Here is a 57671-nt window from a genome sequence, read left to right as displayed (position 1 = left end):
TCCAACCATTAAACCGCGCTGGCCGCACCTTCGGCTGCCGGCTGTTATCGGTCCAGCCGATTCAAACCTGCGATTTATCGATTTGAGCTGTTGGCGAGTGCCCCTGAGTATGGGGCCACTTCGCCAACAACAATAAGGAACTCCCTGATGACCGCCCGATTCCACAACCCGGTAGACACTCGTTTCGGCTGGGGCAGCCTGCAACAGTTGGCCGCGATTACCGAACAGCACAAGGTCGCCCTGGTGACCTTCCCCGAAGCGCGCGGGCTGGGCCTGGTGGCGCGGATCGAAGAGCTGCTGGGTGATCGCCTGGTCTACGTGATCGAAGACGTGCAGCCCAATCCCGACGTGGCGCATCTGCGCGACACCTATGAACGCTTCTGGGCCGAAGCCGGCGACTGCGCCATGGTCATCGCCGTGGGCGGAGGCAGCGCCATCGACACCGCCAAGGCGCTGATTGTCGGTACCGAATCGGGGAGCTTCGACGAGTTGCTGACCCTGCTGGCAACCGGCAAGCCCTTTGTCCCGGCCCGCAGCAAACTGCTGATCGCCGCGCCTACCACCGCCGGCACCGGCAGCGAAGTCACGCCCTGGGCGACCATCTGGGACAGCGCCAGCCTGAAGAAATACTCGCTGCACCTGGACTGCACCTGGCCCAAAGTGGCGATCATCGACCCGCAACTGATGTTGACGGTGCCAGCCAGCGTCACCGTCTCCACCGGCCTGGACGCCTTGTCCCATGCCCTGGAGGCAATCTGGAACGTCAACGCCAACCCGATTTCCGACACCTTCGCCGTGGCGGCCATCGAGGACATCCTCGAATGCCTGCCTCGGTTGCTGCGCGACCTGTCCAGCCAGGAACTGCGCTCGCGCATGGCCCTGGCCGCCCTCAAGGCGGGCATGGCGTTCTCCAACACCAAGACCGCACTGGCCCACTCCATTTCCTATGAAATGACCCTGCGCCACGGCCTGCCCCATGGCATCGCCTGCTCCTTCACCCTGCCCCTGGTGCTGGGCCTGGCCTGGGGTCACGACCAGGAGCGCGACCAGACCCTGCAGCGGGTTTTCGGCACCGACTTGGCCAAGGCCCAGGCCCAGTTGCGCGACCTGTTGCACAGCGTCGGGGTGAAGACCGAGTTTGCCGACTACGGCGTCACCGCCCAGGACGCCGAGGCCATCATCCAGTTCGCCCTGCAGGGCGCGCGCGGCAAGAACTTCATCGGTTGCCAAGCGGCCTAGATCCAGCTTTTACCTCAACACGCACTGCCTGCGGCGCCACCGGCCGCGGCGATTTCCTGCGGCACCGGTAAATCGGTGTCACCCTCGGGCGATGGCTCGAGGGGCGAACAATAATAAGGAAAAGATCATGAATCGTGCCCAAACCCTGCCTGGTATCGCTACCCACACGGCCTCGTTCCGCGTCGCCCAGTGGCGCATGTTGCTGGCGGCGATGTTCTGTTACCTGTTTTTCTACACCGGCCGGCAAACCTTCGGTTTTGCCATTCCAGGGATCCAGGCCGAGTTTGGCCTGAGCAAGGAAACCCTGGGCTGGGTGTCGGCCGCCATGCTCTGGGCCTACGCCATCGGCCAGGCCATCAATGGCAACCTTGCCGACAAGTTCGGTGGCCGGCGAATCATGACCCTGGGCGCCGTGCTGTCCTGCGGCGCCAACTGGGTGACCAGCTTCTCTGCCGGGTTTGCCAGCCTGATCCTGCCCTGGGGCATCAACGGTTACTTCCAGGCATTGGGCTGGGCGCCGGGCAGCCGGCTGATCTCCAACTGGTGGAGCGCTGGCGAGCGCGGCAAGGTCTACGGCTTTTATGTGTTTGCCGCCGGGTGCGCCTCAGTGCTGTCCTACGTGACCTCGATCGTGGTGCTGGAGGTGCTGCAACTGGAGTGGCGCTGGATCTTCCGTCTGCCGGTGTTGCTGATGCTGGCCGGCGGTATCCTGTTCTACCTGATTGCCCGTGAACGCCCGCAAGACCTGGGCTTCGAACCGCTGGCCGACACCGGTGTGGCCAATGCCGCCGACAAACAGCATGAGGTGGCGCAAGGCGAGGTCGAAACTTCCGCGCAGCGCTACAAGGCAGTCCTGAAAAATGCCCGGCTGATCATCGCCGCGGTGTCCCTGGGCTTCCAGAACGCCGCCCGCTACGGCCTGATCGTCTGGGTGCCGGTACATTTTCTCGGTGCCGACTGGAAAAGTGGCGACAGCCTGGTGGATCCGAAGTGGATCACCGTGGCCCTGCCCGTGGGCATGGCGATCGGCGCGCTGACCAATGGCTGGGTGTCGGACAAGCTGTTCGGCTCCAAGCGTTACCTGGCGATCATGCTCTACATGTTCCTCGGCGCGGCGACCAGCCTGTGGATGTGGAGCCTGCCGCCCCACAGCATGATCGGCCTGGTGGCGCTGTTCCTCTGCGGGTTCTTCGTCTATGGCCCGGCCTCCAGCTTCTGGGCGCTGTGCCCGGATCTGGTCGGCGCCAAGCGGGCGGGCACGGCCACTGGGGTGATGAACTTTTCCTCCTATCTGTTCGCTGGCCTGGCGGAACCCCTGATCGGCAGTATGCTCGACAGTACCGGCAATACCTCGCTGATCTTCATCGTGGTGACCTCGGCCTGCCTGTGCAGTGCATTGGTCGCACTGTTCATCCGGCGTTGATGGCTCGGCACCCCGTTTCGACTCACAGGCAGGCGCACTCATGTACCAGTACCACAAGTGGCTCCGTTCCTTTCACGCCGTGGCCAAGACTGGCAGCTTCACCCTGGCGGCCGAATACCTGTGCATCGGCCAGCCAACGGTCAGCGAGCAGGTCAACGCCCTGGAGAAGAAGTTCTCGGTGGAACTGTTCCACCGCCGTGGTCGCTTTATCGACATGAGTTCCGCCGGGCACCAGCTTTACGGGATTACCCAGGGCCTGTTCGGCCAGGAGGACGAAGCCGTGCAACTGCTGCACAGTTTCAAGCAACGCAAGACTGGCATGTTGCGCCTGGGGGCTGTTTCGCCGCCTATCGCGATGAACCTGACCTATGAACTGATGCAGCAGCATCCGGACATCGAGCTGGAAACCTCCTTCAGCCCGGAAAAGGAGACCCTGGCGCGACTGTTCAATTTCGACATCGACGTGGCGATCCTCGCCCTGTCCGAGTTCGACCAGCGTTTCGACACCCAGCTGTACCGGCGCTACCCGATCATCGCGGTGGTCCGTGACGACCATCCCTGGGCGCAGCAGGAACAGGTGCATGTCGAGCAGATCAGTGCCGAGAAATGGGTGCTGCGCGAGAAGAGTTCGCGGACCCGGCAACTGGTGGAGGAAAGCTGCACGCGGTTGAACGTCGAACTCAACTGCGTGATGCAATTGAACAGCCGCGAAGCCATTGTCCACGCCATCGCCAAGGGCATCGGCATTGGTTTTGTCTCGGCTGTCGAGTACGCCCAGACCCCGGGCACCAAACCCATCACCTTCGTCGATCACCCGTTCGCTATCGATTACCACTTGTGCTGCCTGGGCATCCGCCGCAACCGGCCAATGATCGCCGAGCTGTTCGACTCAAGCCCGATACCGACCACCTGACAACACCGTAGCCAATGACCTTTGCGCCCTACTTCCTTGCACGAAGGACGGCCACCCCCTACCCACACACTGGAGATCTACCATGCACTATCAACAACCGAGCCACCTGCAAGCCGTGGTCCTGGACTGGGCCGGCACCGTCGTCGACTTCGGCTCCTTTGCCCCCACGCAGATTTTCGTCGAAGCCTTTGCCGAGTTCGGCGTTGCCGTGTCCCTGGAAGAGGCCCGTGGCCCGATGGGCATGGGCAAGTGGGACCACATCCGCACGCTGTGCAATCAACCGCAGATTGCCGAACGTTACCGTGCCGTGTTCGACCGCCTGCCGACCGATGCAGACGTCACTGCACTCTATGAACGGTTCATGCCGCTGCAGATCGACAAAATCGCCCTGCACTCAGCCCTGATCCCAGGCGCCCTGGAGGCCATCGCCGCGCTACGCGAGCAGGGGCTGAAAATCGGATCCTGCTCCGGCTATCCGGCGGTGGTGATGGCCAAGGTGGTAGAGCTGGCCCGGGCCAACGGCTACGTCGCCGACCATGTGGTAGCCACCGACGAAGTGCCCAACGGCCGTCCGTATCCGGCACAGGCCCTGGCTAACGTGATCGCCCTGGGAATCAGCGACGTCGCCGCATGCGTCAAGGTCGACGACACCTGGCCGGGTATCCTCGAAGGCCGCAGCGCCGGCATGTGGACAGTCGCCCTGACCTGCTCCGGCAACGCCCTGGGCTTGACCTACGAACAGTTCCAGGCACTGAGCCCCGAGCAACTGGCCGAAGCACACGCCCGCATCAGCCAAACCTTCGAAGGCGCCCGCCCGCACTATCTGATCGACACCATTGCCGAGCTGCCGGCAGTGATCGAGCAGATCAACGCCCGCCTGGCACGGGGTGAAACGCCGCAAGGCGCCTGAGCCACGCAAACCCTCAACTTGCAGCGTATCGGGTGGCGGGTTGCCCCGGTACGCTGTCACCCCATCGGTGTTTTTTATGTGTCCGATCCACGCATTATCGATCCTCGCGTGTGTGCCACAGGCGTAGCAGATAGAGGGTGGAACCCTGAATCTCGTACCGCATCTCGTAGTGGCCGATAATAATTCGGCGCACATCCCGTGGCTGAAACTCTTCAAGCCGTTCGCCAATGCGTGGATTTGTCAGCAACGTACGAGGAGCAGCCGTGAGCTGTTGAATCGTATGCGCGGCGGCGGGCTGGTTCACCGCGGCCAGAAACTCATACAGCCGGGCAATGTCGGAAAGCGCCTTGCTGGTCCACTTCAACTCCATCAGCGCGGCACTGGCAGCGGGGATTCTGTACTCAGGCTGTCGGCCCAAGCCTGGACAGCCTGGTGGTCAATTACCCGGCCGGCGTCCACATCAGCCAAGGCCTCTCGGGTCAGGCGACTGCGTTCTTCTTCTTGGTCAATCCAGGCAGAAAGGGCCTGTTTGACGATCCAGTTCTTGGAGCGTTCAAGGCGCTCAGCCATCAAATCGACCTTCTCAGCCAGTTGCACAGGGACATGAGCCGTGACGGATCGGGTCTTGGCGGTAGTAACCATGATCATTACTCCAATGCAGCGAAATGCTATTTTTTGGGCACTTGGCCGCCAGTGGCGCGGCGCAAGCGTCATGCCTGGTTGAAGCGAGTCATCAATTGCTTGTCCTCGCCTTTGTCGTGCCGGGCCACATCACGAATCGTAATGCATCATTATGATCAAAGATTAATCATAGTTAATAACCTCGAATCGTCAAGCCTTGAGATCAGTTTGGGCTGCCCCTTCCCCAATGTGCGTAGGAAATGAGCTAATTTAGTGTGACCCATAGGATTGCGAGTTATTTGCACGGAAGCATCAAGATGAATTTCAAGACAAAAGCGAATAACCCATATCTTTTGCCCGCACTAGAAGGCCCATTTCGCCTGCCTATTGGTCAATCAGCCTGCGCTTTGCGCAAATGGCAGCAGTCTCTTTTCATGGCAACAATGCTACTTGGCTTGTTGACGACGGCAGCGCTTGCCAGCGCTCAACCGAGCAATCTTGGAGATCATCAGGTTTTTCAAACAAACACCGAACTGCAGCGCGCTAATACGCAGGTGATTGCGGCGTCCACCTACGCCGAACAACATCCGCGTGATACCGATGCACAGTATGCGCTGGCCGTGGCGCTGGATCGCATGGGTGACCTGCAAACCCTGAGAGCGAAGCAGCTGTTTCCGTACAACGCAGGATACAGGGCTGCTCTGGAGCTGGCCCGGAACAACCTGAAGGCCCACCCTTACACCAGTAAGCTCATGCCCAAGGTACAACGCCTGGAACCTGGAGCGGCAGCAGACTCGGAGCAAATACTCTGGACCTACCGGGACGCTGCCCGACGTTATTTCACCAGGGCCCGTATCGTTTACCAACAACTGGTCGCCTTGCAGCCCAACAACAGCAAGTGGCAACAAGCACTCGCGGTGAACTACACAAGAACCAACCCGGGCCATGTGGGGGTCGAAGAAGTCAGGGCCTACTATCAGCCGGCCCTGGATATTCTGCTGCGCCTGGCAAAGTCAGCGCCTGGTAACCAGCAGTTGCAACGCGATCTCGCGGCAACCTACGAGGAAATTGCGGACCGGGTGAATTCAATGACCGGCACCTTGCCCGCTGAATACCATGAGGCCTTGGCAATACGTATAAAAGTGCTCAGGAGCAATGAAACCAATCCACTGTTCGTCCGCGAGTTGGCAGTGACCTTCGGCAAGATCGGCGAAGCCCTGGTAATGCGCGGGAAATGGGCAGCAGCACGTGACGCCGTGACCGATCAATTTGGCTTGTACCAGGATTTGGCTGCCTTGGACCCTGGCAACAACCAATGGCAACGCGAACTTGCAGTGGCGCACATGGATTTTGCAGCGATTAAAAACGACAACAATGGGCCAGGCGCAAAACTAGAGGCAGAAGTGCTGGCTCATTATGCCCAAGCCTTGGCAATACGAACCCGGCTGATTGAAGTGGAGCCGAGCAATGCGCAGTGGCAGATGGACTTGGTCGCCAGCCACGAAACTATGGCCAGGTTTTACGATGACCGAGGGTTGGACGAAAAAACCCTGGCCTCCTACATCGAGGCGCAACGACAAATGGCCAAGTTCGCACAGCGTTACCCCAACGATCGCGGTTGGCTCTTCTACCAACTCTATTTCTATTTCAGCATCGGTTCCGAGTACCGGGCAATACAGAGCTGGGCCGCGCCCCACTCACTTGGGGGGAAATTTCCCGAACTAGGGAAATTCAAATCCGCTGCAAAGGCCCAAGACGAGGTGTTTGAGAATATGCGCAAGATAATCGATACCTTGGTCCGCATGACCGATGCCCCTGCGAGGCCAGTGTAGAAAATGAACAGATTGAACTGGCACACCATGATCTTCTTGCTCAGCGTGCTAACAGCAGGCTGTAGCAATGTCATTTATCCTGACCCGCTCCCGGCCGCAGCAGCCGTACTGAAAACAGCACCTGAATCGGATGGTAAAAAAATCATCTCGGCGCAGTGGATGAAGCGTGATTTTTCTGCCGAAATCCACAGCCTGTCCAGTGGCGATGTTTCGGGGCTTCTTATAAGAACCACCGGGTACGCGCCGGGAGAACAGATCACCGTTGAGCTCGATGATAGAAACAGCAATGACGATGGTGGTAGCTACACGCTAACCAAAAAAATAACCGGCGTCGTGGATAAGCACGGTGAAGTCAGAGTACTGATCAAAAGTTAAACCACCTTATCAGATGCGGTCCTGGCGCAGCCACTCGATGAACAGCGCAAACAACTCGGACTGGGAGTTGATCGCCAACTTCAGGTACAGGTTCTTGCGGTGCATGCGCACGGTTTCTGCGGCGATCCGCAGTTCGTTGGCCGTCGACTTGACCGAGTGACCGCGCAGCACCATGTGCGCCACTTCACGCTCACGCTCGGTCAGCACCTCACAACCGAAATGCTCGAAGGCGTGCTGGATACTCGGTTTTAGATCGACCGTCGCAGGTGCAGCTACCGCCTCCTGTTGGGTGATCAGCCGGTTGCACTGGGCAAACTGGCGGATGAACTGGCGGACCATAGGCTCGACTGCGCGCAGCAGGTCCAGTTGCCCGGTGCTCAAGGCCTGGCCGCCAAAGCCCTGGAACAGGCTCAGGGACACCTTGCTCTGATTGCCGACATCGACAATGAAATAACTGTCTTCCGAACAACCGCCCTTGAGGTAGTAGGCCTTGTAGTAGTCGCTGTCGAAAAAGTCGTCGGGGGCGATTTCTTCCAGGTGATAGAAGCCTTCCGCCAGGCCCTGCTCCACCGCCAGGCAGAACGGGTCGAGCAGGTAACCGCCGGAGAAATAGCGTTCGATCACCGACTCCCGGTACTGCTCGGGAATGCCTTGCAGGTACAAGGATTGGGGTGGCTGGTCCTTGCGCTCCAGGCTGATCATCACCGATTCCACCGACACCAGGTGTCCCAAGGCCTGCGCCAGGTAGCGCAACGCATCCGCCGTATCGATCCGGGTAAAGGCGTGCGCCAGCCCGGCGTGCCATTGATGCAGGGCACGCCAGGGCATGGCGATCAGTGTGTGGTCCTGGGCTTTGCTCATGCCGCGCAGTCTAGCCGGTGAGCCAGGACCGCGCATAGGCAGGCCGCGGCTGCTCATCGCCCGGCGTACAGGTCCAGGGCCTGGAGTTCGGCGGCGACCTCGAGGATGCACGCGCGCAGGGTCTCGACGATTTCGTCGACCTGGGCATGGGTGATGATCAGCGGCGGCGACATTACGTTCAGGTGCATGATCGGCCGCACCAGCAACCCCTTGGCCTGGGCCCGCAGATGAATCCGCTCGCCGATGTTGACCTCGTCGGCAAACAGCGCCTTGCTGGCCTTGTCGGCCACGAACTCGACGCAGGCCATGAGTTTCTCGCAGCGCACATCGCCCACCAGCGGCAAACCACGCAGGGTTGCCAGGCGTTGTTCCAGGTAGCTGCCCACCTCCTGCACGTGGGCCAGCAGGTTCTCGCGCTCGATGATCTCGATGTTCTTCAGCGCCGCGGTGCAACACACCGGATGGCCACTGTAGGTGAAACCGTGGGTGAAGCAGCGCCCTTGGCCGGGCTCGGCGATCACGTCCCAGATCCGCGTCGAGAAAATGCACGCCCCCAGCGGCAGGTAGGCCGAGGTCAGGCCTTTGGCGGTGGTGATGATGTCCGGCTGCACGCCGAACAGCTCGCTGGAGGCGAACCACTTGCCCAGGCGGCCGAACGAGGTCACCACTTCATCGGCGACAAACAGGATGTCGTGGGCCTGGCACACCTGCCACATGCGCTGCAGATAACCTTCAGGGGGAATGATCACCCCGCCGGAGCCCATGATCGGCTCGGCAAAAAACGCCGCGACCCGGTCGGCACCGATGCTGTGGATCTTGTCTTCGAACTCCTGGACCAGGAACTCGAGGAACTGCGCCTCGTCCATACCATCCGGGGCACGGTACGGGTTGGGGTTGGAGACGTGGTGGATCAGCTCATGGGCGTAATCGAACTCTGGCACCCGGTCAGCGGCCTTGTTGCCGATCGACATCGTCAGGCAGGTCGAGCCGTGATAGGCGTTGTAGCGGGCAATGATGTGTTTTTTCTGTGGTTTGCCACGGCAGTTCTGGTAGTACTGGATCAGTCGATAGGCGGTGTCGACCGCGGTCGAACCACCGGTGGTGAGGAACACGTGGTCGAGATCGCCGGGGGCCAGGCTGGCAAGTTTTTCGCAGAGCTCGATTGCCACCGCATTGGCCATGTCGGAGAACGGATTGGCGTACGCCAGTTGCCGGACCTGATCGGCAATCGCCAGGGCCATTTCCTCGCGGCCCAGGCCGATGTTGGTGCACCACATGCCGCCCACCGCATCGAGAAAGCGCTGGCCTTCACTGTCGTAGATATACGCGCCGTCGCCGGCGACGATGTTCAGCGCGCCGTTTTGCCGGTGCTCATCGAACACGTGGTAGCCGTGCATGTGGTGGGCCTTGTCGGCCTTGACCAGTTGGGCGTTATCGAACTGGTTGAAGAACTCGGCGTTGGGTGTGGTCATGGCAAAGGTCTCGAAGGTGATGATCAATCAGCTGGGATAATCAAGGTGGGACGAGCCGACACTGGTTCAGAGCCCGGTCTTTACCGTGCTCCAGACCCGGGTGATGGCGCGCATGTCCTTGGCATCCTGGGTCTTCTGCGCAAACAGCCGCTCACGCGTGGCCGCGTCGGGGTAGATCGCCTGGTTGTCACGCACCTCGGGCTGCAGCAACGGGGTGGCGGCCTGGTTGCTGTTGGCGTAGTGGATGTAGTTGCTGACGTCGGCCATTACCTGGGGTTGCAACAGGTACTGGAGGAACTTGTGGGCGTTGGCCACGTGGGGCGCGTCACTGGGGATGTACATATTGTCGAACCAGATCAGCGAGCCTTCCTTGGGCACGAAGTACGCCAGGTTGATCTTCAGCTTGGCCTCCTCCGCCCGGGCCTGGGCGGTGGCGTAATCGCCGGACCAGGTCATCGCCATGCAGACATCGCCATTGGGCAGGCTGGTGAGGTAGTTCACCGAGTCGAATTTCTTGATGTAGGGTCGCACCGACAGCAGCAGGTCCTGGGCGGCCTTGAGGTCGGCCGGCGCGGCGCTGCGGGGGTCACGGCCCAGGTAGGTCAATGCCAGGGGGATGACTTCGGTGGGCGCATCGATCAGGGTCACGCCGCAGTCGGCGAAGCGCGAGACAATCTTGGGATCGAAGATCATCGCCAGCGAACCGATAGGGGCATCGGGCATGCGGGCCTTGATCATGTCGACGTTGTAGGTCACGCCATTGCTGCCCCAGGTGTAGGGCGCCGAATAGGCCACACCGGCATCGTAGCCCTGCAGGTCCTGCAGCACCTTGGGGTCCAGGTTGCTCCAGCCCGGCAGTTGCTGCTTGTCCAGGGGCTGGAACACCTTGGCCTTGATCAGCGGCGGCACCAGGGAGGCATTGAGCACCACCAGGTCGTAACCGGAGTGGCCGGTGAGCAGCTTGGCCTGCACCGTCTCGTAGGCATCGAAGGTGTCGTAGATGACCTTGATCCCCGTGGCCTGTTCAAAGTCGGCCAGGGTCCTTTCACCGATGTAGTCCGCCCAGTTGTACAGCCGCAGCGTGTGGGCATCGTTCACCTCGGCGGCATGCACCGCCCAGGACAAGGGAGCTAGCAACAGACTGGAAAACACGTGTAGTGCCTTGCGCATTGCACATTCCACCTTATAAGCAGACTCGGCTCTGGATGAGCGGACGTGCTTACTATTGGCGGATTGACGCAACGGCACCATACCCCGAATGGGGGTGGACGACCGCCCCCCAAACGCAGAACCGTAGCAGCTGTCGAGCAGCGCGAGGCTGCGTCAACGACCGCACGACGTTCATTCAACTCGGCAATACATCCGCTGGGGGTCGCTACGCAACCCAACGCAGCCTTCGGCAGCGGCTACAGGGATATCCGTCAGACTGCCAGCACGCTGCAGGACGCCTGGTACAGCAGATGCTCGGTGGTGCTGCCGATGAGTTTTTCCAGGCCTCGCGACTGATTGCGCCCCAGCACCAGTACATCGACCTGGTTCTGATGGGCGAATTCGGCCAGCACCTGGACTGGATCACCCTTGATGAAGTGCCGGTGCTCCGGCGCTACGCCAAAATGCTCGGCGGTATTGAGGAAGGCGTTTTCCAGGTCCTGGCGCAATTGCCGGGTCAAGTCGCTCAACGCCAACCCGGCAGCGCCCAGGTCACCCAGAAAATCGGCGGTTATGTCGCAGGCTGTGACCAGGTGCAGTTCGGCATCGCATTGCAACGCCAGGCGTTCGGCCTGCTTGAGGATCCGCTCGTTGAGCTTTTGATTCTGTGGCTGGTCATTGGCGCTGTCGATGGCCGCAACGATCTTGCGCGGCAAGGCCTGGGCCTGGTCGCCCACCAGGTAGGTCGGCACCGGGCAATAGCGCAGCAGGTGCCAGTCCATCGGGGTGAAGAAGGTGCGCTTGAGCAACGGTTCCTGCTGCACTTGCTTGATCAGCAGGTCCGGTTGCAGTTCGCTGACGTGCTGCAGGATGTCGCTCCTGACGTCTTCGGACCACGTGGTGTAGGCCGTGACCTCAACCCCGCTGACTCGCAGTTGATGGGCTTGCGCCTGGAGCCAGAGGTCCTGTTCCTGCAGATAGCTGGCCCGTGCGCTGGCCCAGTCATCGCCCTCCAGCAGGGAAAGGATGCCCAGGGACTTGATCAGCCCGACGATGTGCAGGCTCGCACCGCTGGCCCCGGCCAGCGCACCCGCCTGCTGGATGGCCGGCGACTGGCGCAGGGCCGGGTTGATGATCAGCAGCAGGCGTTGGTACTGGCTCATGGTCGGATTCTCGGATGAAGTTATGTTCAGTATTGACCCAAGACTGCACCCGTGGGGGTTTAGCGTATTGATCCCGATCAAGGCCGATGGCTGGTCAGGCCATAGTTGGGGGCCGCGGATACAACTGCTCGTCAAACTGGGCCAGTCGCGGGAACACCAGGGGCTGTTCATCCGCCAGGTGCTGCAGGCGCTGGTCGTACTCCACCAGAAACGTCTGGCGCGCCTCATCGCTGATATAAGGCACGTGCCAGGCGACAAACGGCTCCAGCACATCAAACCCAACGTAGGCCAAGGTCCCGCGCAGGATCGGCCGCAGCATGTCTTCCAGCGGGCCGTGAATCGCACCGTCGCCGAACATGTGCTCACGCCCCCCCAAGGTCACCGTCACCAGCGCCTTCTTCCCGGCCAACCCACCCTGATCGTAAAAACGCTTGCCGCCATAGCAAATGCCCGACACCAGCACCCGATCGATCCAGCCCTTGAGCATGGCCGGGGCGGAGAACCAGAAGATCGGGAAGTTGAGGATCAGCAAGTCGGCCCACAACAGCTTGTCCAGCTCGCCCTGGATGTCCGCGGCCAGGGATTGGCTCTTGACCCCCAGGCGTTGTTCCAGGGCGTAGACCAGGTAATCGGGGTTTTCCCGCGAGGAAAAGTCCTGGCTGCTGGCGACCGGGTTCCAGTTCATCGCGTACAGGTCGCTGACCTGCACCTCGTGGCCCTGGGCCTTGAGGGTGGTCACGGCCTGGTCACGCAGGGCCGCGGTGAAGGAGTTCGGTTCGGGGTGAGCGTGGACGATCAATACTTTCATGATGATTCCTTAGACGTCTGCAAGCGTCGGCGTTGAAGGGTGTGCAGCGCGCGTGGCCAGCAACCGGTCGAGCCAGTCGGGGTCCATTTGCGGTTCGGATGAAAACAGCAGCCCGGTGTAGTCCTGGTGCGGCGGGGTAAAGATGGCATCACGTGAGCCGTGGTCCACTACCCTGCCCCTTTGCATCACCAGCACCTCGTCGGCAATCGCCCGCACCGTGGCCACGTCGTGGGTGATGAACAGGTAGGCGACGCCGAGCTGTTGTTGAATACGGTTGAGCAGTTTCAGTACACCCTCGGCCACCAGTTGGTCGAGGGCCGAGGTCACTTCGTCGCAAATGATCAGTTGCGGATCGGCCGCCAGCGCCCGGGCGATGCAGATCCGTTGTTTCTGCCCACCGGACAGTTCCCGGGGCTGGCGCTCCATGAACGTCGCCGGATCGAGTTCGATCATCTCCAGCAACTCGGCCACGCGGGCGCGCATGGCCTGGCCCTTGAGCCCGAGGTAAAACGTCAGCGGCCGGCCGATGATATCGACGATGCGCTGGCGCGGGTTGAGCGCCGTGTCGGGGATCTGGTAGATCATCTGGATCTTGCGCAGTTGCTCCTTGCTGCGCTGGCGAAAATCCGCCGGCAGCGGCTGGCCGTCGTACAGCACCTGCCCGGCCGTCGGTGGCAGCAGGCCTGTGATCAAGCGCGCAGTGGAGCTTTTGCCGCTGCCGGACTCACCGATCACCGCCAGCGTCTGGCCACGGTACAGGCTCAGGGATACGTCGTGCAGTACCGGGTGCTGGCCATAGCTGGCGCAACTGTTGCGCAATTCCAGCAACGGCTGTTCCTGCTGCGGCAAGGGCTTGGGTTCGGTGCGAAAACTGCGCACCGCCCACAGCGACTTGGTGTAGTCCTGCTGCGGGGCGTCGAGCATTTGCCGGGTCTGGGCCTCTTCCACCAGCTTGCCGTGGCGCAGCACCATGATCCGGTCGGCCATCTGCGCCACCACCGCCAGGTCGTGGCTGATGTAGATCGCAGCGCTGCCGTACGTTGCCACGGCATCGCGGATCGCCGCCAGCACCTCGATCTGGGTGGTGACGTCCAGGGCCGTGGTCGGCTCGTCGAAGATGATCAGGTCCGGATGGCAAGCCATCGCCATGGCCGTCATGACCCGCTGCAACTGGCCACCGGAGACCTGATGCGGATACCGCTGGCCGATCTGCTCGGGGTTGGGCAGGCGCAGTACCCGATACAGTTCGACGGCTTCGGCCATGGCTTGCGCGCGGCTGATGCCGGCGTTCTGCACGGCGGTTTCGACGTGTTGGTCAATCAAGCGATGGGCCGGGTTGAACGACGCCGCTGCGCTCTGCGCGACATAGGCAATGCGCAGTCCCCGCAGCTTGCGCAAGGTCTCGGGCTTGGCGGCCAACAGATCGATGCCATCGAACTGCAGCGATCCGCCGGTGATCCGGCAGCCATCGCGGGTGTAGCCCATGGCGGCCAGGCCGAGCGTCGACTTGCCGGCCCCCGACTCGCCGATCAGGCCCAGCACCTCGCCCCGTTGCAGGGTCAGGTCGATGCCCTTGATCAACGGGTGCCAGGCGTCCTCGTAGTGACCTTCGATGTGCAGGTTGCGGATTTCCAGCAGCGGTTTGGCAGTATTCATCATCAGCATTCCTTGAGACCGCTGGATTTGTGCAGCATCCAGTCGACGACGAAGTTGACGCTCACCGTGATCAACGCCACGGCCAGGGCCGGCAGCAAGGGGCTGATGTCACCGAAGGTGATCAGCACCGCGTTGTCGCGCACCATGCTGCCCCAGTCGGCCGTGGGCGGTTGAATCCCCAGGCCGAGGAACGACAGCGCGCTGATGAACAGGAACACAAAGCAGAATCTCAGGCCGAACTCGGCAATCAGCGGCGCCGCGGCATTGGGCAGCACCTCGCGGGTCACCAGCCACCACAGGCCCTCACCCCGCAGCCGCGCGGCCTCGACGAAGTCCTGGACCACCACGTTCATCGCCACCGCGCGGGACAAGCGAAATACCCGGGTTGCATCCAGCAGCGCGATCACCAGCACCAGCGAGGTGGCCGTGGTGCCCACCACGCTGAGGATCAGCAAGGCAAAGATCAGTTGCGGGATGGCCATCAGGATGTCCACCACCCGCGACAGGCCCTGGTCAACCCAGCCGCCCTTGATCGCCGCCACCAACCCGCTCAAGCCGCCGAGCAGGAACGCCAGCAGCGTAGTCAGGAAGGCAATCCCCAGGGTATTGCGGGCACCGTAGACCAGGCGGCTGAACATGTCGCGGCCGAGGTTATCGGTGCCCAGCAGGAACTCGCCGCCCCAGGGCGCGAAGCCCTCGCCCACCACCTGGGTTTCACCGAACGGCGCCAACAGCGGGGCGAACAGCGCCACCAGGACATACAGCACGATCACCAGCAGGCCGAACTGGGCGCTAAGCGGCGCCCGGAGCGGTGCCCGGAGCAATTGTTTAAGCAGGCTCATGGTCTACCCCTTCGGATGCATCAGGCGTGGGTTACTGGCAATCGACAGCACGTCGGCGCTGGTATTGAGCAGGATGTAGGTGGCCGCGAAGATCAGGCTGCAGGCCTGCACCACCGGAATGTCGCGCTTGGCCACCGAGTCCACCAGCAACTGGCCAAGACCGGGATAGACAAACACCACCTCGACCACGACTACCCCCACCACCAGGTAGGCCAGGTTCAGCGCCACCACGTTGACGATCGGCGCCAGCGCGTTGGGCAAGGCGTGGCGAAAGATGATCCGCGACGGGCTGATGCCCTTGAGCCGGGCCATTTCGATGTAGGGGCTGGCCAGCAGGTTGATCAGCGAGGCGCGGGTCATGCGCATCATCTGCGCGATCACCACCAGGCTCAGGGTCGCCACCGGCAGCACCGAGCGCTCGAGGATGGTGCCCAGCGAGGCGTCTGGAGCCAGGTTGGAAATACTCGGGAACCAGTTGAGTTTGACTGCGAACACCAGGATCAGCAGGTAGGCCACGAAGAACTCGGGAAACGACACCGCACTCAAGGCCGAGGTGTTGAGCAAGCGGTCGAACCAACTGTTGCGATACAACGCCGCGAGCATGCCCAGCAACAAGGCCAGCGGCACCGAGACCAGCGCCGCCAGCAGCGCCAGGCTGAAGGTGTTGCCCAGGCGGCTGCCGACCAGCTCGGCGATCGGCCGCTGGTTGGCCAGCGAAACCCCCAGGTTGCCCTGCAGCAACTGCCAGATCCAGTGGCCGAAGCGGGTCAATGGCGGCATGTCCAGGCCCAGTTGCGCGCGGTAGGCCGCCACGGTTTCCGGGGTCGCTGACTGGCCGAGCATGGCCTCGGCGATGTCACCGGGGAGCATGCCGACGGCGAGGAAGATGATCACCGATACGGCGAACAGCGACAGCAGGCCCAGCGCCAGGCGCTGACCCAACAGCTTGAAAATACTTCTCATCGTGCGGTTCCTTATTCTTCTACTGTGGGAGCGAGCGCCCGCTTGCGGCTTGCTCGCGATGGCGGCGGTCCATTCAAAATCAATGTTGCCTGACCAATTGCTATCGCGAGCAAGCCGCAAGCGGGCGCTCGCTCCCACAGGGATTTTCATCGCTTCGAGAATTTCTTACGCCTGCCACCAGCGCTCGATCACCCGCAGCCCGTCCAGCTCGCCATACGGCGCGGTCTGGCCGCCGTGGCTGACTCGCTTGGAACGGGCCGCCACGGAGCTGGCGAACAACGGCACGATCGCCCCGCCGTCGTCGCGGCACAGCGCCTGCATTTCGTTGTACATCTCGCGGCGCAGCGGCTCGTTCATCTCGCCCCGGGCGGCATTGAGCAACTGGTTGAAGCGCGGGTTATCCCAGTGGGTTTCGTTCCAGGCCGCGCCCTTGGCGTACCCGATGCTGAACATGCGGTCGGCGGTCAGGCTGCTGTACCAGAACGAGGTGGTGAAGGGTTGCTTCATCCACACGTTGGAGAAAAAACCGTCGGCTGGCTCGCGCACCACGTCGATGTCGATCCCGGCGGCTCGGGCCTGCTCCTTGAACAGCACCGACGCGTCCACGGCCCCGGTGTAGGCTGCATCGGACGCTTGCAGGCGCACCTTGAGCGAATCCATGCCGGCCTTCTTCAGGTGGAAACGCGCCTTGTCCGGGTCGTAGGTGCGTTGCTCCAGCGCGCTGTTGATGAACCGGCTGCCGGGCTGGATCGGGTGGTCGTTGCCCACCAGGCCATAGCCATAGAGCACCGAGGCCAGCAGGGTTTCGCGGTTGATCGCGTGCTTCATTGCCAGGCGCACGTCGTTGTTCTGGAACACCGGGCTGTCGGTCAACATGGGAAAGGTGTAGTGCTGGGCGCCCTTGGTTTCCTCGATCACCAGGTTGGGGTTGCGCTTGAGCAGCGCCACAGTCTTGAGGTCGACTTTGTTGATCACGTCCACCTGGCCGGTCACCAGGGCGTTGACCCGCGCGGCGCCATCGGCAATGGCGATCAGTTCGGCGCTGGCGAAGTGCGCCCGGCCGGGTTTCCAGTAGTCGGGGCTGCGCTCCAGGGTCATGCGCACGCCCGGTTCGAAGTCCTTGAGTCGATAGCCGCCAGTACCGACCGCAGACTGCCAGTCCGGCAGACCGTCCTTGCTGGGCATGATCACCAGGTGGTAATCGGCAACCACATAGGCGAAATCGGCGTTGCCCGAGTGCAGTTCGAACACCACGCTGTCCGGGCCCTGGGCGCTGACTTTGGCGACATCGCCGAGCACGGTCTTGGCCGCCGATGTCGACTTCTCGCCCAGGTGGTGCTGGATCGAGGCCACCACATCGTCGCTGTTCAGGCTCTTGCCATTATGGAAGGTCACGCCCGGGCGCAACTTGAAGGTCCAGACCCGCGCGTCCGGGCTCGACTCCCAGCTCAGCGCCAGTTCCGGAATGGCGCTGCCGTCGACGGCGATTTCACTCAAGGTGTTGTACACCGCCGAGAACCCGACAAAGGTGAAGGTGTCGCTCCAGGAGCCGGGATCGCGCGAGTCGGTGGTGCTGCCACCGGCCAGGCCCAGGCGCAGCACGCCACCGGGCTTGGGGGTCGCCTCCTCGGCAAATGCGCCAAACGGCAAACCCATGGAGCAGGCACCGGCCATGGCGGCCGCAGCCGCGCTGTACTTGAGGAAGTCCCGGCGCGGGAAGCTATGTGCATGGATCGCTTGAGTAATTTTGTTGTTGTTATCGCTCATTGCATGGCCTCTGATCAAAAGCTGCGTTGTTAATCGATTACCGGTCCAACTCCACGCAAGGCACCGGGCCATGGCCCGGTGCAAACACCCTGTGGGGCGTCAACCGTCACACCTGGATCGCCTTCACTTCGACGAATTCATTGAGCCCCTCTTCCCCCCACTCCCGGCCATTACCGGATTGTTTATAGCCACCGAACGGCGCCTGGTAATTGAACGCCGCGCCATTGATAAAGCACTGGCCCGCGCGCAGTTGCCGGCCCAGGTGCAACGCGCGCTCAGCACTGCCGGCCCAGACCGCGCTGGACAGGCCGAACGGCGAGTCATTGGCGATCTGCAACGCGTGCGCTTCATCGGTGTAGGGGATCAGGCACAGCACCGGGCCGAAGATCTCTTCCTGGGCGATGCGCATGCGGTTGTCGACATCGGCGAACAGGGTCGGCGTGACGTAGTAGCCCCGCTCGAACGCCGGCGCGTGGTCACCGCCGCACACCAGCCGCGCACCTTCCTCCTGGCCGAGCCGGATGTAGTCCTGCACGGTGCGCCGTTGCGCCGCCGAGCACATCGGTCCGAGAAAGCTCTGTGGATCCAGCGGATCACCCATGGCCAGGCCAAGGGTTTGCTCGCGTGCCAGTTCCACCGCCTCGGCGTAACGACGGGCGGGCAAGAGCATGCGCGTCAGGGCGGTGCAGGTTTGGCCGGAGTTGATCATCACGTCCTGTACGCCGTACTGCACGGCAGCGGCCAGGTCGGCGTCCTCGGCGATCAGCAGCGGCGACTTGCCGCCCAGCTCCAGGCACACCCGCTTGACCGACGGTGCGGCAGCCTGGGCCACGCGCACTCCGGCGCCAGTGGAGCCGGTGAACGACAGCATGTCGACATCCGGGTGCTTGGCCAGGGCCTCGCCGACTTTCGAACCCGGCCCGCTGACCAGGTTGAACACCCCGGCAGGCAGGCCGATGGCCTCGATCATCTGCGCCAGCAGGAACGCGTGCAGCGGGGTTTCCTGGCTCGGCTTGACCACCACCGTGCACCCGGCGGCCAGGGCCGGCGCCAGTTTGCCCAGCAGTTGATGCAGCGGGTAATTCCACGGATTGATGAAGGCACAGACGCCCACTGCTTCACGGATCACCAGGGAGTTGCCGACCTCACGGACCTGATCCATCAGGCCCGCCAGCTCCGCGTATTGCTCCAGGCCAATGATCGGCCCGTCGACTTGCACCGAGCGGCACCATTGCACCGGCATCCCCAGTTCGCTGGTGATCACTGCCGCCATCTCGTCCGCCCGCAGCCGCAGTTGCTCGGCCAGCGCGCGGATGTAGCCGGCACGCACACTGGAGGCGGTACGTGACCAGGGACCAAACGCCCGCCGCGCCGCAGCCACGGCCAGTTCGACGTCACGCTCATCGCCCAGCGGCACGCGGCCGGCGAGTTCTTCGGTGGCCGGGTTGATCACCTCGGCCACGCCCTGCCCCGACGGGGTCAGCCAGCGGCCATCGATGTACAGCGAACAGTGTTCAAGCATGGGCCTGGGCCTCCATCAATTCATGGGCACAACGGGCGATGCGCTGGCAGGCCTCGCGCAGTTGTTCGCTGTCGACCACCAGGCCCAGACGGATATGCCCGGCCGCACTGGGGCCAAAGGCTTCGCCGGCCAGCACCGAGACGCCGTGGCGATCCAGCAGACGGTCGGCAAACGCCTGGGCGCTAAGCCCGGTGGCGCGGATATCGAGCATCACGAACATCCCGCCATCGGGTTTCAACGCCCGCACCCCGGGACAATCGGCCAACACTGCGCAGACCAGATCACGGCGCTGGCGATAGGCCTCGCGCATCGCCGCCAGTTCTGGCAAGTGGTTGTCGAGGGCGACCACGGCGGCATCCTGGACGAAATCCGGCAGGCCATAGAGCATGCACAGCGCAAGGTTTTCCAGGTGCGCAGCCAGCGCCGGTGGCGCCACCACCCAGCCGATCCGCCAGCCGGTCATGGCGTGGGATTTCGACAGGCTGTTGAGGGTCGCCGTGCGCTCTGCCATGCCCGGCAGACTGGCCGGACTCACGTGTTCGCCGTCAAACAGCAGCTCGCTGTAGACCTCGTCGGAAATCAGCCACAGGTCATGGCCGATGCACAGTTCGGCCAAGGCTTGCCAGGTGCTTCTCGGCAGGCTGGCCCCTGAAGGGTTGTGCGGGCTGTTGAGCGCCAAGGCCCGGGTGCGCGGGGTGATGCGCGCGGCGACGTCTTCGGGCATCACCCGAAAGCCGTTCTCGGAACGCACCGGCACCGGGATCACCACCGCGCCGCAGGCACCGAATACGGCTTCGTAGGTGACGTACATGGGCTCGGCGACCAGTACTTCATCGCCCGGGTTGAGCACACACTGGGCCACGCTGAACAGCGCACATTGGGCGCCAGCCAGGACGATCACCTGTTCAGTGGTGACTGCCTGGCCACTGCGCGCCTGGTGCCGACGGGCGATGGCGTCACGCAGAGTGCGTTTGCCGCGCACGTCGGCGTAGTGGGTGTTGCCCGCCAGCAGGCTGTCGATGGCGGCCTGGACGATGGGTGCCGGGGTGTCGAAATCCGGGTCGCCCACCGACAGCAGCAGAATGTCTGCACCTTGCTCGCGCAAGGCCAGTGCACGGTAGTGAATATCCCAGGCGGCGGCGCCGTCGCCGGCGATACGTTGGGTCAGATCGGAAAAACGCATGGTCCTGCCTCCGTCAAACAAACCATCAAGTCAATGAGCGCAGGCATGCTTGAGCTCGATCAGGGTGACGCCGTTGCGTTTGAAGCCGTGGCGCAAATCGGTCTGCAACTCGGCCAGGCTCTGCGGCTGGCTGACGGTGCAGCCGAATGCTCGGCCGAGGGCGGCAAAGTCCGGATTGCGCGGCAGCACGCCGATCGGCTCGATGTCCAGGCTCAGCATGTCGTCGCGGATCTGGCCCAGGGCGTCGTTGTTCCACAGCAGCACCACCAGCGGGCTGTCCAGTTCCTCGACGGCGGTCGCCAGTTCCTGGGCGGTGTAGAGGAATCCACCGTCGCCCACCAGCACCAGGCCCGGACGCTGCGGTGCGCCGAACTTGGCGCCGATCCCGGCGGGCAAGCCATACCCCAGGGTGCCGTAGCCTGTGGGGTGCAACCAACTGCGCGGGGCCAGGCTGGCGAAGGCGTAGTTGCCGGTGTAGGCCAGTTGGGTCATGTCGGTGCTGATAAAGGCGTTGTCCGGCAGTTCGGCGCCAATGCGCTGCAAAATCGCCTGGTGGATCGACTGCAATGGGCCGTGACCGGCCTGCACCGCTTCGCGCAAGGCGGCGACGGCGGCAATCGCCGCGCTGGCGTCGCGCGGGCCGGATGGCAGGCGTTCGAGCAAGCCGTCCAGGGTTTGTCGAGCATCGCCGTGCAAAGCCACGGCACAGGGGTAGAAGTCGTTGAACTTGCGGGGGTCGATATCGACTCGCAGCAGCTCGGCATTCAACGGCAAGCGCTCGCGCCAGAAATCGGTGTCGGCCATCTCCGTGCCCACTGCCAGCACCACGTCCGCCTCGGCGATCAACTGCCAGCCCGGCTCCACGCACAACGACGAGCCGGCGTTGAGTGCTGCCTGCGGCGGCAACAGACCCTTGCCGGCGACACTGGTGAACAGTGGCGCGGCCAGCCTGGTGCTGAGTTGCTGCAGTTGCGCGCTTGCGTCCAGGGCGCCGCCTCCGGCGATGATCATCGGCCGTTTGGCAGCGTTCAATTTGCTCACCGCCTGGTCCAGGGCGCTGGCGCACGCGGCGCCACGTCCGGGCCGCACCACCACGTCCTGGCTCCAGTCGCGGGACACCGGCGCCGACAAGACGTCCAGCGGCACGGAAATGTGCACCGGGCGCGGCCGCTCGCTGTCGAACACCGCGTAGGCGCGGGCAATCAATTGCGGCAGGTCGTCCGTGCTCAAGGCGACGGCCGAGAACGCGGTAATCGGCGCCGTCATGGCGCGTTGGTCCTGGGTTTCGTGCAGGCAGCCCCAGCCCTTGCCGAGGCTGGCGGTGTGGTTGACGCTGGAGATCACCAGCATCGGGATCGAGTCGGCATAGGCCTGGCCGATACCGGTGGCGGCATTGGTTACCCCGGGGCCGGTGATGATGAAGCAGACTCCCGGTTTGCCGCTGACCCGCGCGTAGCCGTCGGCCATGAAGCTGGCGCCTTGCTCATGCCGGGTCAGGACGTGGCGGATGCCGCTGCCGGGCAAGCCGCGATAGAGCTCCAGGGTGTGTACCCCGGGAATGCCGAACACGGTGTCGACCCCGTAGTTGGCCAGCAGGCGAACCAGGGCCTGGCCACCGGTCAATGGTGTGGTGTGCATGTGTTTATCCTCACGCATGGCCGAGGCGAATCAACGCATCGACCGCGGTCGTGCCGTGGGCACCGACCAACAATGGGTTTACATCGAGTTCCAGCAACTGACCGGCGTTTTCGCAGGCGTAGTCGGCCACCGCGCGGATCGCGGCCACCAGTGCCTCGAGGTCCGCCGGCGCACGGCCACGAAAGCCCTGGAGCAAGGCGGCACTGCGCAAACTCAGCAGGGCATTGCGAATCGCCCCCTCGGTGGTCGGTAGCAGCAGGCTGCGACTGTCCTTGAGCAATTCCACCAGGACCCCACCGGCACCGATCACCAGCGCCAGGCAAAAGTCGTTTTCGCGCTTGATGCCGACAATCAACTCCGCCAGCGGCGCGCTGGCCATGGGTTCCAGCAGCACCTGATCGAAGACCACGCCAGGGGCGTAGGCGCCAATGCTGGTCGCCATGTTGCTCAGGGCGGCAGTCAAGGCGGCGGCGTCCTTGAGGTTGAGCGCCACGGCCCCGGCCTCGGTCTTGTGCGGCAACTCGGCGCTGAGCGCCTTGAGCACCAAGGGGTAACCCAGGCGTTGGGCATCCTCGAGGGCCTGCGCAACGCTACTGCGCACGCCATTCGGTACCGGCAGGCCAAAGGCCCGCAGCGCCTGCTTGGAGTCCCATTCATTGAGCAGCCGGCCCGTCCCCGCCAGCGGCTGCGGACAGAGCGGCAGCAACGCCGATTCACCCAGGGCCAGCAACGCCTGGCGGTTAGCCTGGTAACCGGCGATCCGGCCCCAGGCGGCCAGGCCGTCTTCCACTCCTTGCAAAGCAGCTACGCCCTGGGCATGCAAGCGCTCGCGGGCATGGGCCGGCAGCAGCTCGGGAAAAGCCGAGGTGACGAAGCCAGTCTTGCCGTGGCGCACCAGTGCCTGGCAGTACAGCTCCAGCAACAGGTCGCACTCCTTGCGCTCGCCGGTGAACTGGGCGGGGTAATCGAGCACCAGCATGGCCGCGTCGGCTTCGGTGCGCAGCGCGCTGTCGAGCATCCGGTTGAGGGCCTCGCCATCGCCCCAGATGGCGGTGGTGAAGTCCAGCGGATTGACCAGGTTGGCGTAGCTGGGCAGGACCTGCGCCAGCTCGGCGGTTTGCCCCGCGTCGAGTTTGGGCAGGCGCAGGTCGTTACGTTCGGCGTAGTCGGCAATCAGCCCGGCATCGCCGCCGGAACAGGCCAGCGCAATCAGGCTGTTGCCCGTTGGCAAGCGACCGCAGGCCGCCGCCTTCAGGGTCTCGACGAAGCTCACCGGGCCACTCACCCGAATCACCCCCAGGCGCGCAAACAGCGCGTCGTACAGGGCATCGGAACCGGACAGCGAGCTGGTGTGACTGAGCGCCAATTCGGCGCCGATCTGCGACACCCCGGTTTTCAGGACGATCACCGGGATGCCCTGCTCCAGCGCCTTGTGCGCGGCACGGGCAAAGGCCGGGACGTTCTTCAGACCTTCCAGGTGCAGGCCGATGGCGGTGACTCGCGGTTCGTCGAGCAACACGTCCATCAACTCCGCCACGCCCAGTTGCGCCTGGTTGCCCACCGACGCCATGTAGGCCACCGGCAGCGAGCGGTCGCTCATCGACAGGTTGTAGGCGAAATTGCCACTCTGGGTCAGCACGGCCACGCCCCGCTCCACCGCCTTGCCGCCATGGGCCACCGGCCACAGCGCGCAGCTGTGCAGGTAGTCGAGCAAGCCATAGCAGTTGGGACCGAGCAAGGCCATGTCGCCGGCGGCCTCGAGCAGTTGCTGTTGCAGGGCCTGGCCCTCGGCGCCGGTCTCGGCAAAACCGGAGGCGTAGCAGATCGCCCCGCCCGCGCCCTTGGCGGCCAGTTCGCGGACGCAGGTCAGGGTCAGTTCACGGTTGGTGGCAATGAACACCGCGTCCGGCCCACAGGGCAGATCGCTGATCTGGCGGACGCACGGCACGCCTTCCAGTTCGTCGTGTTGCGGGTTGACCAGCCACATCTGGCCGGCATATCCGCCTTCGGCGCAGCGCTTGAGGGCGCGGGCCATGCTGCGCCCGCCGACAAACGCAACGTGGCGTGGGGCGAGCAGGCGCTTGAGGTTGTCTCGAATCGTCAGGGACATGGGGGTTCTCCGGGACCGATCAGCGCAGCAGCGGCCGCAGCAGTTCGCGGGAAATGATGTGCCGCTGGATTTCCGAGGTGCCTTCCCAGACCCGCTCGATCCGTGCGTTGCGCCAGATGCGCTCGACCACACACTCATCCATCAAGCCCATGCCACCGAAGATCTGCACCGCCTCGTCGGCGACCTTGCCCAGGGTTTCGCTGGCGAACAGCTTGGCCATGCCGGCTTCGCCATCGGTCATGCTGCCCTGGTCCATCTTCCAGGCGGTGTGCAGGGTCAACAACTCGGCCGCACGGATCTGCGTGGCCATGTCCGCCAACTTGAACGAGATACCCTGGTAGGTGCCGATCGGCTGGCCAAACTGCTTGCGGTCTGCGGCCCATTGCAGCGAGACGTCCAGCGCCCGCTGCGCCTGGCCGACACAGTTGGCGGCAACCATCACCCGCCCGGCGGTCAGCCAGGCATTGGCCACGTCCCAGCCCTTGCCGACTTCACCCAGCACCTTGGAGGCTGGCACGCGGCAGTCGTCGAAGAACATCTCGTAGGTGTGGTAGCCACGGTTGCTCACGCATTTCGGGCCGCGGCGGATGGTCATGCCCGGGGTATTGCGGTCGACCAGGAACGAAGTCACGGCGTTGCGCGTACGGCCGTTATGCTCGTAGGTGTCGGTCACGGCAAACACGATGGCGAAGTCGGCGTGTCCGGCGTGGCTGATGAAGTGCTTGCTGCCGTTCAGCACGAAGTCGTCGCCGTCCCGTACCGCGCGGGTCTTGATCGAGTTGGCATCGGAGCCGGCACCCGGTTCGGTGAGGGCGAAGCAGTCGATTTTTTCGCCCTGGATGCACGGCAACAGATAGTCGTTGATCTGCTGGCCGGTGCACGCCATGAGGATCTTCGAGGGACGTGCGACGAACACGTGCAGCGCCCAGGAGACCTTGGACAGCTCCCGCTCGATCAGCGCCTGGGACAGGTAGTCCAGACCGCCACCGCCCACCTCTTCCGGCATGTTGAACGCATAGAAGCCGGCGGCGATCGCCTTGCCGCGAATCTGCGCCGCCAGCTCGGGCGAGACTTCGTCGGCGCGGTCCACCGCCTCTTCATAGGGCAGCAGTTCCTTGGTGACAAAGCTGCGTACGGCGTCCACCAACATTTCTTGTTCTTGGGTCAGTTGGAAATTCATGCTGCTACCTGTTGTTCGTGTGCTGAATGAGGTGGGGCGTTAGCGTCCGATAAACCGCGCCGGGCGTTTCTCGGCGAAGGCGCGCAGGGCTTCGCTGGCGTCTTCACTGCGCCCGCACAGCAGGCCAGCGGCCAGTTCGGCCTGGAGTTGTTGCGCCAGGCAACGGTCAGCGCCTTCACGCATGAGCTGCTTGGCCTGGGCGAAGGCAAAGGTCGGCCCATTGGCCAGGCGCGTCGCCAGTTGCGCGGTGACGCTGTGCAGTTGCTCGTCGGCGCAGACTTCGCCCACCAGCCCCGTGGCCAGGGCCCGTTCGCTGCCCCACAGCTCGTCGAGGAACAACAGGCGCTTGGCCTGCTCACTGCCAATCAGGCGCGGCAAGTGCCAGCTGGCACCGGCATCGGGCGAGTAAGCCATGCTGGTGTAGCCGGCCTTGAAGCGCGCCGATTGCCCGGCAATGCGCAGGTCGCAGCACAGGGTCAGATCCATCCCGGCGCCCACGGCGGTGCCGTTGATGGCGGCGATGGTGGGCTTTTCCAGGCTGTACAGGCGGTTCATCAAGGCATGGGCGGTTTCGGTCCAGCCGTAGCTTTCCAGGGCCCCCCGGGCCTCGGCGGCCGCCCATTCATCGAGGTCGGCACCGGCGCAGAAACTGCGGCCACTGCCGGTCAACACCACCACCCGCACCTGCGGGTCGGCGTTGTAGCCATCGAGCAAAGCGTGCAGGTATTTCAGGGTCGGAATGTCGAGCGCGTTGCGCTGGGCGGTGCGATTGAGGGTGATCCAGGCAACGCCGGCTTCAACCTGGCAGAGCACGGCAGAATCAGTAGTCATGGGAATCCTCGAATTATTGTGTTTGGCCTGAGGTGCTGCGACTTGAGGCCATACTAAACGAGTGTTCAACAAGGCGGCAATCGTTGGGGAAATCCGCTGTAACAGCGGTTGATCGTTTATATCTTGTTGTATTTAAAGGGTTTGTTTGTTGGTGGCGGTTAGCTGGAGATCGCGCTGTTACAACTTTGCACAACTGATGACAGCATCTGTGGGGGCTGGCTTGCCAGCGCAAGGACGGCGCGGTGCATCAGGTTGTGCGCGTTATCGTTGGCGACCATCGCGAGCAGGCTCGCTCCTACAGGGTCTGGTGTATGCAGGAACCTGTGGGAGCTGGCTTGCCAGCGATGATCGCAAGGACGGCGTGGTGCATCAGGCAGTGTGCGTCATCGTTGACGACCATCGCGAGCAGGCTCGCTCCTACATTAGTGGATGGGGTGCATGCAGGGACCTGTGGGAGCTGGCTTGCCAGCGATGGTCGCAAGGACGGCGCGGTGCATCAGGCAGAGTGCGTCATCGTTGACGACCATCGCGAGCAAGCTCGCTCCTACAGGGTCTGGTGTATGCAGGGACCTGTGGGAGCTGGCTTGCCAGCGATGGTTGCAAGGACGGTGCGGGGCATCAGGTTGTGCGCGTCAACGTTGACGACCATCGCGAGCAAGCTCGCTCCCACAGGGTCTGGTGTATGCAGGAACCTGTGGGAGCTGGCTTGCCAGCGATGGTCGCAAGGACGGCGCGGTGCATCAGGCAGTGTGCGTCATCGTTGACGACCATCGCGAGCAAGCCGCAAGCGGGCGCTCGCTCCCACAGGGTCTGGTGTATGCCGGGACCTGTGAGTGCGGGGTTATGCGGTAGGCAGTTGCGGGGCCAGGACGCCCTGCCGCTTGCGGTGGATCAGGAAGTAGGCGCTGTAGCACAGGGCAATGAAGCCGAAGCCCCAGTACAGCGATGGGCGTTGGGTTGGGTCCAGGGCCAGGAAGACGAACAACGAGCAGCACAGGGCGATGCACACCAGCGGCAGCACCGGGAACCACGGGGCGCGGTATTTCAGGTCTTCGAGCTTGCCGCCATCACGCAGGTAGGCCTTGCGGAATTTGTATTGGGCCAGGGCGATGACGATCCAGGTCACGGTACCGGACATCCCGCTGACGGCCATCAGCACCATGAACAGGGTGTCGGCGGCGACGAAGCTGGTCATCAGCGACACCAGGGCAAAACACAGGGTGATGCTCAGGGCGCGCAGTGGCACGCCGCGTTTGCTCAGGGGCGACAGGCTTTTCGGCGCCATGCCGGTCTTGGACATGGCCCAGAGGATCCGGGTCGAGGCGTAGAGGCCGGAGTTGCCCACCGAGAGGATCGCGGTGAGGATCACGAAGTTCATCAGGTCCGCGGCGTAGGGGATACCGACCATGTCGAACACCTGCACGAACGGGCTCTCCATCAGGCCTGCCTGCTGCCACGGAACGATGGCGGACAGCACAATGATCGCCAGCACGTAGAAAATCAGCACGCGGAACACCACGTTGCGCACGGCTCGCGGAATGCTCTTTTCCGGCTGGTCGGTCTCACCCGCTGCCACCCCCATGATTTCGCAGCCCTGAAAGGCGTAGACCACGGTCATCATCACGGCGAACACCGCTGACAGGCCGTTGGGAAACACTGAGTCGCCGATCAGGTTGCTCATGCCCGGTGCCGGGGCACCGCTGCTCAGCGGGATCGCGCCGAAGATCACCAGCACGCCGACCACGATAAAACCCAGGATCGCCGCGACCTTGATCCCCGAGAACCAGTACTCGGCTTCGCCGAAGGCTCGGGTGGCCAGGGCGTTGAGGCCGAACAGCACCACCACGAACAGCGCCGACCAGTACCAGATCGGTACTTCAGGGAACCAGCGCACCATCAGCATGCCGGCGGCAGTAAATTCCAGGCCTACGGTGGTGGCCCAGCTCATCCAGTACACCCAGCCGATCATGAAGCCGGTGGCCGGGCCGATGAACTTGGTGGCGTGGGTCTGGAACGACCCCGACACCGGCATCTGCACCGACAATTCGCCCAGGCAGACCATCACCAGGTACATCAGGAAACCTGCCACCAGGTATGCCAGGATCGCGCCCACCGGGCCGCCCTGATTGATGGTCACGCCGGAGCCCATGAACAGCCCGGTGCCGATCACGCCGCCCAGCGACAACATGAAAATGTGCCGGCTTTTAAGGGCGCGGGTCAGGTGGATGCCTGTACGTTCAGTGGTTTGCGTCATGTCAGCACCCCAGGCGAGTGAGGTGGACGGGATCAGCTTTACGGCCATTCATTATTATTATCTCCAATAAGCTTCGAAGACCGCGCTGTGGCGGTTGCCCCGATTATTGGAAGGCCATGTAAGTTCGCGTTGACGGTAAAGATCGAAGTTGTAGAAAGTCGTAACAGATTTGTACGTCAGCTCTGCAACAGGCCTTTGAGGGTCTGCAGGGCTTCGTGGAGCTGGGCATCGACCTGGGGTGCGAGGTCACGCAGGGCGGATTCGGCGTTGCCCAGCGCCGCGTCTTCCAGCGCCCGCAACATCTGGGCCAGGGCGCGGAAACCCAGGGAGTCACTGCTGCCGGCCAGGCGATGGGCCAGGTGCGCGACCTCGGTGCAGTCTTCGGCCGCGATGGCTTCCGCCAGGGTCCCACGGTGCTGGATGATCGAGGTGCGCAGCACGCTCAGCAGCCCCAGCACCTTCTGTTCGCCGAGCAATGTGCGATGGGTATCCAACAGCGGCCAGTCCATGGCCCCGTCCTGCGTTGCGGGTTCGGCCGACGGCGTCTGCCCCGCCAGGACCGCGCGCAGCTCGGCCAGTTTCAGCGGCTTGGCGAGGATGCCGTCCATCCCGGCATCCAGATAGCCGCGCACGAGTGCCGGTTGTACGCTGGCGGTCAGGGCGAAAATCCGCGTGGCGCGGTTCGGCCCGACACCGCCACGGATCTGCCGGCACAGTTCGACGCCGCTGATCCCCGGCAGGTGCACGTCCAGCAGGATCAAATCAAACGCCTGGGCGGCGCACTCGGCCAATCCCTGCTGGCCCTCCTCCGCGAGCCAGACCTGGTGCCCGTCCTGTTGCAGCAAGCCGCTGACCACCTCACGGTTGAGCGCCACATCTTCGACCACCAGGATCTTCAGCGCCGGGCCGCTGGCCTGCTCGACGGGTTCATCGACCAACTCGCCCGCCGGCGCCAGTGTCAGCTCGAACCAGAAGCAACTGCCACGTCCCGGCTGGCTGTCGACCCCGATGCTGCCGCCCATTTTCTGCACCAGGTGTTTGCAGATCGCCAGGCCCAGCCCGGTGCCGCCAAAACGTTGCGCCACTTCCTCACTGGCCTGGGTGAAACGCTCGAAGATCTTTTCCTGCATGGCCGGGTCAATGCCGATGCCGTTGTCGGTAATGCTGACCCGCACGCGTTGCCCGTCGAGCCCCGGTGTCGGCGCCAGCAGCATCACCAGCACACTGACCTCACCGCCCTCGGTGAACTTGATGGCGTTGGCCAGCAGGTTGCTCAGCACCTGGCGCAGGAACTGTTCGGCCGCCAACTGGCGTGGCGCCAGCTGCGGGTCGATCAGGCAATGCAGGCGCGTGCGGTTGTCCAGCGCCCGGGGTTCGAGCAGGGTCAGTACCTCATCCAGCAGTTGGCGCAAGGAAAAATTCACCGGCTCCAGGTGGGTTTCGCCCTCCTCCAAGCGCGCGAAGTACAGTACCTCGTTAAGAATGGTCAGCAAACCTTCACCGGCCTTGTGCAGGGCATCCAGGCGTTTGCCGTCGAGTTCGTCCAGGCGCGGGCTGCGCAGCAGTTGCGCCATGCCAAGGATGCCATTGAGCGGCGTGCGCAATTCGTGGCTCATGGTCGCCAGGAACCGCGACTTGGCGAGGTTGGCCGCCTCGGCTTCGTCCTTGGCGCGCATCAGGCTGGCGGTACGCCGTTCGACCATGCGCAGCAGGTCATCGCGGTTGTGCTGCAGGGCCAGGCGGTCGGATTCGCGGCGGTCGATGTCACTGAGGATCGCCCGGCGCATGTCGTCCAGGGCGTGGGCCACGGTGTCGATTTCATCCGGGATGCCACTGCGGCTCTTGTCCAGGCGCAAGGGTTCCTGCCACTCGCCGGCAGCGATTCGCCGGGCGAACCCGGCCATCACTTGCAGGTGGCGGGTCACCAGACGGTAGAACAATCCGGACAGCGCCACCGCCAGGCCGCAGAGAAACACACTCATCCACAGCAGGCTGGTCAAGCCAGTGGCGTACAGCCGCTGGTGCACGGCCCCCAGGTCAGTGCTGACTTCGAGTTGCCCCAGGTGACGTTTTTCCCCGGAAGGCGGCTGGTAATCCAGTTCGAAGCGCTCGATGCGCAAAGGCCCGAGCGGCTGCGGATTGCCCTGCAACAATTCGAAGTCCGGGCTGCTCAGGCGCACCCGCGCCACGTCGGAGAAATCCACCAGGCCCCGAAGCTGGACATTCAACTGCTCCTGGTTGAGGTCCCACAGGCTGCGTTCCAGACTGGCCAGGTAACCGGCGCGAATCAGCTCCATGCGCGAGTCGATGTCACGCATCTCGCGGCGGTACTCGAAGTACAGCTGCACGGTGCTGGCGAGCACGGTAAAACACAGGCTGAACAACAGGATGAATAGCAGCAGGCGTCGCAACAATCCACCGGGCCGGGCGCGGATCATTGCGCGTCCGCCGGCAGGCTGACCATGTCGCGGTAGGTGACTTCGCTTTCGTTGAGCCAGCGTTCGATGTCGCCGGCCTCGACCATGCGCTGCAACTGGGCATCGATCTGCGGCATCTGGCTGGCCAACGCCGAGCGCCGCGACACCGCGATCCGCAGGTAGTCGACGCTCAAGGGCTGTGGCAAAGCGACGATGTCCTCGGCGCCTTTCAGGTGTTCGACGTACAACTCTCCGGTGCGCCGCTCCTGGGTGATGAAGTCGATGCGCCCGCGAATCAACTTGCCGAAGTTCTGCTCACTGTTGGAGACCCATTCGATATTGTTGCTGCGAGCCACCAACCGGTCGAAATCCACTCCATAGCTTTCCCCGAACAGCAGGCCGCCGCGGTACCGGGCGAGGTCTTCGAGGCGCTCGAAGCGCACCGGGTGCTGCCGATTGATGAACACCGCGACGTCCTCGCGCAGCACCGGCACCCGGGAAAACACCAGGCTTTGCTCGCGTTGCGCAGTGCTGTAGGCCAGCACCACGTCGACCCGACCCTCGGCGGCGTCCAGCAGGCAGCGTTTCCAGTTGCCCAGCACCACGGTCTCGACCTCATAGCCCAGCGCGCCGAACAGGTGCTTGACCACGCTCGGGGCCAGGCCGCGAACCTGCTTGCCGTCACTCCAGGAGATCGGTGGGTACACCGGGTAATCGCAATAGCGGACCTTCTCGGCAGCCATGGCGGTGCCGGCGCCGAGCATCAGTAACAGCCCGAGGGTGCGCACCATCGCCTCAGGCCGCCACACTGGCGGTAAACAGGTAACCGGCGCCGTGAATGGTAATGATCAACTGCGGCTCGGCCGGGTCGTCATGCAACTTGCGCCGCAAGCGCCCCACCAGCACGTCGATCGAGCGGTCGTTGGGCACCCACTCGCGGTTGCGGATCTGGTCCATCAACTGGTCGCGGCTCAGGGTGTGGCCGCTGTTGCGCAGGAACACGCTGAGCAACTGGTATTCGCCGTGGGTCAGCAGGGTCTCGTTGCCGGCGTCATCGATCAGGCGCCGGCGATCGGTATCCAGGGCCCAGGCAGCGAATTGCTTGACCGGCTTGGCCGCGGCGGCGAGTGGCTGGGGGGCTTGGGCATGACGCACCCGGCGAATCAGGTTTTTCGCCCGGGACACCAGTTCCCGGGGGTTCAGCGGCTTGATCACATAGTCATCGGCGCCGCACTCCAGGCCGACGATACGGTCGATTTCGTCGTTGCGGCCGGTGATCAGGATGATCCCCACTTCCGAGCGCACCCGCAGTTCGCGGGTCAGGGTCAGGCCGTCCTTGCCTGGCAGGCGGATGTCGAGCATCACCAGGTCGACCGCTTGGCTGGCGAGGAAGGTATCCGCGGCCTCCGCCGTTTCGGCGCAGTGGACCGCGTACCCTTCCTGGGACAGGTAGGCGTGCAGCAGTTCGCGAATCAGCGGATCGTCGTCGACGATCAGTACCCGAGGAGTCATCGCTTGAAGTCCTGCGTGTGCCCGAAGGCGTGTTTCTTATTAGAGTGGTTTTGCGTTTCAGCGGCTGATCCTAGCCTCTGCTGAACGATCGATCAACAGCTGCCGGTCGGCACGCAGAAACGCTGGCGCCCGCCGGCCTGGAGCCCATCGACCCAGGCTTCACAGATCTGCATGCCCTGCTCCGGGCTGAAGGTCCCGGGGTTGAGTCCGGACTCCAGCCACAGGCCATCGAGCAAGGCGCTCAGGCCAATGGCCGCGAGGTCGGCGTCGAAGTGTTCCCAGCCCTCCTCCTGGGCCAGCTCGGCCAGCACCTTGCGCAAGATGCCGCGGTATTCGCCGTAAGACTGTTCGTGGGCCAGGTTGATTGCCTCGGCGGTTTTCACCGCGCCCCAGAACGCCAGCCAGGCATCGATCAGTTGCGGGTCCAGCAGTTCGGCGGAAAACGAGCCACGAAAGAACGCCGACAATCGCTCCCGCGCAGTCGGCGCGGCCTGCTCCATGGCCTCGCGCAGCAAAGTCATGACCCTCCCGGTGATCGCCATGTAGGCTTCGGCCACCAGCTCGTCCTTGCCCGAGTAGTGGTGGCTGATCAGCCCCACCGAGACCCCGGCCTCAGCGCAGATCTTGCGAATCGATGCGCCCTGGAAGCCATGGCGCTTGAGGCACACCAGGGTCGCCTCGATCAGATTGGCCTTGCGCAGCTCTGGCTCCATGCGTGAAAAACGGGCTTCCTGACTCATGGGCGACTCTCTCCTTGGATCGATCATTGGGGCCCTGCACCGCCCCTGCGTTGAACGACTGTACAGCAAGAGTGCGCCCAGTCTCCAGCCTCAACCGCGTTCAGTCACGATAGCCTGGGGCAATGCGTTCGAGCAGGCGCAACATCGCCGCCCAGGCCAGTTGCATGGCATCCGGATCGCTCAACTGGCCCTCTTCCAGGGGCCGGCCGGGGTCGTTGAACTGGCGCTCGGTGTGCGCGCAGACCTCGTGGGGCGGCAGCAGCAATTCGCCACAGGCCTGGGCCGCCAGTTGGATCTCGCAGGCCTTTTCCAGGTAATACATGCGCAAGAACGCCTGGCCCACGGTGGCGCCCACGGTCAACAGGCCATGGTTGCGCAACATCAACACCGGCTTGTCCGCCAGGTCGTGCACCAGGCGCTGCTGCTCGCTGAGGTCCAGCGCCACGCCTTCGTAGTCGTGGTAGGCGACCCGGCCGTAGAACTCCATGGAAATCTGATTGACCGGCAACAGCCCGCACTTCAAGGCCGCCACCGCACAACCGGCGCGGGTGTGGGTGTGCAGCACGCACTGGGCGTCGTCACGGGCGCCGTGGATCGCACTGTGGATGACAAAACCCGCCGGGTTGACCGGGTATTGCGACGGCTCTACGGCATGTCCGTCAAGGTCGATTTTCACCAGGTTGGAGGCGCTGATTTCATCGAACATCAAGCCGTAGGGGTTGATCAGGAAGTGGTGCTCCGGCCCAGGCAGGCGCACCGAGATATGGGTGAAGATCAGATCGGTCATGCGAAAGTGCGCGATCAAGCGATAGCACGCCGCCAACTCTTCACGCAGGCGCTGCTCGGTGGCGCTGCGCTCGACCGGCGCATCAGGGTGGCTGACAAATTGCTTCATTGGCGAGGTTCTCCAGGCAGATGGCTGGGCAGACAGTAAGGCTGGACGGGGCAAGCGTCCAGCCGCGCGGCTTATTTGCTGGCCCAGGCGTTGAAACGCTCTTCCAGTTCTTCGCCGTGATCGACCCAGAAGCCGACGTCCATCGACAGCGCACCCTTGAGGTTCTGCGGCGCGGTCGGCACCCAGCGCGCGAGCGACTGATCCAGGCGTGCCGCGGCCTCGGTATTGGTCGGACCGTAGGGAATCTGCTGCACGTACTTGACCTGGGCATCGGGCTGATTGGTGAAGGCGATAAACCGCTTGGCCTGATCGACATGCCGGGAGCCCTTGATGATCGCCCAGTAGTCCATGCCGTACAGGCTGCCCGGCCAGACCAGACCCAGGTGACTGCCGCCCTGGGCGGCGGCGGCAATCCGCCCGCTGTAGGTCGAGGTCATGACCACGTCGCCGGCGGCCAGCCATTGTGCCGGTTGTGCGCCGGCTTCCCACCACTGGATATGGGGCTTGAGTTCGGTCAGCTTGGCGAAGGCGCGGTTGACCCCTTCAGGAGTGCCCAGGACCTGGTAGACGTCCTCGACCTTGACCCCGTCGGCCAGCAAGGCGAACTCCAGGTTGTACACCGCGCGTTTGCGCAGGCCGCGCTTGCCGGGGATTTTCTCCACGTTCCAGAAATCCGCCCATGAGGCCGGGGCCTGGGCCAGCTTGTCGGTGTCATAGGCAATCGCCACGCTCCACACCAACGCGGCGGAACCGCACTCCTGCGCGGCCTCGGGAATTAATTGTGCGGCATGCCCCAGTTGCGTCCAGTCCAGGCGTTCGTACATACCCTCTTCGCAGCCGCGCATCAGGTCCGGGCCTTCGATCTGCACCACGTCCCAATCGACGTTGCCGGTGTCGACCATCACCTTGATCCGGGCCATTTCGCCGTTGTATTCGCTCTGGATCAATTTGCTCTGGTCCTGCGCGCTGAAGGGCTGGAAAAACGCCACGTCCTGGGCTTTCTGTCCGGCGCCGCCGTATCCGACCACCACCATGTCCGGCGCCGCCTGAACGCTGCCCATGGCCAGGGACAACAGCAAGGGATAACGAGCGAGCTTGAGTCTATTGGCTTTCATCTAGCAGTCCTCGTGCAGGTGCCACCCGGAGCAAGGCCGGCGTGACCCATTTTTATTGTTGTGAGGTTCGCCCCAGGAGCGGGCGCCAAATGAAAGTACTGCAAGCCTTAGTAAAAAAACAAGTTGATTTTTTACTGCCGGTAAATTTCTATAGGGCAATAATAACAACGCCGAAGCACGGCCTTTCGGCTTCAGCCTGCCTGGAGTAAGCGCACCATGCCGACCTCGTCCCCCGCCTTTGCCCATCTGTTCGAGCCCTTGCAGATCCGCGGCAAACGCCTGAAAAACCGCATCATGTCCAGCGGGCACGACACCTCGATGCCGACCGACAACCTGGTCAACGCGCAACTGATCGCCTATCACCGGGCACGCGCCGAAGGCGGTGTCGGGCTGATCGTGCTGCAGGTGGCCGGGGTCCACGACAGTGCGCGCTACACCTCCCATGTGCTGATGGCCACGGACGACGCCTGCATCGAGGGTTACCGTGAGCTGGCGCGGACATGCCACGAGCATGGCACCCTGGTGCTGTCGCAGATTTTCCACCCGGGGCGGGAAATCATGGAGTCCAGCGACGGTCTGCTGGCCGTGGCCTACTCCGCCTCTGCGGTGCCTAACGAGCGCTTCCGGGTGATGCCACGGGCGCTGGACCAGGCGATGATCGATGAGATCGTCGCCGGTTATGCGGCGGCCGCTCGTCGCCTGCATCAGGCCGGGATCGACGGGGTCGAGGTGGTCGCCAGCCATGGTTACCTGCCCGCGCAGTTCATCAACCCCCGGGTCAACCGACGCACCGATCACTACAACGGAGACCTCGAACAACGCCTGCGCTTCCTGCGGGAAGTGATCGCGGCGGTGCGCGCCAGCACCGATGAGCAGTTCATCATCGGCCTGCGGATTTCCGCGGACGAGCGTGACCCCGAAGGCTTGAGCGAAGATGAGTCCCTGGCCAGTGTGCAAGCGCTGCAAGCCCGGCTGGACTACGTACACATCGTCGCCGGCACCTCGGCCTCGCTGGGCGGTGCAGTGCACATCGTGCCGCCGATGGCCATCGAAGCGGCGTACCTGGCCAAAGAAGCCGGGACCTTCAAAGCTGGCCTGAAGATTCCACTGTTCGTCACTGGCCGGATCAACCAGCCCCAGGAGGCCGAACTGATCCTGGCCCGGGGCCAGGCCGATGTCTGCGGCATGACCCGGGCGCTGATCTGCGACCCGCAAATGCCCAACAAGACCGACGCCGGGCGTGCCGAAGACGTGCGCGCGTGCATCGCCTGCAACCAGGCGTGCATCGGGCACTTCCACAAGGGATTGCCGATTTCCTGCATCCAGCACCCGGAAACCGGGCGCGAACTGATCTACAGCCAACGCGCGCCAGCGACTCGGCGCAAGCGCATCATGATCGCCGGCGGTGGCCCGGCCGGAATGAAGGCGGCAGCGGTGGCCGCCCAGCGCGGGCACGAGGTGACCCTGTACGAAGCGAGCTCGCAACTCGGCGGCCAGGTGCTGTTGGCCCAACTGCTGCCGCGCCGCGCCGAGTTCGGCGGAGCCAGCACCAACCTGCAGCGCGAGATGCAGTTGGCCGGGGTCCGCGTGGTGCGCAACACCCGGGTCGACCGGGCACTGGTGGAGCGCGAACAGCCGGACCTGGTGATCGTTGCGACCGGGGCCGAACCTTATTGGCCAAACTTCGAGCGTGGCGGTGAATTGCAGGTGGTCGACGCCTGGCAGGTGCTCAAGGACGAGGTGCCGATCGGCCGTTCGGTGGTAGTGGTGGACTGGCGCTGCGACTGGATCGGCCCAGGTATCGCCGAGCGCCTGGTGCGGGCTGGGCATCAGGTCCAGTTGGTGGTCAATGGCACTCATTGCGGGGAAAACCTGCCGCTGTACGTGCGTGACCAACTGGCCGGCGAACTGCATAAGCTCGGCATCCCGATCACCCCATATGCCCGGCTCTATGGCTGCGACGACAACACGGTGTACCTGCAACACACCGCCAGTGGCGAGCCAATGCTGCTGGAGAACATCGACACCCTGGTGTTGTGCCAGGGTCACCAACCGGTGGATACCCTCGGTGCCGAACTGCAAGGGCTGGTGGAGTTTCGCCGGATCGGCGACTGCCTGGCACCGCGCACCGCCGAAGAAGCCATCTACGAAGGCCTGAAAGTCGCCTGGGAGCTTTAAGCCTGTTTATACTCCGGGACTTTAGGTTTTGGCTTGGGCGCAAATTCCCGCTTTTAACTGTAGGAGCGAGTGCCCGCTTGCGGCTTGCTCGCTCCTACACGGCCCGCGCTCAAGCCCCTCCCGGTCTGGAATTCGCCATGAGCAACAGCAACACGCCTGCGCCCGACATCGGCAGCGCTGCGCCGCATTTCCTCGGCACGCGGATTCGCGGCCTGCGCAAACGCCGGGGCATGACCCTGGCGCAGCTGGCGCAGTTGAGTGAGTTGACCGCCGGCTACATCAGCCAACTGGAACGCAACCTCGCCTACCCGTCGATCCCGGCGCTGTTCAACATCGCCCGTAGCCTGGGCGTGACCATCCAGTGGTTCTTCGCCAGCGAAGTGCCCACGGCCCCCGAAGACCAGGGCGTGGTGGTGCGCAAGAACAGCCGCCTGAGCGTGCACTACGAAGACGGCATCGTCGACCACCTGCTCACCCCCCAACCCAACCGCCAACTGGAAATGCTCCACTCGCGCTTCCCACCCGGCACGTACAGCCAGCAAAGCTACAGCCACGACGGCGAAGAAGCTGGCTACCTGCTGTGCGGCAGCTTCGAGCTGTGGGTCGGCGATCGGCATTTCCAGCTCAGCGAAGGCGACAGCTTCAGCTTCTCCAGCCAGGAACCACACCGCTACGGCAACCCTGGCGAAGTGGATGCGGTGGTGATCTGGGTGATTACTCCGCCGACGTTTTAACGCCGCACGCGCCCACTGGTTGCTGTAGTCCCCGCACGCTTGAGGGTGTCGCTCGGCAGTTCCTTGAACAGTGCCCGGTAGCTGCTGGAAAAACGTCCCAGGTGCCAGAATGACCAGTGCATCGCCACTTCGGCCACGGTGGTCTGGCCGGGGTGGCTGCCGAGCAGTTCGCGGCGGGCGCTGTTGAGGCGGCGCAAGCGCAGCCATTGGGTCGGGGCCATGCCGGTGTAGGTCTTGAAGGCGTGTTGCAACTGGCGCAGGGAAACCCCGGCGACCTGGGACAACTGCAGCAGGTTGAGCTGTTCTTCCGGGGTATCGGCTGCCCACTCGCCCACCCGTTTCATGAGCACCCGCTCCCCTGCCCGGCGCTGCAATGCACCCTGGTCGAGGCAGACGCAGGCGTTGTCGAGGATGAACAGGCAGTCGTCCAGCAGTTGCTGGGTCAGGGCTTCCCGGCTTGGCGGGTCGATGGCTTCGGACAGCCGGGTCAGCGTTCCGCTGAGCCAGCGGCTGAACAGCGCGTTCTGCTGCGAGTTGAGCGGCGCCATGAACAGGCCTTCCAGGCGTTCGATGCTAACGCCATGGCGCTGCAGGAACTGCGGGCCGAAGACCACGGCCACTTCCTGGTAGTTCTCCGGGGTGATCCAGATGTTGCGGCTTTCGCCGTTGAGCACGTAGAGCGCGTTGTCGCTGCGATCGAAACAGAACGCCAAGGCCCCCGGTGGCGCGCTGAAATTCTGCTCGACCCGGGTGTTCATGCATTCCTCGTAAATCTCTACCCCCTGCAAGTCCAGATAGCGCACCAGGCCGGCGAAGTGCCCGGGCGACATCTGCTGGTAGTGCTGCACCCACCCAGGGGTCGCGCGTATCTGGTCGGCGACGTCTGCGGTGTTGAAAGCCTGCACATGCAAGGGATTTGACGCTGTCATGGGGAGATCCGAGCGCACTCTTTTGGTGCGCTTGATGGCTGCTGAAAGTGGATAGATGGAACCGTAACGCTGGCCCAAGATAGTCGTCAACGCGCTACAGGGGAAGTCTCTGTGCACAGCAAGCCTGACTCTGGCGCGGATAAAACCAATAACGAGGTCTTTATGAACGCCCCTTTCGATCAGCTCTCCACCTGGCTGAAAGATCACAAGATTACCGAAGTCGAATGCGTGGTCACTGACCTGACCGGTATCGCTCGCGGCAAGATAGCGCCCACCAACAAGTTCCTGCATGAGCGAGGCATGCGCCTGCCGGAAAGTGTGCTGTTGCAAACGGTAACCGGGGACTTTGTCGACGACGACGTCTACTACGACCTGCTCGACCCGGCCGACATCGACATGGTGTGCAAGCCGGTGTCCGACGCGGTGTACGTGATTCCATGGGCCATCGAGCCCACTGCGATCGTGATCCACGACACCTTCGACAAGTTCGGCAACCCGATCGAACTGTCGCCGCGCAACGTGCTCAAGAAAATCCTGCAGCTGTACACCGACAAAGGCTGGAAGCCGATCGTGGCCCCGGAAATGGAGTTCTACCTGACCCAACGCTGCGAAGACCCAGACTTGCCACTCAAGGCGCCACTGGGCCGTTCGGGCCGTGCCGAAAGCGGTCGGCAGTCGTTTTCCATCGATGCCGCCAACGAATTTGATCCACTGTTCGAAGATGTCTACGACTGGTGCGAAGCCCAGGGCCTGGACCTTGACACGCTGATCCATGAAGACGGCCCGGCGCAGATGGAAATCAACTTCCGGCATGGCGACGCACTGGACCTGGCCGACCAGATCACCGTGTTCAAGCGCACCCTGCGCGAAGCGGCGCTCAAGCACAACGTCACCGCCACCTTCATGGCCAAGCCGATCGGCGATGAGCCAGGCAGCGCCATGCACCTGCACCAGAGCGTGGTCGAGATCGCCACCGGCAAGCCAATCTTCGCCAATGAAGACGGGAGCATGAGCGAACTGTTCCTGCACCATATCGGCGGCTTGCAGAAGTACATTCCCAAGCTGTTGCCGATGTTCGCCCCCAACGTCAACTCGTTCCGGCGCTTCCTGCCGGACACCTCGGCGCCAGTGAACGTCGAATGGGGCGTGGAAAACCGCACCGTTGGCCTGCGGGTGCCGACCTCGAGCCCGGACGCGATGCGCGTGGAAAACCGCTTGCCCGGCGCCGATGCCAACCCCTACCTGGCGATCGCGGCCAGCCTGTTGTGCGGTTACCTGGGCATGGTCGAACGAGTCGAACCGAGCGCCGGCGTCGAGGGCCGGGCCTACGAACGACGCAACCTGCGCCTGCCGATCACCATCGAAGACGCCCTGGCGCACATGGAGAACTGCCCGACCATTGAAAGCTACCTGGGCAGCAAGTTCGTGCGCGGCTACGTCGCGGTGAAACGCGCCGAACATGAAAACTTCAAGCGCGTGATCAGCTCCTGGGAGCGCGAGTTCCTGCTGCTGAGCGTCTGATACCGGGACTGTGGGAGCGGGCCGGGCGGCGCTCCGCTTGCTCGCGATGGGGAGCTGATCCTCAAGCTGATGTCGACTGATCTGACGTCATCGCGAGCAAGCTCGCTCCTACATTGGGTCCTGTACATCGAAAACAATTATTCCAAGAGGTGTCGAATGCGTCTTATGAAATCCGTGGTTCCCGTTGCCCTGGCGCTGTTGTGCAGTGCCGTTGCCCATGCGCAGCCCAGCGTCAGCGTGTACAACTGGACCGACTACATCGGCGAAACCACCCTCGCCGACTTCACCGCCAAGACCTCGGTCAAGGTCATCTATGACGTGTTCGACTCCAATGAAACCCTGGAAGGCAAGCTGCTCGCCGGGCGTACCGGCTACGACGTAGTGGTGCCGTCCAACCACTTCCTGGCACGCCAGGTGAAGGCCGGGGCCTTCCTCAAGCTCGATCGCGAGCAATTGCCGAACTGGAAGAACCTCGACCCGAAACTCTTGACCCTGCTGGAAAAGAACGACCCCGGCAACGCACACTCGGTGCCCTACCTGTGGGGCACCAACGGCATCGGTTACAACGTCGACAAGATCAAGCAGGTACTGGGAGTTGACCATATCGACTCGTGGGCGGTGATGTTCGAACCCGAGAACCTGAAAAAGCTCAGCCAGTGCGGCGTGTCGATGATGGATTCGGCCGATGAAGTGTACCCGGCCATCCTCAACTACATGGGCATGGACCCGCGCAGCGAAAAAGTCGAAGACTACAAAAAGGCCGAAGCCAAGCTGCTGACCATTCGGCCCTACATCACCTATTTCCATTCCTCCAAGTACGTCTCGGACCTGGCCAACGGTGATATCTGCATCGCTTTCGGCTACTCCGGCGACGTGTTCCAGGCCGCCAACCGGGCCAAGGAAGCGAAGAACGGGGTGAACATCGCCTACGCCATCCCCAAGGAAGGCAGCAACCTGTGGTTCGACCTGCTGGCGATACCGGCCGATGCCGGCAACCCCAAGCAAGCCTACGAGTTCATCAACTACCTGCTGGACCCCGAGGTCATTGCCAAGGTCAGCGCCACCGTCGGCTACGCAAACCCGAACCCGGCCGCCAAGCCGTTCATGGATGCCGAGCTGGTAAACAACCCGGAGGTCTACCCGCCCCAGGCGGTGCTCGACAAACTCTACATTTCCACCACCCCGACGCCAGAAATCATGCGCCTGATGACTCGCTCGTGGAGCAAAGTGAAGTCCAACAAATGAACCAGGCCACTCAATTCAACCCGGACACCGAGCACGCCCGCTCCTACTACGCGGCCAGCGCCAAGGGCATGCGCCAACGCCCGGCGCTGAGCGCGGACCTGGAGGCCGACGTCTGTGTGATCGGCGGCGGTTTTACCGGGGTCAATACCGCCATCGAACTGGCCCAGCGCGGGCTCTCGGTGATCCTGCTGGAGGCTCGGCGGATCGGCTGGGGCGCCAGCGGGCGCAACGGCGGACAACTGATCCGCGGCGTCGGCCATGACGTCTCGGGATTTGCCCGCTACGTCGGCGAGGACGGCGTGCGTTACCTGGAGCGCGCGGGGATCGAGTCGGTGCAGGTGGTGGCCGAGCGTATCCGCCAGCACGGCATCGACTGTGATCTGCGCTGGGGCTTTTGCGAACTGGCCAACACCGCGGCGCAGTTTGCCGCGTTCAAGGCTGAGCAACAGAGCCTCCAGGCCCAGGGTTATGCCCACGAGACCCGGCTCGTGGCGGCGCAGGACATCGACCAGGTGGTCAATTCCAAGGTCTACGCCGGGGGGCTGGTGGACATGGGGTCGGGGCATCTGCACCCGCTGAACCTGGTCCTCGGCGAGGCACAGGTGGCCGAGTCCCTGGGGGTACGGATCTTCGAGCACAGCCCGGTGCTGGAGATCGTTCACGGCAGTACGGTCAAAGTCCGCTGTGCCAGCGGCTCGGTACGCGCCGGCACACTGGTGCTGGCCTGCAACGCTCACCTAGAGGAGCTGGAGCCCAAGCTCAGCGGCAAGGTCCTGCCCGCCGGCAGCTACATCATCGCCACCGAACCGCTGTCGCAGCAGGCGGCGGATCAGTTGATCCCGCAGAACCTGGCGCTGTGTGACCAGAAAGTCGGCCTGGACTATTACCGGTTATCGGCCGACCGGCGCTTGTTGTTTGGTGGTGCCTGCCATTATTCCGGGCGGGACCCGGCGGACATCAGCGCCTACATGCGCCCACAGATGCTCAAGGTCCTCCCGCAGTTGGCCGATGTGCGCATCGACTATCAATGGGGTGGGCGCATCGGGATTTCCGCCAACCGTTTTCCGCAGATCGGCCGTCTATCGGCGCACCCGAACGTATATTACGCCCAGGGCTACTCCGGCCACGGCTTGAACGTCACCCACTGGTGCGCACGCCTGCTGGGCGAAGCGATCCACGCCGGACACAGCCAGGGCTTCGACGTGTTCAGCGCAGTGCCGCACCTGACCTTCCCCGGTGGCCGCGCATTGCGCACCCCGCTGCTGGCATTGGGCATGGCGTGGTATCGGTTGAAAGAGATGGTCAGCTGACCGGCCGGCCTGCTTGTTCTGGCTGGAACCTCTATGTGGGATGCCTCTGTGGGAGCGGGCTTGCCCGCGATAGCGGTAGCACCTGGCTGATTGTGCGCTAGGGTCACAGGTACCGCTTCGCTAGGACCCAAGGCCCATGCCCGCCATCGAACTGCTGCGCGCTCAGCGCGATGAGCTGGACTGCATCGAGAACCTGATGCAGTTCTACCTCTATGACTTCAGTGAATGGCTGCCGCTGACCTTCGCCGAGCGCGGCCTGTTCAATGTGCAACTGCCGCCCGACTATTGGCGCAAGCCCGCCACCCAGCCTTTCCTGATCCGGGTGGATGGCGCATTGGCCGGTTTTGTCACGGTGGACGATACGGCACACCTGGCCGGGGTGACGTTCAATATCAGCTATCTATTCGTCAGCCGTCGATACCGTGGCCAGGGCGTTGGCCGCCATGTGGTAGACGCCCTGCTGCAGCAGTTTCCCGGCTGCTGGCAGGTTTTCCACCTGGACGCCAACCTCGCGGCCAAGGCGTTCTGGGCCAAGGTCATCCCGGCGCTGGGTGCAAGCGAACTGAGTCAACACCGGTTGCCGGTGGACGGTTACCCCTGCACCTTGTTCAAGTTCCGCATCCCCTGACGTCATCGAGCTTACGCACGGCCGCTGACGGACCACCAGCGTGGCAGCAACTGCTGGACCTTGGGCTCGGCAAATCGATCGTCGATCAACATCACCAACCCTTGATCCTGCTGGGTGCGAATCACCCGGCCGGCGGCCTGTACGACTTTTTGCACGCCGGGAAACAGGTAGGTGTAGTCATAACCATCGCCGAAAATCGCCGCCATCCGCTGCTTCAACTGCTCGTTGACCGGGTTCAGTTGCGCCAGCCCGAGGGTGGCGATGAAGGCGCCAATCAGCCGTGCCCCGGGCAAGTCGATGCCCTCGCCAAATGCCCCGCCGAGTACCGCAAAACCAACGCCCTGGCTCTGCGCAGTGAACTGTTCGAGAAACGCCTGGCGGCTGCTTTCGTCCATGCCCCGGGACTGCGACCATTGCTGGATGTGCGGGTGGCTGTGGGCAAACAGTTGGGCCACCTGTTGCAGGTAATCGAAGCTGCTGAAAAACGCCAGGTAGTTTCCGGGGCGTTCACTGAACTGGCGCGCCATCAACTCGACGATAGGCGCCAGGGAAGCCTGGCGATGGACAAAACGAGTGGAGATCTGGCTGACGATCTGCACCTGGAGCTGGTCGGCGTGAAATGGCGACTCGACGTCGATCCACACCGTCGCCGGCGGCAGCCCCAGCAGGTCGCGGTAATAGCGCTGCGGGCTGAGGGTCGCGGAGAACATCACCACACTGCGCGCCGCGGTCAGCCTGGGTCGGATAAAACCGGCCGGCACCACGTTGCGCAGGCACAGCAGCGCCAGGCTGCGCTGGCCGCTGGACTGGCGCTTGCTGATGTCGAACACGAAGTGCTGGTCGAACAGCTCCGCCACTCGGCAGAACTGCAGCGCATCGAAATAGAAACGCTGCACCTCGGCGTCCAGTCCTTGCGGGTGGTCGTTGAGGTAGTCGCCGATGGCCGCGGTGCACAGCGACAGCGCCTGCAACAGTTTGTCCGGCGCCTTGGCATACGCCTGGTAAGGGCTGGCCTGCTCCTTGTGCAGCGCGTTCCATTCACGGTTGACCCGCTGCAGGCTTTTCTTCAGGACCTGGGGGGCGATCTTGCGCATGCTGTTGAAGCTGAACTGATCCAGGCTGGCGCTGTACATCTGGCGCCCGCGCTCCACCAGGTTGTGGGCCTCGTCCACCAGAACCGCCAGTTGCCACTGGTTGGCCTGGGCCAGACCGAACAGCAGCGCGCTGAAATCAAAGTAGTAGTTGTAGTCGGCGACCACCAGGTCGGCCCAGCGCGCCATTTCCTGGCTCAAGTAGTAGGGACACACCTGGTGTTCCCGGGCGATCTGGCGCAGCGCCGCCTGATCAAGCAGGGTCAATTGGCTGGCTGCCTGGCGGGCTGCTGGCAAGCGGTCATAAAAACCCTTGGCCAACGGGCAGGACTCGCCGTGGCAGGCCTTGTCCAGGTGCTCGCAGGCCTTGTCCCGGGCGACCATTTCCAGCACTCGCAAGGGCAACCCCGGTGCGCTGTCGACCAGCACTTGTGCGGCATCCAGCGCCAGTTTGCGGCCTGGAGTCTTGGCGGTGAGAAACAGCACCTTGTCGAGCTTCTGTGGCGCCAGGGCCTTGAGCATCGGGAACAGCGTGCCGAGGGTCTTGCCGATGCCGGTGGTAGCCTGGGCCATCAGGCAGCGGCCGGTGCTGACCGCCTTGAACACCGATTCCGCCAGGTGACGCTGGCCGGGACGAAAGTCCGGGTGGGGAAACCGCAGGGCCTGTGCGCCCTGATTGCGCGCCTCGCGATGAGCCAGTTCCTGCTCGGCCCAGGCCAGGAACAACCCGCACTGCTGGTTGAAAAAGGTCTCCAGCTCAAGCGCGCTGCAGGCTGACACCAGGCTGGTCTCCTGCTCACTGACGATGTCGAAATACACCAGCGCCAGGTTGATCTCGGCCAGGTGCAGTTGCTGGCACAGTAACCAGCCGTAGATTTTCGCCTGGGCCCAATGCAGTTGCCTGTGGTTGGCCGGCATACGCTCCAGGTCGCCGCGGTAGGTCTTGATTTCTTCCAGGCGGTTCTGCGCCGGGTCATAACCGTCTGCCCGCCCCCGCACGGTCAACTGCCGGTATTGGCCTTGCACCGCCACTTCGTTCTGGTAGCCCGGACTGCGCCGCGAGGCCACGGTGCGATGCCCGACGATGCCCTCCAGCGCCGTGGGCGATGGGGTGAAGCGCAGGTCGAGGTCGCCGCACTTGGCGGTGAACTCACACAGGGCACGCACCGCGATGCTGTAGCTCACTCGCAAGGTAACGCCCACTGCACGTAGCACACGGCGATGGGCATCTGATGGGCATGGCAGAACTCCAGCCAGCGCACCTGGTTATCCTGCAAGCGATCGCCGGGGCCCTTGACCTCGATCATCCGGTAGGTCTTTTGCTGCGGCCAGAACTGGATCAGGTCGGGCATGCCGGCGCGGTTGGCCTTGATGTCCTGCAACAGGCGATCGAACCAGTGCTTGAGGTGTTCCGGCGGCAGGCAGAGCAATGCCAGTTCCAGCAGTTCCTCGGTCAACACTCCCCAGAACACGAAGGGCGATTGCACACCCGCCTTGGCGTGAAAACGCTGGCGAATGGTCGCGGCATAACGGCCATCGTCCAGTTCGCCCAGGCAAGCCTGGAACAACCCGGCGCGGCGGGTATGGAAATCCTCGCTCAGCAGGTCCACCGGCCCGCGCTGGAACGGGTGGAAGAACGCCCCGGGCAGTGGCGCAAAGATCGCCGGCCAGCAGAGCAAGCCGAACAATGAGTTGATCAGGCTGTTTTCGACGTAATGCACCGGTGCCGCCGGGTCATCCAGGTGGGCCTGGACATGAAACTCCACCGACAACGCCGGGTCGACGCGCAGCAGGTTGAGGTCCAGGCGCTCGACTTCCCGCGGCTTCAGGCGTGGCGCCGGCGGCCCGCCAAGTTTGCGCCGCAAGCGCGGCAGCATCCGCAGCACTTGCTGCTGCTCGGCGGCACTTTGCGGCGCGAGCTCGGCCTGGGTCGCCAACTCCAGCGCCAGGGCATACTCGGCGCAGCGCTCCAGCACACGGATCAGGCGCGCCCTGGCACCCGGATAGTGGCACTGGCGATAGATGTCCAGCGCTGCCGGCCAGTCGGCCAGGCGTTCGCAGTGTTGCCCGAGCAGGAACAGCAGTTTGTCGCGGCGTCTCTGCAGCCAGGGGTTGGCGCTGTCCAGGGCGTGAATCCGAGCCACCACCTGGCTCACGTCCTCAGCGCCTTCGAAGGCTTGCTGACAGCCATGCAGGTAAAGAAACGCCTCGACGTCCTCACGGCTGTGCAAGCCCCGGGACTCTGCGCAGAACTCGACCTTCTCGTAGGTGTAGATGCCCAGGTCCGCCAGCACGAACTCCGACCAGTCCTGGTAAAGGTTGCCGAAGAACATCAAGCGCAGGCGATCGCACAGGCCCATGATGGTCAGGCTCAGGACCCGATCATCCAGGGCCGGGTACCACTGTCGCAGGGTTTGCGGGTGGGGGAATGCCTCACGCAAGGCGTCGAGCCAGGCGGTTTTTTTCGCTTTGGGCTGGTCGATGGCCGTGCCGAAACAGGCCAGGATCTCGGCCTTGAGCAGCACCTCGAACAACGCATCCAGAGTCAATGGCGCCTGATCGTCGACCCAGCCCAGCGCCAGTAACGGCTGCACCGCCAGCGCCGTCGCGCCAATTTCCGGGTACTGCAACTTGCCCAGGCGAAAGTGTTCGCCCTTGCGCATCACCATGCGCACCAGTAGCGCCTGGGAAGCTCGCGGCAATTGGCCGAAAGACTCAATGAATGCCTGCTCCTGCGGGCTGAGCACATCGGCATAACGCTGCTGCAGCCAGGCGAGTACCTGCTGAAAGTTATTCAGGTAGTAGAACGGATCTTCGAGCGGATTGACGGTCACAGATAGAAAGGGCCATGGCGAGCGGATACTGGTTATGCATACAGATAGCAGTTCAGCCGCGCCGCTGGCAAATGGAAAAAGATAAATGGCCGGGTTTTGTCCATTCCATCTACCCTGATGTGGTATTTTTCCAGCTTTTTCAGGGCCTAAGCGAACTTTCCCGGGATAAGCGGGACCAAGGGCCTAGTGATATCGCGCCGCTGCTCCTTGCATCAGGCCGATCGAGTGATTCTGGATTGAGAGGTTTTAGTATGAACATCCGTACTCTGTGCATGCCCCTGGCCGTGGTCGCCTTGCTGGCGCTGGCAGGTTGCTCGACCCCAACCGTAGTGACCCTGCAGAACGGCACCCAATACCTGACCGAGGATATGCCGGACACCACCGCTGAAGACGGTTTTGTCGAGTTCAAGGACATTTCTGGCGCGACGGTCAAGGTCAAGGCGGATGATGTCGCCACCATCCGCAAGGAAAAGTAGCCGCCTAGAGGTCGGGGCTGGACCAGCCTGAGGCACGCAACGCCGGCAACAGCAACTCGGGCTTGAGCCCATCCACGCGGCGGCCATCGTCGCTGCACATGTCCTCGCCTGCGAGCAACGCATTGATGATCGCCTCCTCCACCGCTTCGGCCGCTGCGCTGAACAGGGCCGAGAGGTAATCGTTGTTGAGCATCGCCAGTGGCGTGCTCAATGGCAGGTCCTTGCGCCCGTAGTCCGCAGGCGGCAGGTCCTGGTTGCCGGTAGCGAACGCCAGGAAGATGTCCCCGCTGGAGTCTTCGGTGCCGCCGCCGGTGCGGGCGATGCCGATCGAGGCGCGCTGAGCCAGGCGTTGGCACTGGTGCGGCAGCAGGGGCGCATCGGTCGCGAGGACCACCACGATCGAGCCCATGCCAGGCGTGCCCTGGTGTTCGAAGGGCGATGGGCTTGGCACCAGTTGGCGGCCGACTGGGTAGCCGTCGATCCGCAGTTCGCGGCGTTTGCCATGGTTGGCCTGGACCAGCGCGCCGACGGTATAGCCACCCTGCCCGGCCGGTACCTGCCGCGACGCGGTACCGATTCCACCTTTGAACTCATGGCAGATCATCCCGGTGCCACCGCCGACCGCACCCTCCGCCACGGGGCCGGCACTGGCATTGGCGGCCGCTTCTGCCACGTGTCGCGGGCCTACGTGTTGGCCCCAGATGTCGTTGAGCACGCCGTCGTAGGTCTCCATCACCACTGGCATGCACCAGTAGGTCGCAGGGTCCGCGAGGCTGTCACGCTCCAGCGCCACCAGGGCGTCACGCACCACGCCGACGCTGTGGGTGTTGGTGATGGCAATCGGGGTTGTCAGCAGCCCGGCTTCACGAATCCATTCCAGTCCCGTGGCATCACCATTGCCGTTGAGCACATGGCAACCGGCGAAACACGGCTGCTGCCGCGCATGACCGGCCCGCGGCTGGATCAGCGTGACGCCGGTCCTGACCTGCTTGCCGTTGACTTGCTCGCGCAGCGTACTGTGCCCGACTCGAACTCCCGGGACATCGGTAATGGCATTCAACGGTCCCGGTACGCCCAAGCCCAGGGTGATGCCCAAATCACGTGCACGCATGTCCTCTCCTCAGCAATATTCAAGCACCGGATCACGCCGGCGAAGGATCGCTACTCTAGAGAACCCCGACTGTCGCGCCCATTACCCCGTTGGGGTATGCCCCCCACAAGCACAGGGACGCAATCCCCTACCGGATATTGCCGATCAACTCCCGGTGCGAATCTTGTTCCACAGCCGGGTCCGAATCCGGTCGATGTTAAGGGGCATGGCTTGCAGGGCGAACAATTTGCCCATCATTTCCGGGCTCGGGTAGACCTTGGTGTCGTTCCTGATAGCCGGGTCGATCAGGCTATCGGCCTGCTGGTTACCGTTGGCGTAGTGCACATGGTTACTGATGCTGGCCATGACGTCGGGGCGCAGCAGGTAGTTCATGAACGCGTAGCCTTGTTTTTCGTCGGGAGCATCGACGGGCATGGCCACCATGTCGAACCAGATCGCCGCGCCTTCCTTGGGAATCGCGTAGCCGATGTCCACGCCGTTGTTGGCTTCCCTGGCCCGGCTTTCGGCCTGCAGGATGTCACCGGAGAAACCCACCGCAACGCAGATATCACCGTTGGCCAGGTCACTGGTGTACTTGGAGGAATGGAAATAGCTGACGTAGGGCCGTACTTTCATCAGCAGGGCTTCGGCCTTCTTGTAGTCCGCCGGGTCCTTGCTGTGGTGGGGCAAACCCAGGTAGTTCAAGGCCGCGGGCAGCAGTTCCGGGCCGTTATCGAGGATTGCCACGCCGCACTTCTGCAGCTTCTCCATGTATTCGGGCTTGAAGATCAGGTCCCAGGAATCCACGGGGGCGTTGTCCCCCAGCACCGCCTTGACCTTGGCGATGTTATAGCCGATCCCGGTACTGCCCCACAGGTAGGGAAAGCCGTGCTCGTTGCCCGGGTCGTTGTCTTGCAGGGCCTTGAGCAACACCGGGTTGAGGTTCTGCCAGTTCGGCAGTTGGCTCTTGTCGAGCTTCTTCAGCGCCCCGCCAGCGATCTGCCGCGCCATGAAGTGGTTGGAGGGGAACACCACGTCATACCCCGATTTGCCGGTCATCAACTTGCCGTCGAGGGTTTCGTTGCTGTCGTAGACGTCATAGCTGAAACCGATAGCGGTTTCTTTCTGGAAGTTTTTCATCGTGTCCGGCGCGATGTAGTCCGACCAGTTGTAGACCTTCACGGTCTCGCCGGCCTGGCTGAGGGACGCAGCCAACATCAGCGGGGCCAGCATCAGGGGTGCACGGGGTAAGCGGATCATGATTCGATTCCTGTTTGGCGTTTTTATTGGCAGGTCTTCGGTTGATCAGAGGATCAAAAAATCAATACGTAGGTCTTGCGCACCGTTTCCTCGATGTCCCAGATCCCGGTGCTGTTGGCGGGCAGCATCAGGGCATCGCCGGCTTCTATCTGCAGGGGCTCGCCGTTATCCGGGGTGAAGGTGCAGCGGCCCTGGACGAAGTGACAGAACTCTTGCGCGACGATCTGCCGCCGCCAGCGACCTGGGGTGCATTCCCAGATCCCGGTTTCGACGCCGTCGCTGCGCTCCACGCTGGTGGTCGAGGTGACCGCCACCGGCGTACCGAGCGGAACGGCGACCGGGGCGGATTCCTGCAGCGGCACATGATGGGTGTTCTTGAACTGGGTAATGCTCATGTCGATACCTGTGGGTGAGTGAAGCGCGTTTAGTGCATCAAGCCTTCCATGAACCCCGCTACCTGCGTGGCAAGCTTGCGGCGCCAGGGCGCGCTGTGCAGGTCGGCCAGGGTGCGGTCTTCGTGGATGAAGCTGCGGATGATCGCGTTGTAGCCCAGCCAGCGCAGCGGCTCCGGCTCCCAGGCGCGCAACGCGTCGAGGCCGCCTTGGGGGACGACCCAGGGCTGGCGCACCAACTGGCTGTCGCGTTGCAGGATCAGGTCGGCCAGGGTCCGGCCACCGAGGTTGCTGGCGCCGACGCCTTCACCGCCATAACCACCCGCCAGGGCAATGCCGCTGCGCACGTCGCACAGCATGTGCGGCTTGAAGTTGCGCGACATGCCGAGGTTGCCGCCCCAGGAATGGGTGATCTGCACGTTCTTGAGCTGCGGGAACAATTCACCGAACAGGTAGCGCCGCAGCTCCACCTCGCTGCGGGTCAAGTCGAAGTTGTGCCGCAGTTGACCGGCGAACTGGTAACCACCACGGGCGCCGAACACCAGGCGATTGTCGGCTGTACGCTGGCCATAGGTGACTTGGCGGCTGCTTTCGCTGAAGGCTTGGCCGCGGCTCAGGCCGATTTCGTCCCAGGTCGCTGCGGACAACGGCTCGGTGGCGACCAGCAGGCTCTGCACCGGCAATTGATAACGACCCAGCGGGGCCAGCGTCACGGCATAACCCTCCACCGCCGGCACCACCCAACGCGCACGCACGCTGGCCTTGGCGGTGCGCACGCTGCCCGAGTGCCAGGCAGTCACTGGGCTGTTTTCGAAGATCTTCACCCCCATGCGCTCCACGGTTCGTGCCAGGCCCCGCACCAGCTTGGCCGGCTGGATCGTCGCGCAGTGCGGCGCATAGATGCCGCCATAGGGCTTGGCAACCCGGATCTGCTGGTTGAGCTGCTCGGGGGTCAGCCAACGATAGTCGGACTGATTCAGGCCCTGGGCATACAACCCGTCCAGGTACTGGCGCAGACTGTGCTCCTGTTCGGGGTAACGAGCGGCGCAATACAGCACCCCGCCTTTGCGGTAATCGCAGTCGATGCCTTCCCGTTCGATGACGATCGCCACTTCATCGGGAATACTGTGCAACAAGTCGAAGGAGGCCCGCCGTTGTTCGGCGGACAAGCCGGCCAGCAGGCGGTCTTCGCCCAGCAGGTTACCCATCAGCCAGCCGCCATTGCGGCCCGACGCGCCAAAACCGGCAGTTTGCGCCTCGACAATGGCAATGTTCAGCTCCGGGGCCTGGCGCTTGAGGTAGTACGCGGTCCAGAGACCGGTGTACCCGGCGCCGATGATCACCACATCGACATCCAGGTCGTGCTCAAGGGCAGGCCTCGGCAACAGCGGCTCCTCGAGCTGGTCCATCCACAAACTGATCGTGCGCCACGCCGGCATGCAAGTCTCCGCCATTCAAGTTTCGATGGCGTCGATCCTAGTGGGTTGGCTCAGGGCTTGTCTTGCGCGCGTGCACGCAAAGAAATCTGTTTGACGTAGGCCTTGGGCGACAACCCGGTGTGCTGGCGAAAACAACTATAGAACGCCGACAACGAGTTGAACCCGGCGGCGAAGGCCAGTTCGTCGATGCGCACCGGGGGCGTGGCGCGGTCCAGTGCCGCCAGCAGATGCTGCAAGCGCGCCTGGTTGACGTAGCGGTAGAAGCTTTGCCCCAGGACCTGGTTGAGCAGGTAGGAAATCTGGTTACGGCTGTAACCGCACTCCTCGGCGACCCGTTGCAGATCCAGTTGCGGATCGAGATAGGCTTGCTGGCGCTCGAAGTACTGCTGCAGGTCCTGGGCCATGAAACTCAGCTGCCGGGGTGACAGCCCCAGCCGGCTGGCTGCCGGACGCGGCGCACCTGGTGTCTGGCTGTCGCGCGGTTCGTGGACCAGGGACGCGTACTCATTGACGCGCCAGATCAGCCCGTCACGCACGGTGATGGCCTCGCTTGAGCGAAACGACACCAGCCCTTCGCCACCGCGCAGGGTCATGCGGTATTGGATGAACGCGGTATCGCCATCCAGGCGGATGCGGTCCGAATGCTCCAGCGCCTCCTCGGGATCACGGGGCATGCTACTGCGCACGTATTCACGCAACTCACTCAAGCCCAGGACCCGGTTCTGGAAAAAGTCGTGGTACTGGATGTCCGGGTGATACAGCGCCATCACGCCGTCGAGGTCGCGGTGCTTCCAGCACAGGTGATAACGCAGCACGGTTTCGCCGGTAGCCTGGGTCAACAACGGGCCATCTTCTGGGGCAGGCATAGGGCACTCGACGACATAAAGCACCGAGCTTGCCGAACTTGCCCGCGGGCTTCAATGGCAATGGGCAACGTCAGAACGTGATCCAGCGCATAAAAACCGCGTTCAATCGCCAAATGGCCTGAAAAACCCAGTAACTGCAGGCTGAACGAGTGCTATTTTTATTCACTCAACCGGTGGCGCCACAGAGGGCGCTCTCTCCTGCCATGAGCTAACGGAAGCGCTCGATCACCCAGGTGGGCAACAGATGAACAAGGCTTCGCAGAGTAAGGTCACCTTTCCCAACGCCTGCCAGTTGATGCGCTGGCATTTTCATCCCGTGGGCTTCGAGGCCAACATGGATGCCCCGGGGAGCATGATTGCGCGGCTGTTCGACCGCGTCAGCGGCGAGACGCTGCTGGCCATCGCCGGGATTCCCTGCGCGACGGTGATGAACGCGGCAGATGTGGAGCGCATCATCGAGGCCGTGGAGGATGAACTCGAAGCCTTCATCCCCTCCCAGGCGCTCAAGAGTTACGCCTGAGCCCCCAACCCGATGGCTTTGAAATCTGTGGGAGCGGGCTCGCTCCCACCACCTGTACGGTGATCGGCGAAAAACGGCTTGGCGGCGATCCGGTCGGAGGCCCGCGGCATGTTCACCATCGGGCCTTCCTGGGCATCGACGTACCAATAGCAATGACTGACCGCACGGGTGATGCCGACATACGCCAAGCGCAGGATTTCGTCTTTCTGCGCGCTGTCGTACGGATCGGCATCTGCGTCCTTGCCCAGTCCCGCCATCCGATAGACCTGATTCTTGTAGGGCGAACTGGTCAGGTGCTGGCAGTCCCCCAGCAGGAATACCGCGTCCGCCTGGAGCCCCTTGGCACTGTGATAGGTCAATTGTTTGAGGCGCCGGGTCTCGTACGGCAAGCTAGAATCTACATTAACTACAGATGAAATATGCTGTTCTATCAATAACCTATCGCTGCTTTTTCGATACAACATCAAGATTGAATCACCCTTCTGGTAGTGCTCAGTCAGGCGTTTGCCCAGCGCAGCCTCGTCCCGCTCATGGATCTGCACCGGCAGCAAAGATGCCGCCTGCCCGCATGCCTTGGCCTTCTTGCCTGGGATCGCCGGGGCGGCACGCACGATATGTTCGGCCGCATCAATGATGTACTGGTGGCTACGGTAGTTATCGCTGAGCATTACCCGGGTAGTGCTGGGTGACGAGAACTGCTGGTTGAACTCCATGAAGTACTTGGGCGAACTGCCACGCCAGCCGTAGATCGATTGCCAGTCATCACCCACGCACAGCAGTGAAGAACGCTGGGCCCCACGGCCGACATGCATGGCCGGCCCGCGGCGACGGATTTCGCGAAGAGTTGCCCGCAACCAGGAGACGATCTGCGGCGATACGTCCTGGAATTCGTCGATCATCAGGTGCGACATCGGTCGCAGCAGTTCATCGCTGAGCAGCCTGAGGTTTTCCGGCGAGTGCTCGCTGAACAAGGCGAACATCCGGTTGTAGGTCATCACTGGTGGCTTCTGGTCCAGTAGATGATCCTCGAACGTGCGCCAGAACAGACTCAATGCCTCAAAGAAAAACCGGTCTGGATCATCCTTGGCAAAGGACATCTGGCCCACGGCGGTGGGCACGTCGAGGCCGAGGTTCTCGATAAAGCTGGCGGCACCGACAAAACAGTCGAGCAACGGCGCGCTGGCCAGCTCGCCCTTGACCTTGTAGTCGAACCCGGGACCGGCGCTGGCATCCCCTGCCAGCGTCGCCAAGACCCGTTTTGACGATTGATAACTATCTAGCCAAATCAAAGGCTTACGACAGAAAGCTTGAAATAGGGTGCGCTTTACTGCCCATTCTGCGCGCACCGTTAGCTTGGCGTTGGGGCGGCTTACCTGGGGATTTTCCTGGGGGTCGAAGCCCAGCACCACCCAGGCGTCCAGGCTCGGGATGTAACCGTGGCAATGAAAGGTCGCGCCATTGATCTCGAACGTCTGCCGGCTAGGCTCGATGCCCTTGATCGGCCAGGCGCCGGCACGCAACCACAGGTCCTCGACGACATCGCACAGTTCTTCGTCGCGCTTGGCCGCCAGCTCAGTCACTGCCATGCGTTTTTGTACATCCGGATGGTCGCGTTCCAGTTCCTTGAGTTGCAAGGCGTGCCGCGACAATGGCGTGATCAACTCGCGAAAACGCAGGTTATCGGTAAACAATCGGTGAAAACAGGCGTTGAGCTGTTGGCGCTGAGTGTCGTTGATCCGCAGGTCGAAGGGGTTGCTGTCGACCTGCGTGTCATCCAGCAGTGTCCGCTCGCTAAGGTTCTCGAAGGCTTGCAGGCGCTCGAAGCCAGGCAGGCTGCGGACCATCGGCAAAATCCGCGAATGGAAAGTGCGCACCAGGTCGCGCGCGTCCTTTGGCGACAGCGCCCGGCCCCACAAAGCGTAGAGAGCAATCAGCTTGTTGATGAAGTCCTTGCGCGACTCCCGGGTGAAGGTCACCACGGTCAGGGAGTCCAGCTCAAAGCCCAGGTACTGGGTCAGCAACACGATGCGCAACGCCAGGGTGGTCGACTTCCCGGCGCCCGCCCCGGCAATCACCGAGGTAGACGGCGTATCGCTGAAGATCATCTTCCACTGCGCGGCGCTGGGTTGCGCTGCCCCCGGCAGCAGGCGCGCGACATCAGCCTTGACGCGCTTCTTCAGGTCAGCACTCAGGGGCAGTCGCCAGTCGTCGAACAAGTGCTCGTCGACCCGTGGTGCCGGGTGCTCGGTGCAGCGGCTATCGCGAATCAGCAGGACCTGGCGCCCTTCCTCCAACCCTTCGGCCCTGCCTTCCTGATAACCGTAATCCACCCCGGCGGTATGTCCGCTGCGAAAACCGTCGGCCTGGCCGTGCAGCCAGGAAGCCCGATGCTGGGCGCGCAAACGGGTCAGGCCATGGCCAAAGAAACGCGCGGCCAGGCGCTTGAACAAGGGCATCTCGGCCAGGGGCAAAAGCTCGGGGGGCAGATCGGGGGTGTGTTGCGGCACGCTGACTCCAGGGTGTGAGGCTGTTGCGGGCTATGGTGTCTGCATTTGCCCGGGAGTTCTAGTCAAATGCTTATCCATCATTGGTTTAAGTGATGAAGTGAAGGTGTTGCCGAAGCAGGCTTCGCGAATAAATATCTAATTTATAGATCGGTTTGAAGGGGTTTTTACGCTTTTTATCGACTCATGCCTGATGGAAGATGCACGCCATCAACCACCGGTTCTCGTTGTATGACGAACCTTTCAGGAGACGATCATGCTTGAACTCAGACCCTTCACCTCCCTGGGCGGCGCCAACCACGGCTGGCTCGACGCCCACCATCACTTCTCGTTCGCCGAGTACCACGATCCCAAGCGTATGCACTGGGGCAACCTGCGAGTATGGAACGACGATGTGATCGCCCCGGGCACCGGCTTCCCCAAGCACCCGCACCGCGACATGGAGATCATCACCTACGTTCGCGAAGGCACCATCAGCCATGAGGACAACCTGGGCAACAAGGGCCGTACCGAGGCCGGAGACGTCCAGGTCATGAGCGCCGGGACCGGGATCACCCATAGCGAGTACAACCTGGAGTCGACGGCGACCCGGATCTTCCAGATCTGGATCATCCCCAACGAGGCCGGTTCGGCTCCGTCCTGGGGCGCCAAGCCTTTTCCAAAGGGCCAGCGCGAAGGTTTCGTGACCCTGGCCAGCGGCAAGGCCGGCGACGACCAGAGCCTGCGGATTCGCGCCGATGCACGTTTGGTGGCGGCCAACCTGAAAGCCGGGGAAAGCGCCGAATACGCGCTGGATAACGGCCGCCGGGCGTATCTGGTGCCGGCCACGGGGGTCATTGAAGTCAATGGCTTGCGCGCCGAGGCGCGGGACGGTGTGGCGGTTGCCGATGAGCGGGTGTTGCGGGTCACCGCGATCGAGGACAGTGAGATTGTCCTGGTGGATCTGGCCTGACATCTTCCCCGGGGCGGCCTCTGGGCCGACCGGGGTGTTGGATTAGACCGAGTACATATCCATTTTTGCGGTAACGGCCTCCTATGGTTCCGCTTTTACAGCGGCTCACTTTTGGAGGAGCCCAAAAGTAAGCAAAAGGCTCTTGCCCCACCACTTGGCACCTCGCTTGGGCTCGGTGTGCCCTCACTCCGGCTTGAATCCGTGGGCCGCCGCCACGCGCCATCCATGGCGCGGGGCGGCTAACCCGGCGTCCTGCCGGGTTACCCACGGCTTCAAGCCTGCGTTCGGCCAGCGTGGTTAACGGGGCGCCC

General features: G+C 63.1%; 49 protein-coding genes (1 of these 49 running past the window's edge). 16 read left to right on the top strand and 33 right to left on the bottom strand.

Annotation, left to right across the window (positions count from 1 at the left end; translation table 11 throughout):
• From phnE to phnX, 5 genes are all read left to right on the top strand, one after another.
• On the top strand, positions 1-12 hold the final stretch of the coding sequence (gene phnE / locus CKW24_RS22025) for a phosphonate ABC transporter, permease protein PhnE (protein WP_095170281.1). It extends 807 nt beyond the left edge of the window; only the last 12 of its 819 coding nucleotides appear in the window; the start codon falls outside the window, past its left edge; the stop codon is at positions 10-12.
• 135 nt (positions 13-147) lie between these two features.
• The gene (gene psrA, locus CKW24_RS22020; RefSeq protein ID WP_095170280.1) at positions 148-1239 is read left to right on the top strand and encodes an iron-containing alcohol dehydrogenase PsrA; all 1092 of its coding nucleotides are present in this window, start codon (positions 148-150) and stop codon (positions 1237-1239) included.
• A 127-nt stretch (positions 1240-1366) separates the two neighbouring features.
• Positions 1367-2662: an MFS transporter gene (locus CKW24_RS22015; RefSeq protein ID WP_095170279.1), complete on the top strand. Its 1296-nt coding sequence runs from the start codon at positions 1367-1369 to the stop codon at positions 2660-2662.
• Positions 2663-2702: 40 nt separating this feature from the next.
• Positions 2703-3575, top strand: coding sequence for a LysR substrate-binding domain-containing protein (locus CKW24_RS22010; protein WP_095170278.1), 873 nt, complete (start codon positions 2703-2705; stop codon positions 3573-3575).
• Between the two features lie 82 nt (positions 3576-3657).
• Complete coding sequence (gene phnX / locus CKW24_RS22005; protein ID WP_095170277.1) at positions 3658-4485, top strand: phosphonoacetaldehyde hydrolase; 828 nt, start codon at positions 3658-3660, stop codon at positions 4483-4485.
• A 94-nt stretch (positions 4486-4579) separates the two neighbouring features.
• Here the strand turns inward: phnX and CKW24_RS22000 are convergent, their stop codons facing one another.
• Positions 4580-4855 (bottom strand): type II toxin-antitoxin system RelE/ParE family toxin, encoded by a 276-nt coding sequence (locus CKW24_RS22000; protein ID WP_095170276.1) that lies wholly within the window; start codon positions 4853-4855, stop codon positions 4580-4582.
• Entirely contained in the window at positions 4855-5127 is a 273-nt protein-coding gene (locus CKW24_RS21995; protein WP_095170298.1) for a CopG family ribbon-helix-helix protein, read from the bottom strand. The genes CKW24_RS22000 and CKW24_RS21995 overlap by 1 nt, the downstream gene beginning before the upstream one ends.
• 296 nt (positions 5128-5423) lie before the next feature.
• Here CKW24_RS21995 and CKW24_RS21990 point away from each other — a divergent pair, with 296 nt between their 5' ends.
• Positions 5424-6938 (top strand): lipopolysaccharide assembly protein LapB, encoded by a 1515-nt coding sequence (locus CKW24_RS21990; RefSeq protein WP_095170275.1) that lies wholly within the window; start codon positions 5424-5426, stop codon positions 6936-6938.
• A gap of 3 nt (positions 6939-6941) precedes the next feature.
• Positions 6942-7313, top strand: a complete 372-nt coding sequence (locus CKW24_RS21985) for a hypothetical protein (RefSeq protein WP_143501265.1) — start codon at positions 6942-6944, stop codon at positions 7311-7313.
• 9 nt (positions 7314-7322) lie between these two features.
• On the opposite strand, the gene CKW24_RS21980 is transcribed toward CKW24_RS21985, so the two are convergent.
• From CKW24_RS21980 to CKW24_RS21875, 22 genes are all read right to left on the bottom strand, one after another.
• Positions 7323-8174, bottom strand: coding sequence for a LuxR C-terminal-related transcriptional regulator (locus tag CKW24_RS21980; protein WP_095170273.1), 852 nt, complete (start codon positions 8172-8174; stop codon positions 7323-7325).
• 53 nt (positions 8175-8227) lie between these two features.
• Positions 8228-9646 carry an aminotransferase gene (locus tag CKW24_RS21975; protein ID WP_095170297.1) on the bottom strand — a complete coding sequence of 473 codons (1419 nt, stop codon included), beginning with the start codon at positions 9644-9646 and terminating at the stop codon, positions 8228-8230.
• Positions 9647-9712: 66 nt separating this feature from the next.
• Positions 9713-10816: a polyamine ABC transporter substrate-binding protein gene (locus CKW24_RS21970; RefSeq protein ID WP_095170272.1), complete on the bottom strand. Its 1104-nt coding sequence runs from the start codon at positions 10814-10816 to the stop codon at positions 9713-9715.
• Between the two features lie 251 nt (positions 10817-11067).
• Entirely contained in the window at positions 11068-11958 is an 891-nt protein-coding gene (locus CKW24_RS21965; protein WP_095170271.1) for a universal stress protein, read from the bottom strand.
• 94 nt (positions 11959-12052) lie between these two features.
• Complete coding sequence (locus tag CKW24_RS21960; RefSeq protein WP_095170270.1) at positions 12053-12766, bottom strand: NAD(P)H-dependent oxidoreductase; 714 nt, start codon at positions 12764-12766, stop codon at positions 12053-12055.
• Between the two features lie 9 nt (positions 12767-12775).
• Positions 12776-14422 (bottom strand): ABC transporter ATP-binding protein, encoded by a 1647-nt coding sequence (locus CKW24_RS21955; protein WP_095170269.1) that lies wholly within the window; start codon positions 14420-14422, stop codon positions 12776-12778.
• Positions 14423-14424: 2 nt separating this feature from the next.
• Entirely contained in the window at positions 14425-15264 is an 840-nt protein-coding gene (locus CKW24_RS21950) for an ABC transporter permease (protein WP_095170268.1), read from the bottom strand.
• Positions 15265-15267: 3 nt separating this feature from the next.
• Complete coding sequence (locus tag CKW24_RS21945) at positions 15268-16227, bottom strand: ABC transporter permease (RefSeq protein ID WP_095170267.1); 960 nt, start codon at positions 16225-16227, stop codon at positions 15268-15270.
• A 165-nt stretch (positions 16228-16392) separates the two neighbouring features.
• Positions 16393-17994, bottom strand: coding sequence for an ABC transporter substrate-binding protein (locus CKW24_RS21940; RefSeq protein WP_095170266.1), 1602 nt, complete (start codon positions 17992-17994; stop codon positions 16393-16395).
• A gap of 106 nt (positions 17995-18100) precedes the next feature.
• Positions 18101-19516: an aldehyde dehydrogenase family protein gene (locus CKW24_RS21935; RefSeq protein ID WP_095170265.1), complete on the bottom strand. Its 1416-nt coding sequence runs from the start codon at positions 19514-19516 to the stop codon at positions 18101-18103.
• A complete protein-coding gene (locus CKW24_RS21930) occupies positions 19509-20699 on the bottom strand; it encodes a pyridoxal phosphate-dependent aminotransferase (protein ID WP_095170264.1) in 1191 nt (396 codons plus the stop codon). Before CKW24_RS21930 ends, CKW24_RS21935 begins: the two co-directional genes overlap by 8 nt.
• Before the next feature lie 30 nt (positions 20700-20729).
• Positions 20730-22337, bottom strand: coding sequence for a 5-guanidino-2-oxopentanoate decarboxylase (locus CKW24_RS21925; RefSeq protein WP_095170263.1), 1608 nt, complete (start codon positions 22335-22337; stop codon positions 20730-20732).
• 10 nt (positions 22338-22347) lie between these two features.
• Entirely contained in the window at positions 22348-24447 is a 2100-nt protein-coding gene (locus CKW24_RS21920; RefSeq protein ID WP_095170262.1) for an acetate--CoA ligase family protein, read from the bottom strand.
• A gap of 19 nt (positions 24448-24466) precedes the next feature.
• Positions 24467-25627 (bottom strand): acyl-CoA dehydrogenase family protein, encoded by a 1161-nt coding sequence (locus CKW24_RS21915; protein ID WP_095170261.1) that lies wholly within the window; start codon positions 25625-25627, stop codon positions 24467-24469.
• 39 nt (positions 25628-25666) lie between these two features.
• Positions 25667-26458, bottom strand: coding sequence for an enoyl-CoA hydratase/isomerase family protein (locus CKW24_RS21910; protein ID WP_095170260.1), 792 nt, complete (start codon positions 26456-26458; stop codon positions 25667-25669).
• 841 nt (positions 26459-27299) lie between these two features.
• Positions 27300-28712 (bottom strand): amino acid permease, encoded by a 1413-nt coding sequence (locus CKW24_RS21905; protein ID WP_095170296.1) that lies wholly within the window; start codon positions 28710-28712, stop codon positions 27300-27302.
• 176 nt (positions 28713-28888) lie between these two features.
• The gene (locus CKW24_RS21900; protein ID WP_095170259.1) at positions 28889-31150 is read right to left on the bottom strand and encodes an ATP-binding protein; all 2262 of its coding nucleotides are present in this window, start codon (positions 31148-31150) and stop codon (positions 28889-28891) included.
• A complete protein-coding gene (locus tag CKW24_RS21895) occupies positions 31147-31920 on the bottom strand; it encodes an ABC transporter substrate-binding protein (RefSeq protein ID WP_095170258.1) in 774 nt (257 codons plus the stop codon). The genes CKW24_RS21900 and CKW24_RS21895 overlap by 4 nt, the downstream gene beginning before the upstream one ends.
• Positions 31921-31924: 4 nt before the next feature.
• The gene (locus CKW24_RS21890) at positions 31925-32641 is read right to left on the bottom strand and encodes a response regulator (RefSeq protein ID WP_095170257.1); all 717 of its coding nucleotides are present in this window, start codon (positions 32639-32641) and stop codon (positions 31925-31927) included.
• Positions 32642-32733: 92 nt separating this feature from the next.
• A complete protein-coding gene (locus tag CKW24_RS21885) occupies positions 32734-33381 on the bottom strand; it encodes a TetR family transcriptional regulator C-terminal domain-containing protein (protein WP_095170256.1) in 648 nt (215 codons plus the stop codon).
• Positions 33382-33481: 100 nt separating this feature from the next.
• Positions 33482-34276, bottom strand: a complete 795-nt coding sequence (locus CKW24_RS21880) for a class II aldolase/adducin family protein (RefSeq protein WP_095170255.1) — start codon at positions 34274-34276, stop codon at positions 33482-33484.
• Between the two features lie 71 nt (positions 34277-34347).
• Complete coding sequence (locus CKW24_RS21875) at positions 34348-35391, bottom strand: ABC transporter substrate-binding protein (RefSeq protein ID WP_095170254.1); 1044 nt, start codon at positions 35389-35391, stop codon at positions 34348-34350.
• Positions 35392-35607: 216 nt separating this feature from the next.
• Here CKW24_RS21875 and CKW24_RS21870 point away from each other — a divergent pair, with 216 nt between their 5' ends.
• Positions 35608-37569, top strand: coding sequence for an FAD-dependent oxidoreductase (locus CKW24_RS21870; protein ID WP_095170253.1), 1962 nt, complete (start codon positions 35608-35610; stop codon positions 37567-37569).
• Between the two features lie 137 nt (positions 37570-37706).
• The gene (locus CKW24_RS21865) at positions 37707-38303 is read left to right on the top strand and encodes a cupin domain-containing protein (protein ID WP_095170252.1); all 597 of its coding nucleotides are present in this window, start codon (positions 37707-37709) and stop codon (positions 38301-38303) included.
• Here CKW24_RS21865 and CKW24_RS21860 read toward each other — a convergent pair.
• On the bottom strand, positions 38300-39232 hold the full coding sequence (locus tag CKW24_RS21860) for a helix-turn-helix domain-containing protein (protein WP_095170251.1): 933 nt from the start codon (positions 39230-39232) through the stop codon (positions 38300-38302). The genes CKW24_RS21865 and CKW24_RS21860 overlap by 4 nt on opposite strands.
• A 162-nt stretch (positions 39233-39394) precedes the next feature.
• Here CKW24_RS21860 and CKW24_RS21855 point away from each other — a divergent pair, with 162 nt between their 5' ends.
• From CKW24_RS21855 to CKW24_RS21840, 4 genes are all read left to right on the top strand, one after another.
• Positions 39395-40753, top strand: coding sequence for a glutamine synthetase family protein (locus tag CKW24_RS21855; protein WP_095170250.1), 1359 nt, complete (start codon positions 39395-39397; stop codon positions 40751-40753).
• A gap of 156 nt (positions 40754-40909) precedes the next feature.
• On the top strand, positions 40910-41998 hold the full coding sequence (locus CKW24_RS21850) for a polyamine ABC transporter substrate-binding protein (RefSeq protein ID WP_095170249.1): 1089 nt from the start codon (positions 40910-40912) through the stop codon (positions 41996-41998).
• On the top strand, positions 41995-43308 hold the full coding sequence (locus tag CKW24_RS21845) for an FAD-binding oxidoreductase (protein WP_095170248.1): 1314 nt from the start codon (positions 41995-41997) through the stop codon (positions 43306-43308). Before CKW24_RS21850 ends, CKW24_RS21845 begins: the two co-directional genes overlap by 4 nt.
• 136 nt (positions 43309-43444) lie before the next feature.
• A complete protein-coding gene (locus CKW24_RS21840) occupies positions 43445-43936 on the top strand; it encodes a GNAT family N-acetyltransferase (protein ID WP_095170247.1) in 492 nt (163 codons plus the stop codon).
• A gap of 11 nt (positions 43937-43947) precedes the next feature.
• Here the strand turns inward: CKW24_RS21840 and CKW24_RS21835 are convergent, their stop codons facing one another.
• Complete coding sequence (locus CKW24_RS21835) at positions 43948-46212, bottom strand: ATP-dependent DNA helicase (protein WP_095170246.1); 2265 nt, start codon at positions 46210-46212, stop codon at positions 43948-43950.
• On the bottom strand, positions 46209-47861 hold the full coding sequence (locus CKW24_RS21830; RefSeq protein ID WP_095170245.1) for a VRR-NUC domain-containing protein: 1653 nt from the start codon (positions 47859-47861) through the stop codon (positions 46209-46211). The genes CKW24_RS21835 and CKW24_RS21830 overlap by 4 nt, the downstream gene beginning before the upstream one ends.
• A gap of 251 nt (positions 47862-48112) precedes the next feature.
• On the opposite strand from CKW24_RS21830, the gene CKW24_RS21825 reads away from it, so the two are divergent.
• Positions 48113-48337 carry a YgdI/YgdR family lipoprotein gene (locus CKW24_RS21825; RefSeq protein WP_095170244.1) on the top strand — a complete coding sequence of 75 codons (225 nt, stop codon included), beginning with the start codon at positions 48113-48115 and terminating at the stop codon, positions 48335-48337.
• A gap of 4 nt (positions 48338-48341) precedes the next feature.
• On the opposite strand, the gene CKW24_RS21820 is transcribed toward CKW24_RS21825, so the two are convergent.
• The 5 genes from CKW24_RS21820 to CKW24_RS21800 all read right to left on the bottom strand — a co-directional run bounded on the left by CKW24_RS21820 (position 48342) and on the right by CKW24_RS21800 (position 53384).
• A complete protein-coding gene (locus tag CKW24_RS21820; RefSeq protein ID WP_095170243.1) occupies positions 48342-49448 on the bottom strand; it encodes a P1 family peptidase in 1107 nt (368 codons plus the stop codon).
• 144 nt (positions 49449-49592) lie between these two features.
• Positions 49593-50687: a polyamine ABC transporter substrate-binding protein gene (locus CKW24_RS21815; RefSeq protein WP_095170242.1), complete on the bottom strand. Its 1095-nt coding sequence runs from the start codon at positions 50685-50687 to the stop codon at positions 49593-49595.
• Between the two features lie 53 nt (positions 50688-50740).
• The gene (locus tag CKW24_RS21810; RefSeq protein ID WP_095170241.1) at positions 50741-51082 is read right to left on the bottom strand and encodes a cupin domain-containing protein; all 342 of its coding nucleotides are present in this window, start codon (positions 51080-51082) and stop codon (positions 50741-50743) included.
• 29 nt (positions 51083-51111) lie between these two features.
• Entirely contained in the window at positions 51112-52518 is a 1407-nt protein-coding gene (locus CKW24_RS21805; protein ID WP_095170240.1) for an FAD-binding oxidoreductase, read from the bottom strand.
• A gap of 50 nt (positions 52519-52568) precedes the next feature.
• Positions 52569-53384, bottom strand: coding sequence for an AraC family transcriptional regulator (locus CKW24_RS21800; protein ID WP_095170239.1), 816 nt, complete (start codon positions 53382-53384; stop codon positions 52569-52571).
• 244 nt (positions 53385-53628) lie between these two features.
• Between CKW24_RS21800 and CKW24_RS21795 the strand changes: the two genes are divergently transcribed.
• The gene (locus CKW24_RS21795; protein WP_095170238.1) at positions 53629-53904 is read left to right on the top strand and encodes a DUF1652 domain-containing protein; all 276 of its coding nucleotides are present in this window, start codon (positions 53629-53631) and stop codon (positions 53902-53904) included.
• Here the strand turns inward: CKW24_RS21795 and CKW24_RS21790 are convergent.
• Positions 53895-56411 (bottom strand): UvrD-helicase domain-containing protein, encoded by a 2517-nt coding sequence (locus CKW24_RS21790; RefSeq protein WP_095170237.1) that lies wholly within the window; start codon positions 56409-56411, stop codon positions 53895-53897. The two genes, CKW24_RS21795 and CKW24_RS21790, sit on opposite strands and share 10 nt — an antisense overlap.
• Positions 56412-56664: 253 nt before the next feature.
• On the opposite strand from CKW24_RS21790, the gene CKW24_RS21785 reads away from it, so the two are divergent.
• Complete coding sequence (locus CKW24_RS21785; RefSeq protein ID WP_095170236.1) at positions 56665-57360, top strand: pirin family protein; 696 nt, start codon at positions 56665-56667, stop codon at positions 57358-57360.
• Positions 57361-57671: the final 311 nt, after the last annotated feature.

Origin of the sequence: Pseudomonas sp. Irchel 3H3, assembly GCF_900187635.1 — a bacterium.
Classification (GTDB): domain Bacteria; phylum Pseudomonadota; class Gammaproteobacteria; order Pseudomonadales; family Pseudomonadaceae; genus Aquipseudomonas.
The sequence above is the reverse complement of the archived record's forward strand: the minus strand, read 5'-3'. Positions and strand labels throughout refer to the sequence as shown.

Bases quoted from the DNA above. Each gene is read 5' to 3' on its own strand.
- CKW24_RS21885 (WP_095170256.1), bottom strand. From the start codon at position 33,381: ATGAGTCAGGAAGCCCGTTTTTCACGCATGGAGCCAGAGCTGCGCAAG.
- CKW24_RS21840 (WP_095170247.1), top strand. From the start codon at position 43,445: ATGCCCGCCATCGAACTGCTGCGCGCTCAGCGCGATGAGCTGGACTGC.
- CKW24_RS21930 (WP_095170264.1), bottom strand. From the start codon at position 20,699: ATGCGTTTTTCCGATCTGACCCAACGTATCGCCGGCGACGGCGCCGCC.
- CKW24_RS21905 (WP_095170296.1), bottom strand. From the start codon at position 28,712: ATGACGCAAACCACTGAACGTACAGGCATCCACCTGACCCGCGCCCTT.
- CKW24_RS21810 (WP_095170241.1), bottom strand. From the start codon at position 51,082: ATGAGCATTACCCAGTTCAAGAACACCCATCATGTGCCGCTGCAGGAA.
- CKW24_RS21785 (WP_095170236.1), top strand. From the start codon at position 56,665: ATGCTTGAACTCAGACCCTTCACCTCCCTGGGCGGCGCCAACCACGGC.
- CKW24_RS21870 (WP_095170253.1), top strand. From the start codon at position 35,608: ATGCCGACCTCGTCCCCCGCCTTTGCCCATCTGTTCGAGCCCTTGCAG.
- psrA (WP_095170280.1), top strand. From the start codon at position 148: ATGACCGCCCGATTCCACAACCCGGTAGACACTCGTTTCGGCTGGGGC.
- CKW24_RS21965 (WP_095170271.1), bottom strand. From the start codon at position 11,958: ATGAGCCAGTACCAACGCCTGCTGCTGATCATCAACCCGGCCCTGCGC.
- CKW24_RS21960 (WP_095170270.1), bottom strand. From the start codon at position 12,766: ATGAAAGTATTGATCGTCCACGCTCACCCCGAACCGAACTCCTTCACC.
- CKW24_RS21815 (WP_095170242.1), bottom strand. From the start codon at position 50,687: ATGATCCGCTTACCCCGTGCACCCCTGATGCTGGCCCCGCTGATGTTG.
- CKW24_RS21955 (WP_095170269.1), bottom strand. From the start codon at position 14,422: ATGAATACTGCCAAACCGCTGCTGGAAATCCGCAACCTGCACATCGAA.
- CKW24_RS21800 (WP_095170239.1), bottom strand. From the start codon at position 53,384: ATGCCTGCCCCAGAAGATGGCCCGTTGTTGACCCAGGCTACCGGCGAA.
- CKW24_RS21970 (WP_095170272.1), bottom strand. From the start codon at position 10,816: ATGCGCAAGGCACTACACGTGTTTTCCAGTCTGTTGCTAGCTCCCTTG.
- CKW24_RS21935 (WP_095170265.1), bottom strand. From the start codon at position 19,516: ATGCTTGAACACTGTTCGCTGTACATCGATGGCCGCTGGCTGACCCCG.
- CKW24_RS21990 (WP_095170275.1), top strand. From the start codon at position 5,424: ATGAATTTCAAGACAAAAGCGAATAACCCATATCTTTTGCCCGCACTA.
- CKW24_RS22015 (WP_095170279.1), top strand. From the start codon at position 1,367: ATGAATCGTGCCCAAACCCTGCCTGGTATCGCTACCCACACGGCCTCG.
- CKW24_RS21825 (WP_095170244.1), top strand. From the start codon at position 48,113: ATGAACATCCGTACTCTGTGCATGCCCCTGGCCGTGGTCGCCTTGCTG.
- CKW24_RS21980 (WP_095170273.1), bottom strand. From the start codon at position 8,174: ATGAGCAAAGCCCAGGACCACACACTGATCGCCATGCCCTGGCGTGCC.
- CKW24_RS21880 (WP_095170255.1), bottom strand. From the start codon at position 34,276: ATGAAGCAATTTGTCAGCCACCCTGATGCGCCGGTCGAGCGCAGCGCC.
- CKW24_RS21915 (WP_095170261.1), bottom strand. From the start codon at position 25,627: ATGAATTTCCAACTGACCCAAGAACAAGAAATGTTGGTGGACGCCGTA.
- CKW24_RS21875 (WP_095170254.1), bottom strand. From the start codon at position 35,391: ATGAAAGCCAATAGACTCAAGCTCGCTCGTTATCCCTTGCTGTTGTCC.
- CKW24_RS21925 (WP_095170263.1), bottom strand. From the start codon at position 22,337: ATGCACACCACACCATTGACCGGTGGCCAGGCCCTGGTTCGCCTGCTG.
- CKW24_RS21820 (WP_095170243.1), bottom strand. From the start codon at position 49,448: ATGCGTGCACGTGATTTGGGCATCACCCTGGGCTTGGGCGTACCGGGA.
- CKW24_RS22010 (WP_095170278.1), top strand. From the start codon at position 2,703: ATGTACCAGTACCACAAGTGGCTCCGTTCCTTTCACGCCGTGGCCAAG.
- CKW24_RS21860 (WP_095170251.1), bottom strand. From the start codon at position 39,232: ATGACAGCGTCAAATCCCTTGCATGTGCAGGCTTTCAACACCGCAGAC.
- CKW24_RS21975 (WP_095170297.1), bottom strand. From the start codon at position 9,646: ATGACCACACCCAACGCCGAGTTCTTCAACCAGTTCGATAACGCCCAA.
- CKW24_RS21845 (WP_095170248.1), top strand. From the start codon at position 41,995: ATGAACCAGGCCACTCAATTCAACCCGGACACCGAGCACGCCCGCTCC.
- CKW24_RS21795 (WP_095170238.1), top strand. From the start codon at position 53,629: ATGAACAAGGCTTCGCAGAGTAAGGTCACCTTTCCCAACGCCTGCCAG.
- CKW24_RS21985 (WP_143501265.1), top strand. From the start codon at position 6,942: ATGAACAGATTGAACTGGCACACCATGATCTTCTTGCTCAGCGTGCTA.
- CKW24_RS21920 (WP_095170262.1), bottom strand. From the start codon at position 24,447: ATGTCCCTGACGATTCGAGACAACCTCAAGCGCCTGCTCGCCCCACGC.
- CKW24_RS21950 (WP_095170268.1), bottom strand. From the start codon at position 15,264: ATGAGCCTGCTTAAACAATTGCTCCGGGCACCGCTCCGGGCGCCGCTT.
- CKW24_RS21865 (WP_095170252.1), top strand. From the start codon at position 37,707: ATGAGCAACAGCAACACGCCTGCGCCCGACATCGGCAGCGCTGCGCCG.
- CKW24_RS21910 (WP_095170260.1), bottom strand. From the start codon at position 26,458: ATGACTACTGATTCTGCCGTGCTCTGCCAGGTTGAAGCCGGCGTTGCC.
- CKW24_RS21805 (WP_095170240.1), bottom strand. From the start codon at position 52,518: ATGCCGGCGTGGCGCACGATCAGTTTGTGGATGGACCAGCTCGAGGAG.
- CKW24_RS21855 (WP_095170250.1), top strand. From the start codon at position 39,395: ATGAACGCCCCTTTCGATCAGCTCTCCACCTGGCTGAAAGATCACAAG.
- CKW24_RS22000 (WP_095170276.1), bottom strand. From the start codon at position 4,855: ATGGAGTTGAAGTGGACCAGCAAGGCGCTTTCCGACATTGCCCGGCTG.
- CKW24_RS21890 (WP_095170257.1), bottom strand. From the start codon at position 32,641: ATGACTCCTCGGGTACTGATCGTCGACGACGATCCGCTGATTCGCGAA.
- CKW24_RS21940 (WP_095170266.1), bottom strand. From the start codon at position 17,994: ATGAGCGATAACAACAACAAAATTACTCAAGCGATCCATGCACATAGC.
- CKW24_RS21945 (WP_095170267.1), bottom strand. From the start codon at position 16,227: ATGAGAAGTATTTTCAAGCTGTTGGGTCAGCGCCTGGCGCTGGGCCTG.
- CKW24_RS21995 (WP_095170298.1), bottom strand. From the start codon at position 5,127: ATGGTTACTACCGCCAAGACCCGATCCGTCACGGCTCATGTCCCTGTG.
- CKW24_RS21895 (WP_095170258.1), bottom strand. From the start codon at position 31,920: ATGGTGCGCACCCTCGGGCTGTTACTGATGCTCGGCGCCGGCACCGCC.
- phnX (WP_095170277.1), top strand. From the start codon at position 3,658: ATGCACTATCAACAACCGAGCCACCTGCAAGCCGTGGTCCTGGACTGG.
- CKW24_RS21850 (WP_095170249.1), top strand. From the start codon at position 40,910: ATGCGTCTTATGAAATCCGTGGTTCCCGTTGCCCTGGCGCTGTTGTGC.
- CKW24_RS21900 (WP_095170259.1), bottom strand. From the start codon at position 31,150: ATGATCCGCGCCCGGCCCGGTGGATTGTTGCGACGCCTGCTGCTATTC.